The following is a 57,347-nucleotide window of genomic DNA, read 5'->3' on the forward strand; positions in this document are numbered from 1 at the left end:
CCCAGTTGGTGCCGTCCGCGTCGGCGGAGAAGGGCTTGCAGCGGCCGTCCGCGGCCAGTCCCCGCTGGCGGCCGAACTCGACGAACATGCCCGGTCCGGACATCACGGTGGCGCCGGCCGCGACGGCCAGCGAGCATTCGCCGGAGCGCAGGGCGCGGACGGCGAGATGCAGAGCGACCAGGGACGAGGAACAGGCCGTGTCCACCGTCACCGCGGGGCCCTCCAGCCCCAGCGCATAGGCGATGCGCCCGGACGCCACACTCACCGTCGTGCCGGTGAGGAGGTGCCCCTCGACGTCTTCTTCCGCTTCGTGCAGGCGGGGTCCGTACTCGGGTGCGGTGGCGCCGACGAAGACGCCGGTGGCGCCGGCGTGCAGGCTGTGCGGGTCGATCCCCGCCCGTTCGATGGTCTCCCAGGTGGTCTCCAGCAGCAGTCGCTGCTGCGGGTCCATCGCGGTCGCCTCACGCGGCGAGATGCCGAAGAAAGCCGCGTCGAACTCGGCGGCGTCGTGCAGGAATCCGCCTTCGCGGACGTAGGTGGTGCCGGTCCGGGCGGGGTCGGCGTCGTAGAGGGCGTCGAGGTCCCAGCCCCGGTCGGTGGGGAACGCGGAGACCGCGTCGGCCCCCTCGCCGACCAGGCGCCACAGGTCGTCCGGAGTACGCACCCCGCCGGGGAAGCGGCAGCCCATCGACACGATGGCGATCGGTTCGTCGCCGGGGCCGCGGCGGGTGAGGGGGGCGGCGTCGGTGGCGGCGGGCGCGGTGAGGTGGGCGGCGAGGCGTCGGGGCGTCGGATACTCGTAGACGGCTGTGGCGGGGAGTCGGGCGCCGGAGAGCGTGTTGATCCGGTCGCGCAGTTCGACGGCGGTGACGGAGTCGGCGCCGAGTTCCTTGAAGGTCCGCTCCGGGTCGACCCGAGTGGGGCCGTCGTAGCCGAGGACGACCGCGGTGGACTCGCGGACCAGGAGAAGGGCACGCTCGTGGTCGAGCACGGCGTCGGCCGCGCCGGTGGCGGCAGGGACGGTTCCGGTGGGGGCGGTTCCGGTGGGCGCGTCGGCGGCCGGTGCGGCGGGGGTGACTGCCGTGTCCGCCGGTGTGTGCCCGCCGGTGCCGGTGATCCAATGGCGGCGCCGCTGGAACGCGTAGGTGGGCAGGGAGACCCGGCGGGGGGCGAGATCCGCGAAGGCGGGGGTCCAGTCGACGTCGGCGCCCCTGGTCCACAGGGCTCCCAGCGAGGTCTGGAAGCGGGCGGGGCCGCCCTCGCCGCGGCGCAGGGTTCCGGTGACGACGGCATGCCGGGCGCCCGCGGTGGACTCGACGGTCTCCTGTACCGGGCCGGTGAGCACGGGGTGCGGGCTGACCTCGACGAAGGCGCCGTGGCCGGCGCGGGTGAGGGCGCGGACGGCCGGTTCGAGGAGCACCGGGTTGCGGAGGTTGTCGTACCAGTACCGGGCGTCGGTGTCCGGGCCGTCGATCCAGTCGCCGGTGACGGTGGACAGGAAGGGCATGTCGGGCCGGCGCGGGACGATGGTGGCGAGGCGGCGGAGCATGTCGTCGCGGACGGGTTCGACGTGCGGTGAGTGGGAGGCGTAGTCGATGCCGACGCGGCGGGCGCGGACGTTCTCGTGTTCGGCGGTGGCGAGGATGTCGGTGACGGTCTCGATACCGGCGGACACGACGGTGGAGGCGGGGCCGTTGAGGGCGGCGACGGTGACGCGGTCGCCCCAGCGCGCGACGAAGCGGCGCGCCTCGTGTTCGGCGAGGGCGAGCGAGACCATGCCGCTGCGGCCTTCCAGCGGGACGAGAATCCTGCTGCGCAGGGCGACGACCAGGGCGGCGTCCTCCAGGTCGAGGGCACCGGCGACGCAGGCGGCGGCGATCTCGCCCTGGGAGTGTCCGACGACGGCGGCGGGACGGACGCCGTGCGACTGCCAGAGGGCGGCCAGGGAGACCATGACGGCCCACAGCACGGGCTGTACGACGTCGGAGCGGTCCAGGGGCGGGGCGTCCGGGTCTCCGCGCAGCACGGCGGAGAGGTTCCAGTCGACGTGGGGGGCGAGGGCCTCACCGCATTCGGCGAGGCGGGCGGCGAAGACGGGCGCGGTGGCGAGGAGTTCGGCTGCCATGCCGGCCCACTGGCTGCCCTGGCCGGGGAAGACGAACACGGGCCGGTGGATGTCTCCGGTGACCGGGCCGCCCGGAACGGCGGTGGCGAGGCCGCCGAGCAGGGTGGCACTGTCTGCTCCCACGACCAGGGCGCGGTGTGCGAGCGGGGTGCGGGTGGTGAGCAGGGACCACGCGGTGTCGACGGGATCGGCGTCGGTGGCGCGGACGTGCGCGGCGAGGCGGTCGGCCTGGGCGCGGAGTGCGTCGGGATCGGCGGCGGACAGCAGCCAGGGCACGGTGTCGGGGGCGGTCCGGCGCTCCTGCCGCGGATGCCTGTCGGCGGCGGGGGGCTCTTCGAGGACGAGGTGGGCGTTGGTGCCGCCCATGCCGAAGGAGGAGACGCCGGCGCGTAGCGGGGTGCCCGGGATGTCCGGGGTCCACGCGGTGGTCTCGTGCTGGACGCGCAGTCCGAGGCCGTCGAGGTCGATGGCGGGGTTGGGTTCCCGGTGGTCGAGGCTGGGCACCAGCCGGCGGTGGGAGAGGCACAGCACGGTCTTGAGGAGCCCGGCGATGCCGGCGGCCCCTTCGAGGTGGCCGATGTTGGTCTTCACGGAGCCGACGGCGAGCGGGGTGCGGCGGCCCTCGGCGGTGCCGAGGACGGCGCCGAGGGCCGTGGCCTCGACCGGGTCGCCGACGCGGGTGCCGGTGCCGTGGAGCTCGACGTAGCCGATGTCGGCCGGGGCGAGACCGGCGCGCTGGACGGCGGCGCGCAGGACGGCCGCCTGGGCGTCGGCGTCCGGGGTGGTGATGCTCGTGCCGGTACCGTCGTTGTTGAGGGCGCCGCCGCGGATCACGGCGTGGATGTGGTCGCCGTCGGCGAGGGCGCGGGACAGCGGCTTGAGCACGACGAGACCGCCGCCCTCGCCCCGCACGTAGCCGTTGGCGCGGGCGTCGAAGGTGTGGCAGGCGCCGTCCGGGGAGAGGGCGCCGAACCCGGCGGCCGCCAGGGAGCTTTCGGGGCTCAGGTTGAGGTGGACGCCGCCGGCGAGGGCGAGTTCGCAGTCGCCGGCGCGCAGGCTGTCGCAGGCCAGCTGTACGGCGGTGAGGGAGGAGGACTGGGCGCTGTCGACGGTCATGCTGGGGCCGCGGGTGCCGAGCGCGTAGGACAGCCGGTTGGCGATGAGGGAGCGGTTGAGGCCGGTCAGGGTGTGGTGTCCCGGACCCTGTCCGGCGGCACGGACGACGTCGGCGTAGTCGCAGGTGTCCGCGCCGAGGAAGACCGCGGTGGCGCGCGGGACGTCGGCGACGGGGATGCCCGCGTGTTCCAGGGCCTCCCAGCCGAGTTCCAGGGCGAGTCGGGCCTGCGGGTCCATGGCGTCGGCCTCGCGGGGCGAGATGCCGAAGAACGCGGCGTCGAAGTCGGCGGGGGCGGTGATGTAGCCGCCGCGCAGGGGTGCGGTGCCGCCGTGCGGGGTGGGCCAGCCGGCGGCGGGTACGCCCGTGCGGCGGTCCTCGGGGAGGTCGGTGACGGCGCTGCGGCCCTCGGTGAGCAGGTCCCAGTAGGCGGCCGGGTCGTCGGCCCCCGGGAGCCGGCACGCGAGGCCGACCACGGCCACGGGCTCATGGCCCGGGGCGCTGTTCCGGACGTCGGTGGGCACCGGCTCGTTCATCGATGGCACTCCAGATACCGAGGGCGGGAGGGAGGGGAGCGATGCACACGTTCGCACGCGGGCGGGAGCCGTCCGGCGCTCCGATGAAACGCTCTAGGGGAATCTCTAGGCACGTCGTGGCCTTGGGCGGCGACGTCGGCCGGGACGCCGTTTCGTGGTCCGGCGGGGAGCGGCGGCGGATCGTAGTCAGCGGGAGGAGCGTCCGCAAGGGGTGGTGATCTAGGCGAATGCCGGAACTCGAGCGGGCACCCTGGGAGGGCGGCGATCGGCTGTGCGTCCTTCCGCGCGGTGTGCCTGTGGGGCACCGGTCCGGTGAAGCGTGTGCGATGCCGCGTTCCCGACTCGAGAAGGGCGGATCCATGACTCCGACGACCGCGCTCGCGTCGTCGCGCGGCGAGGAGGCCGGCACGCCGGCGGCGCTGGCCGTGTCGGCGGCGGCCGACGGCGGTGTGCTGAGCGACGCGGAGGTCGCCGCATGGCTGGAGGACCGGCGCCGCGCCCAGCACCAGCGGGTGGAGCGGGTGCCGTTCGCCGAGCTGGACGGCTGGCGGTTCGAGGAGGGCAGCGGCGACCTGCGCCATGCGAGCGGCGGCTTCTTCGCGGTGCACGGGCTGCGGGTCCGCTCGGACTTCGGCCCGGTGCCCGCGTGGGAGCAGCCCGTCATCGACCAGCGGGAGATCGGGATCCTGGGCATCGCCGTGCGGGACTTCGACGGCGTCCCGCACCTGCTCATGCAGGCGAAGTCGGAGCCGGGAAACGTGAACGGGATGCAGGTGTCCCCGACCGTGCAGGCGACGCGGAGCAACTACATGCGGTTGCACGGGGGTTCGGCGGTGAAGTACCTGGACTGTTTTCGCCGGCCCGCACCGGGCTCGGTGGTGGCGGACGTGCTGCAGTCGGAGCAGGGATCCTGGTTCCTCGGCAAGCGGAACCGGAACATGATCGTGCGGGTGGGTCCCGAGGTGGAGGCCGACGAGGACTTCGCCTGGCTGACTTTGCGTCAGGTGAACGCGCTGCTGCGGCAGGACAACGTCGTGAACATGGATGCGCGTACCGTGCTGTCCTGCCTGCCGGACTGGCGGGAGGACGTCACCGGACCGGCCGCGTCTGCGCACACGGACACCGAGATCCGCAGCTGGATCACCCGGCGCCGCGCCGAGCACGAGGTGAGGGTGACGCCGATCGGGCTCGCGGAGACCAGGGACTGGGACCGTGACCCCTACCGCGTGTCCCATGTGAGCGGGCGCCACTTCAGCGTCGTGGCCGTCGACGTCGTCTCCGGGCGGCGCGAGGTGGCGGCGTGGTCCCAGCCGCTGGTCGAGCCGCACGGCACGGGCACGGCGGCGTTGTTCCTCCGGCGGGTGAACGGCATACCGCACGTGCTGCTGCGGGCACGCGCGGAGGCCGGGTTCCTGTCCGTGGTCGAGCTCGGCCCGACGGTGCAGTGCACCGAGGAGAACTACGCGGACCTGCCGCCCGCCGCGCTGCCGCCGTATCTGGACGAGGTGCGCGGGCGACGCGACTCGGCCGTGTACGACGTGCTGCTGTCGGAGGAGGGCGGTCGGTTCCTCAACGCCCAGAGCCGCTACATGATCATCGAGGTCGACGGCGACATCCCCCTGCTCTCAGACGAGTTCCGCTGGGTGTCGCTGCGTCAGGTCGACGAGCTGCTGCGCTACGGCCACCATCTGAACGTGCAGGCCCGCACCCTGATCGCCGCGACGAGGTCGCTGTGACGGCGCCCGCGGCACGGCCGCTGCGTCTGGGAGCGATCGGTACGTCGTCGATCGCCTGGCGGCGGGTGCTGCCGACGGTGACACGGATGCCGCAGTGGGATCTGGTGGCGGTGGCCGGGCGCACGGCGAAGAAGGCGGCCCTGTTCGCCGAGCACTTCGAGTGCGCGGCCGAGGACGACGCCGAATCGCTGCTGGCCCGGCCCGACATCGACGCGGTGTACGTGTCGACCCCGACGGCCCTGCACCACGCGTGGGCCGAACGGGCGCTGCGCGCGGGCAAGCATGTGCTGGTGGAGAAGCCGATCGGGACCACTGCCGAGGAGGCGCGCTCCCTGTGCGCCCTGGCGGCGGAGCGGGGCCTGACGCTGCGGGAGAACTTCATGTTCCTGCACCATCCGCAGCATGCGAGGGTGCGTGAACTGGTCGACGGGGGCCGGCTGGGGCGGCCGGCCGCCTTCCGGGCCGCGTTCTGCATACCGCCGCTGCCCGACGAGGACATTCGCTACGACGCCCGCCTCGGCGGTGGTGCGCTGCTCGACGTGGGGGTGTACCCGCTGCGGGCCGCAGCGCTGCTGCTCGGGCCGGGTCTCGAGGTGGCCGGCGCGACCCTGCGCACCCGGGCCCGGGACGGGCTCGACCTGTCGGGGCAGGTGTTGCTCGTCTCCCCGTCGGGAGTGCTGGCCGAGCTGGCCTTCGGCTTCGAGCACGCCTACGCGTCGGTGTACACGGTGTGGGGCGACCGGGGGCGGCTGACGGTGACGCGTGCCTTCACCCCGCCGCCCGCCCACCAGCCGTTGCTGATCCTGGAGGAACAGGACCGCGAGGAGCGGCTCACTCTTCCCGCGGCGGACCAACTGATGTTGTTGTTGGAGGAGTTCGCCGCGTCCGTGCGCACGGGTGGAGAGGCCGCCACCGGGCCGCACGCCGCGGACGTCGCCACGATGGAACTGGTGGACGCGATCCGCACCACGGCACGACGGGTCGAGGTGTGCTGACAGACAAGGAGCCGCGAGGTGAACGGGCACGGATCTCCACGTGGCCACGGACTTTCGGACTTTAGGAAAATCCCGATCACGATCCGGCTAATCTGAGGCCATGATGGCCAGGACAGCCAATCCGAACAACCGGACTTTCACGCAGAATGCACGGCGGGCACAGATAGTTCAGGCGGCTATCGAGACACTCGCCGAATCCGGATACGCGAAGACGTCGTTCACGAGAATCTCCCGACAGGCCCAACTGAGCAGTACCGGGATGATCTCGTACCACTTCTCCGGTAAACCCGAGCTGTTCGCGGAAGTCGCCAACACCATCGTCGAGAAGGCCGAAACAATAGCGGGCGCACGCATGGGTGACGAGCACACCTATCGCGGCAAGCTCAGTGCGTACATCGCGTCGAGTTTTGAATTCGTAGCCCGCTATCCGGTGCACACACAGGCCTTGACGGAGATCACCAGAATGGTCCGGGACCAGCGGATCACCGGACTGGAGAGCCTGGAGCACGGCATCATGTCGGTGGAGCGGCTCGTCTCTCTGCTCGAACAGGGCCACAAGGCGGGTGAGTTCGCCAGCTTCGACTGTTTCACCATGGCTCTGGCCGTGCGCGGCGCCATCGACAGCGTTCTGGGCCACCACCTGTGCCACATGGCGTTGGACCTCGATCGGTGCTCCCGCGAGCTGGCCGACCTGTTCGATCGCTGCACCCAGTCCGCGTAGTACCGGCATCGCAAGCCGTCGGTCCATCACCCCGGGAGCACACCGCATGACCTCCCCCACCCCCGGCTCCGAGCCCACGGCACCCTCTCCGGTGCACCCCACGACGACTCCCCCCACCACGCCCGCGCCCCCCTCGCGCTGGGGGTTCGTGATCACCGTCGTCTGCGACATCGTGCTGCCCGTCGGGCTCTACTACGGGCTCCGCGCGGCCGGAGCGAGCGAGATGACGGCCTTGCTGCTCAGCGGATCCGCGCCCGCGCTGCACACGCTGCACACCGCTGTGCGCCACCGCAGACTGGACTCCATCGGCGTCTTCACGCTCGCCCTGCTGGTGGTGAGCGCGCTGGCCTCATTGCTGACCTCGGATCCCCGCATCGCCCTGGCCCGCAACGGTCTGTTCACCGCCCTGGCCGGCGTCTGGCTGCTGATCACCCTGTTCACCGCGCGCCCCTTCACCTACCAGGCACTGCGCACGCTGATGCCCGGGCGGTCGGCGAAACTGGAGCGACTGTGGGAGTCGGACGCCGTATTCCGCCGTGTGTGGCGCGTCCTGACCATGGTGTGGGCCGTCGGGCTGCTGTGCGACGCGCTCCTGCGGGTGGTCATGGCGTACAACCTCCCCGTGGACACCGTCCCGGCGCTGGACGGCGTCCTGTACGCGGTCTCCTGGATCCTCCTCCAGGTGATCACGCAGATCATCCTGTTCCGGTCGAACACCCTGACCAAGATCCTCGGCGAGCGCGGGCCGCGACGACGCCCCTTCGCCCCGGCCGCCCAGCAGCCGGAAGCGGGCGACTGACCCCTCCCCCGCCCGGCGCCCCTCGTGACCTGAGCGGCGCAAGGACCGGCATCGGTTCGGCACTGCTGTGGTGAAGTCCCGCCGCGTCGGATCACCATGGACGGGCGGCCGGGTTCCGTGGAGGCGGCGCGGGGGTGTCAACGCACGGCGACCAGGACCGCGCTGTCGCCGTACTGCCACACCGCGCCGGCGTGGCCGAAGCCCGCCCGGCGCAGCAGGTCCACATGGCCGGGCAGGGACAGCCGTACGGCGCTGTCGGTGCCGGTGGCGGACTGCCGGTGGCGGCGCTCGGCGAGCAGGTCGGCGCATTCGGGGTCGTCGGCGACGGCCGACCACCAGGCGTTCCAGTCCTCGTGCGCCTGGGTCCGCTGCCGTTGGGCGCGGCGGGTGCCGACGGCCGTGGTCAGCTCGGCCAGCGCGGGGTCACCGGGCGGGAAGTGGTCGCCGTTGACGAGGACGCCGCCGGGGCGCAGCAGTGCGGCGAGCTGCCGGTAGGTGCGGAGCAGGGCGGGGGGTTCGAGGTAGTGCAGGGCGGTCGTGGAGACGGCCGCGTCCAGCGGGCGGTCCAGGAACAGGGCGCGGGTCCAGCCGTCGGCGCCGATGACGGTGTCGACGTAGCGGGCGGCGTCGGCGTGGTGGGTGCGGGCGAGTTCGAGCAGCAGCGGGTCGCAGTCGACGGCGACGATGTCGGCCGCGGGGAGCCGGCGTGCCAGCCGGGCCGCGAGCGAGCCGGGGCCGCAGCCGAGGTCGACCACCAGGGGGCGGCCGGGGCGGCCGGCGGTGGTGTGTTCGACGAGGTCGGCGATGACCGTGAAGCGGTCCTCACGGTCGACGGCGTAGTGCCGCTGCTGGTTCTCCCACCGTTCCACCCATTTCTCCGCCGTCGCCAGACTGAGCCCCATGCGGTCGTGCCACCTCGTCGTCGCTCTCCGGTGTCTGTCGGCCCGAGAGCTTACAGGTGGAAACGGTTTCCATTACGGGTTTTGGGCCGGTGTCACCCGAGGTCGGCAAGGACGGTCAGCAGCCGGTCGATCTCCTCCACGGTGTTGTACAGATGCGCGCTCACCCGGACCGACGCGTCGAGCTCGCCCTCGCCGCCCTGGCAGTGGTGGTCGGAGCGGACCATGAAGCCGCGGTCGTACAGCACGAAGCCGAGGTCCCCGGAGGGGATGTCGCGGTGGCGGAAGGTGACGATGCCCTGGCGCCGCTGGACCGGTGAGTCCGCGGCCAGACTGGCCCGGCAGCCGATGACCTCGTAGGCGTCCAGCCGGCGCAGTCCGTCGGTGAGCCGGGCCGCCAGGGCGGTGGTCCAGCGGGCGACGCGGTCGGTGCCCGCGCCGTCCAGCCAGTCCAGGGCGGCTGCCAGGGACACGATCCCCACGGTGTTCGGGGTGCCCTGCCAGCCGCCGGGGGCGAACCCGGGCCCGCGTTCCTGACGTGCCCAGACGGCGCCGGAGCCGGGCAGGGCAAGGCACTTGTGGCCGGAGAAGACGACGAAGTCGACGTCCAGCTCGGCCACGGACACCGGCATGTGCCCGATGCTCTGGGCGGCGTCCAGGCAGATCACCGCGTCCGGGCCGACGGCCCGGCGGACCCGGTGGATGTTCATGTCGGCGCCGTAGACGTGGTGGACGTGGGTGACGGCGACGAACCGGGTGCGTGGACCGGCGAGTTCGGCGAGGGCGTGGTGGTCGTAGTCGCCGGAGGAGCGCTGGTACGGCATCGGCAGGACGTGGATGCGGGTGCCCTGGCGGGCGAGGTGCCGCTGGACCTCCAGCCAGGGTTCGATGTTGGCCCGGTGGTCGGCGTGCGGGACGACGATCTCGTCCCCGTCGCAGAGCAGCGCGGGCAGCCAGTCGCGGGCGACGGTGCGCAGTCCCTCGGTGGTGCCGCCGGTGAAGTGCACGGCGGACCGCTGCGGGGCGGGGTCGCGCAGGAAGCCCCGGACCCGGTCACGGGCCTGCTCGACGAGGGCCGTGGTGCGGTTGGCCCACGGGTAGGTGCCGCGGCCGGCGTTGGCATTGGTGGTGGTGAGGTAGGTCCGCACGGCGTCGAGGACCGCGCGGGGCTTCTGCGCGGTGGCGGCGCTGTCCAGGTAGGCGAGGTCGGGGTGGGCGGTGAGGATGGGGAACTGGGCGCGCAGGCCGGCCTGCCAGTCGGTGAGGTCCCACAGGTCGTCGCGGTGCCGGGGGCCGCCGGGTGCGGTCACGGCGGTTCAGTCCCGCACCAGGGGCGCGCCCGCGTCCCGCCAGGCGACGATGCCGCCGGCCAGGCTGCGCACGTCGGGGTGGCCCATGCGGGTCAGCAGGGCGGCGTAGCGGGCGGACTTCTCGCCGACCGGGCAGGCGAGCAGGACGGGGCGGCTGCGGCTGAACGGCAGGCCGCCGTGCAGGATCTCCTCGAAGATCTCGTCGACGATGTTGACCGATCCGTCGATGTGGAGGGCCGCGTAGGCGAAGGGGCTGCGCAGGTCGACGACGAGCGGGGCGCCGGTGGCGATCCACTCCTGGGCGGCCGGCACGTCGACGGTCGGCGCGATGCGGATCTCGGCATCCGGCACGTCGGCCGGTGAGTTGCGGCGGCGGGGCCGGCCGAACAGGTCCGGGCGCCGGCGGCGGACGTAGCTGAGGTAGCTCTCGACGCGGTCGCACACGATGAAGACGGCGGACTGCCGTTCCGTCAGTTCGGCGTCGATTTCCCGGAGTCGGCGCACGGCACCGAAGTAGGCCGCGCCGCCGGTCGGTCCGGCGAGGATGCCGCAGCGCCGGTTCAGGGTGAGCATGCCCTCGATGGCGTCGTCGGCGCCGACCGCCTCGATCGTCTCGTAGGTGCCGGGGTCGAACAGCCCCACCTCGTGGGCCTCGTCGATGGTGCGGATGCCCGGGATGAAGTCGGACTTGGCGGCGACCAGTCCGACGACCCGGACGCCGGGCTGGTGTTCGCGCAGGGCGCGGGCCACACCGGTGGAGGATCCGGCGGTGCCGACGCAGGCGATGAACCAGTCCGGTGCCCGGCCGTCGAGGTCCTTGACGATCTCCGGGCCGGTGCCGGTGAGGTGGGCTTCGGTGTTGCGCGGGTTGAAGTACTGGTCGGTGTGCACGTAGGTGCTGCCCGGCTCGGACAGGGTGCGGTGGAAGAGGGTCAGCGGGTCGTCGGCGGCCGTGGGGTCGAGGCACTCGCTCTGACCGGGGAGTTCCTCGATCTCCGCACCGAGCAACAGCAGCAGGTCCTTGATCTCGGGGACGCGCATGCGGTTGGTGACGCTCTTGAAGGTCAGTCCGTGCATGCCGGCGAGGACGGCCAGGGCCTTGGCGGTGTTGCCGCTGGACAGTTCGACGACCTGGCCGCCGGGGCCGGCGGCGGACTCCAGGTGGGGGCGGGCCATGTGCCAGGCGGCCCGGTCCTTGACCGACCCGAAGGGGTTGAGCAGTTCCAGCTTGGCGTACAGGTCGATGTGGCGCAGGCCGTGGACGGCCGGGTCGATGCGGACCAACGGGGTGTTGCCGATGGCGTCGGTGATGCTGTCGTACCTCACTGCGCTCCTCCCACGGAGGCGGTCGGCCAGTAGCGGTCGTCCAGGCACCAGCGCCACGCGCCGCCCTGCTGCCAGGCGGCGACCTTGCGGGCGACGGGCCGGCGCTGGGCGTGGGTGGCGTGGAAGTCCATGCAGTAGCCGGCGGTGTTGACGAAGGCCAGCAGGTCGCCCGGGCGGGGGCGGCGCGGCAGGAAGACCGTCCGGCGGGTGATGAGGTCGCTCTCCAGGCAGAGGCCGCCGACGAGCCGGACGGCGACCGGCCCTTCGTCGTCGCGCTCGGGGTGCCGCGGGACGAGGACCGGGTCCATGAGCACCCCGTGCTCCTCCAGGGCCACGTCGTGGCCGGTCGCCGCGAGCCGGACGAGGAGTTCCCCGCCCGCCTCCTGGGCCTCCGCCTCGACGACCCGGGTGAGGGTGAGTCCGCACTGGTCCAGGAGGGCGCGGCCGGGCTCGACGTGGAGGTCGTAGAGGTGTTCCAGGAGCAGGGAGGCGAGCGGACGGCCGTCGAAGGCGGGGGCGGGCTGTGCGAGGAGTTCGTCGAGGTAGCGGGGTCCGGCGACGGGCCGGTGAGCGGGATAGAGGCCGAGGGATCCGCGCAGGGTGCCGGACTCGTTGCGCAGGCCGTAGCCGTGGCCGTCGCGGGTCAGCGGCGGTCGGGTGCCGAGGACGGCGGCGGTGAGTTCGGAGGTGTAGCGCTCCCACTGTCCGCCGTCGGCCAGGTAGTCGACGCCGAATCCGCCGCCGATGTCCACGGCGGTCGGTCGCAGGCCGCGACCGCGGCACTCCTCCAGCACGGTCAGGCACCCCTCCAGCGCCGTCGCCTTCTCGGCGAGCCCGGTGGTGTCCAGGTGGTAGGCGACGCCGGTGAGATCGAGGGTGTCTGCGTGGTGCTCGACGGCGTCCAGCAGGGACCCGACCTCAGGCACCGGGGTGCCGAAACGGCTGGGCCTGCTCAGCACGCGCACCCCCCGCGTCTCGAAGCCGGACAGGCGCGGCATGATCCGGACCCGGGGCAGCGCGTGGGCGCGGACCAGGCGGGCGAGCCGGTCCAGTTCGCCGCGACCGTCGACGACGACGGTGACGGACGTACGGGCGGCCAGCCACAGGAAGTCCGGGTCCTTCGGCCCGGTCGCGGTGATCCGGTCGGGAGTGAATCCGGCGCCGAGGGCGTGCTGCAGTTCGCCGAGCGAGGCCACGTCCACACCGGCGTCGGTGGCGGCCAGGCGGCGCAGCAGCGCGCTGGACCGGTTGGCCTTGTGGGCGAAGTGGACCTGGCCGGACAGGTGGTGGCCGGCGTACACCGTCCGGAAGCGCGCCAGGTTGTCCGCGACGCGGTCGGGCAGGACCACGTTGAGCGGGGATCCGAGGGCGTCGGTGAGGGTGTGCAGGAGGGTGCCGCAGTCAAGGAGCGAGCGCAGCGGCCCGTCCGTCCGTGGTTCGAGATACAAGGGCTGCCCGCCGATGTCCGACCCCTCCCCCACCTGTGTCGGGCCCGACCTCGCGGGCACGGCGGAGCGCTCCCCACGCTTCGCCGTATAACGCTCTTCCCACCCTCCGGGCGGTTTATCCCGGCCCCGACCGGGCTGTCCTGATCTCCTCGGTGGGGCGCGGGACGGCTCATCGGTGCGCGGACGGCGGTGCCGTGGGCCGGGACGGTGGGCCGGGACGGTGTGGTGGGCGGGCGTCGCCGCAGCTGGTGGTTTCCCGGTGCGGGAGGCGCTGGGCGCACCGTCGGTCGGAGACACCTAGGTCGGCGGCACATGGTCGCAAGGCGCCGGGACAGAACGGGCGGTGCGCCGGGGCACGGGTAGTGCGGCAGGGACGGCGGTGCGGCAGGAACCCGGGCCGGCGCGGACGGGGGCCCTGGCTCGTGGGTCAGGGTGAGGACGCCGGCTGGCGGGTCGCCGTTCGGGCGCGCACCGCTTCCACGGCCTCCCACTGTTCCGGGGCGAGAAGGGCGAGGGCGGCCGGGAAGACGCCGTCCTGTTCCTTGAGGATGTGGGCGCGCAGGAGGTCGAGTGCGCCGATCAGGCGGTCCGGCCAGGTGGGGTCGGTCAGGAAGGGGCCGTTGGCCTCGGCCAGCACCGTGTCGATGCGGCGGTGCTCGTCCTCCAAGGCCGCGATCTGCTCGGGGAACTCGTCGGCGAGCGCAGGGAAGAGTCCGTGTTCCTCGACCTCGGTGTGGGGGGCCAGGACGGTGGCGATGGCGCGGGCCAGCTCCGCCATCCGGGCCACCGCGCCGTCGCGCCGGGCGTCCCGGACGTGGCTGATGAGTGTGACGACGCGGTCGTGCTCCCGGGTCAGTTCGTCGACGGCCGTGAGCGCCTGGCAGCCGCAATACTCGCACATGGGTGATGTCCTCCGGCCTCAGAGCTGTGCCGCGACGCGGCGGGCCACCGCACGGCGCACGCCGGTGCGGGTGAACGTCAGCGCGGCGCCGGCCACCAGCCCGAGCAGCACCAGCCCGATCGCGTAGGAGCCGTACGCGCCGTACACCGACCCCATCAGCAGGGGCGGTACGAAGCCGCCGAGGCCGCCCGCCGCGCCCACGACGCCGGTGACCGAGCCGACCATGTTCGCCGGGGACAGCAGGGCCACGAGGGCGAAGACGGCGCCGCTGCCCGCGCCGAGCGCGGCCGCCATGGCCAGGAAGGTGATCGTGCCGACCGGCGCGAGGGGCGGGCCGAAGGACTGGGCGAGGGCTCCGGCGAGCACCACGGCCATGGAGCCGGCCAGCACCCGGACCGGCCCGACGCGGTCCGACAGCCAACCGCCGACCGGGCGCATGGCCACCGCGAGGATCACGAAGCCGGCCATGCGGTCGGCCGCGTCGGCCTGGGTGAGGCCGTAGTCGGTCTTGAGGTAGGTCGGCAGGTACACGGAGAAGGCGACGTAGCCGCCGAAGGCGACGGCGTAGAGGGCGGACGCCTGCCAGGTGATGCCGAGTCGGAGGGTCGCGGCCAGCCGGTGGGTGAGGGGCTCGGTGGGGACCGTACGGCCGGGCGCGTCGCGCAGGACGACCGCGGCGACCACGGCGTACGCGGCGAGGACGGCCGCGGTGAGCAGGAAGGGGTCGGCCATGCCGTGGGCGTCGACCAGCTTCACCGTCGTCAGGGCGCTGATCGCGGTGCCGCCCATGCCGGCGCCGAAGACGCCGATGGCGAGGCCGCGGCGGGCCGGCGGGAACCAGGCGCTGACGAAGGGGACGCCGACGGCGAACGCGGTGCCGGCGACGCCGAGGAAGAAGCCGCCCATCAGGAGCGCGGCCAGCGAGTCGTGTCCGGCGAGGCCCAGGTAGAGCACGGGGACGATGGTGGCGCCGGAGACCAGTGGGAACATCACCCGCCCGCCGAAGCGGTCGGTGAGGGCGCCGACCGGGACGCGGCCCAGTGAGCCGACCACGACCGGCACGGCGACCAGCAGCGACTGCTGGAACGAGGTCAGGTCCAGGGTGTCCTTGAACCGGGGGCCGAGCGGGCTGAGCAGCGCCCAGGCCCAGAAGTTGAGGGCGAATCCCAGTGTGGCGAGCGTCAGCATCAGCCAGGGCCGACCGGGGCGGAACGGTTCTGCCGATGGTGCCTCGCCGGGTTTCGTCGACGGCTGGTCCATGCCACCCGGTCCTTTCCGGTGAAGGGGCGGCGCCGGTGGTCAGGGCCGGGCCGCGGGCCCTGGGCGCGGGATGCGCGCCGGGGCCCGATGCCACTATCCGTCGCCGACGACCACCTGGTGGTGGGGCCGACGGTCCTCCGCCCCCGGTCCGGCGGTCCCCGGTCCTGGGGGCCGCAGCAGGGCGGAGGGTCCCCTTCCGACCCGATCTCCGGGGAGGTCGCGGGTCGGTCAGCCGGGGTTACGGGCGGGTGGTGGGCGGCCCGGGACGGCCGTCAGGGTTGCTCGCGAGGCGGACAAGGCGAACAGGCGGCGAGGGGGCGAGGAAGCGGGTGGGGCGGAGAGGTGGGGGCGCGCGACGACCGGCCGGACTTCGGTCGGGCGCGGGGGCGCGATGACCGGCCGAGCTTCGGCCGTGCCGGGCAGGCGACGGGTGCGCACGGCGGCGAGACGGTGCGGGCGGGCGACAGGTGCGCGAGTGGCGAAACGGTGCGGGCGAACGACAGGTACGCGGGTGGTGACACGGTGGGCGGCGAAAGGCACGCGGGGCGGTCGGTCGGTGCGGGCAAGCGCGCGGCCGGGGCCCCGGGAGCGCGCCGACGGGCCCCGGCGGAAGATGTCCGTCGGGGCCCGTCGGCGGTGTCCTGGCCCGGGAGCGGGGGTCAGTCGGTGCCCGACTCCATCGCGGCACGGTCCAGCATGGTCTCCTCGTCGCCGGCCTCGCCGCGGGAGGCGATGGCCTCGGCGCCGCCCGCGGGCATGGAGCCGATGAGGCCGGTGGCGGCGGCCTGGGCGGCACCGATCGGCGTCGGGTGCTCGGTGCCCACCAGGCCGAGGCCCGAGTACTGCTCCAGACGGGCCCGGGAGTCGGCGATGTCCAGGTTGCGCATGGTGAGCTGGCCGATACGGTCGACCGGCCCGAACGCGGAGTCCTCGGTGCGCTCCATGGAGAGCTTGTCGGGGTGGTAGCTGAGCGCGGGGCCGGTGGTGTCGAGGATCGAGTAGTCCTCGCCGCGGCGCAGCCGCAGGGTGACCTCGCCGGTGATCGCGGTGCCGACCCAGCGCTGCAGCGACTCGCGCACCATCAGCGCCTGCGGGTCCAGCCAGCGGCCCTCGTAGAGGAGCCGGCCGAGACGGCGGCCCTCGTTGTGGTAGGCGGCCACGGTGTCCTCGTTGTGGATGGCGTTGACGAGGCGCTCGTAGGCGATGTGCAGCAGCGCCATGCCCGGCGCCTCGTAGATGCCGCGGCTCTTCGCCTCGATGATCCGGTTCTCGATCTGGTCGGACATGCCGAGGCCGTGCCGGCCGCCGATCGCGTTGGCCTCCATGACGAGGTCCACCGCGCTCGCGAACTCCTTGCCGTTCACGGTGACCGGGCGGCCCCGTTCGAAGCCGACCGTCACGTCCTCCGCGGCGATCTCCACCTCGGGGTCCCAGAACCGCACGCCCATGATCGGCTCGACGATCTCGATGCCGGTGTCGAGGTGCTCCAGGGTCTTGGCCTCGTGGGTGGCGCCCCAGATGTTGGCGTCCGTGGAGTACGCCTTCTCCGTCGAGTCCCGGTAGGGCAGCCCGTGGGCGAGCAGCCACTCCGACATCTCCTTGCGGCCGCCCAGCTCGGTGACGAAGTCGGCGTCCAGCCAGGGCTTGTAGATCCGCAGGTGCGGGTTGGCGAGCAGGCCGTAGCGGTAGAACCGCTCGATGTCGTTGCCCTTGAAGGTGGAGCCGTCGCCCCAGATCTGGACCCCGTCCTCCAGCATGGCCCGCACCAGCAGCGTGCCGGTCACGGCGCGCCCGAGCGGAGTGGTGTTGAAGTACGGGCGGCCACCCGACTTGATGTGGAACGCGCCGCAGGCGAGCGCGGCCAGCCCTTCCTCGACCAGCGCGGCCCTGCAGTCGACGAGCCGGGCGATCTCGGCGCCGTAGGCGAAGGCACGCCCGGGCACGGAGGCGATGTCGGGCTCGTCGTACTGGCCGATGTCGGCGGTGTACGTGCACGGGACGGCGCCCTTGTCGCGCATCCAGGCGACGGCGACCGAGGTGTCGAGGCCGCCGGAGAAGGCAATGCCGACGCGCTCGCCGACGGGGAGGGAGGTGAGGACCTTGGACATAGAGAAATTATGCATCACCTCGCATGGTCATGCAACGTCGGGCATGTCGGGGCTCAGGTCGGCCGCCGCGCGGTGACACCGCGGCCGCTCTCAGGACGCCGGCCCGATCCTCCCTCCGGCCCGGTCGGCGCCCGCGTTGTCGACCCCCGCCCTGGCAATGCCCGCCCCGCCGGTGCCCGTCCTCGGTGTGTGGTCCAGAAGGGCGGCCAGTTCCCACTGGTACGGGAAGGACCCCGGCTGGTAGCCGCACCACGGTTCCTCGGCGTAGGGGTCGCCGGTCACGCCGTACGCGCGGGAGCGGGAGCCGCCGCAGATCCGGCGGAACTCGCACGTCCCGCACCGGCCGCCCAGCCGGTCGGCATCGCGCAACCCGGTGAACAGGGCCGACGTCCGGTAGATCTCCGGCAGCGGGGTGCGGCGGACGTCGCCGGCGCCGAGCGGCAGGAAACCGCTGGGATGCACCGTGCCGGTGTGGGAGACGAAGACGAAACCGCGCCCGGCGTTGACGTCCAGCGGTGGGCGCCGGACCCGCCGTCCGCCCTCGTGGAGGCCGAGTTCGGCCGCGCGGGCGGTCAACTCCCGGTACAGCGGCCCGAGTCGCAGCGCGGCGACATGGTCCTCGCCGGCGTCCGCGAGGATCCTGCGCTGGAGGGCGACCCGGCGGAAGTGATGGGCCTCGGTGGTCTTGGCGGGCACCGTCGTGCCGACGTCGTGGACGAAGTTCAGGACGTCCTCGGTCTCGGCGGGGGTGAGGAGTCCGAGCTGCCTGCCCCGTCCGGTGGGCACCAGGAAGAAGGCGCTCCACAGCATCGCCCCGTGCTCGCGGACGAGCCGGACGACGTCCGGCAGGTCGCGCAGGTTGCGCCGGGTGACGGTGGTGTTGATCTGGACCTTCATGCCGAGGGCGCGGGCGGCGTCCCAGGCGTCGAGGGTCCAGCGGTAGACGCCCGGAACCCCGCGGAAGCCGTCGTGCAGCTCGGCGGTGGAGCCGTCCAGGCTCAGTGACAGTCCGACCGCGCCCGCGTCGTGCACGGCCCGCAGCCGCTCGGGAGTGAGGGTGGGCGTCCCCGAGGGCGAGACGGCGACCCGGACGCCGGCCTGTTCGCCGTGGGAGATCAGCTCCTCCAGGTCGGGCCGTTGGAAGGGGTCGCCGCCGGTGATGACGAAGAGGGGTGCGGGGTGGCCGAATGCCGCCACCTGGTGCAGCAGGTCCTTGGCGGCCGCGGTGTCCAGTTCGCGCGGGTCGCGGTCGGGCACGGCTTCGGCGCGGCAGTGCAGACAGGCCAGGGGGCACGCCCGGGTGGACTCCCAGATCACGATGAACGGCTTCGCCCCGACGTCCTGGTGCTGCCGTCGCACCACGCGTACGGCGCTCATCGGGGCCTCCGTGCGGGGCAGCGGTCGGGGGTGCGTCCGGCCGCCGGCGAGTCGGGGCAGACCGTCCGGGCGCCCGGACGGTGACCGGACCGGGCCGCGCGGCGGAGCCGCCCGGCGCAGGGTCGGCGGAAAGGGCCGGCCGGTCGGCCGTCGCGTTCGTGCACCTCGTACACCTCCGGTCCGGTCACGGTCGCCGCGGGCCGGCGCCCAGCGCGTCGGCGGTGACCAGCAGGGCGGCGCCCACCCCGGTGAGCAGCGTGCCGAGGCCGGTGACCAGGGTGGTCAGGTGCCATGCCTGATAGGCGGAGAGCAGGGAGCCGCGCAGCGTCTCGCCCATGAAGGCGGTCTGGCGCAGTTTCGTCAGCTTCTCGTCGTCACCGCCGCTCGCGAAGAGTTCGTCGGTGATCTCGGCGTAGGTGCGGCCGCCGGTGGCGTGCGCCAGATGGTCCTTGATCAGTTCGGCGTAGGCGTGGGCCTGCGGGCCGGTCTCCACGGCGGCACCGGCGTGCCGGGCGAGCTGCGCGGGCAGCCCGGTGTCCGGGAAGGTGATCCGCTGTGCGGCGAGTTCGCCGCGGATCTCCTTGCGGCCGCCACGGCCGCGTACGACCATGACGGGCCCGGCAGCCAGCAGGGCGGCTCCGACGCCGGTGACGACGCCGGTGAACAGGGCGGCGTTCCGGCGGGGGGCACCATTCATGACGGGTCTTCCTTCGGTACGGGGGTGGGTGGGCGGGCGGACGCCGGTCAGTGGTGGCTGAGCGGCGTCCGTCAGGTCTCGGGGCCGCGCTGGAGGTCTTCCACGGCGAACGCGTCCGGCCGGCGGTCCTCGACCTGCGCGAGCAGCGGCGTCGGGTCGTGCGGGGCGACGAGCGCCATCGGCCGGCCGGCCTGCACGGCGTCCAGGGCGCCGACGACGACGGCGGCGTGACGCCGGGCGTGGGCCACCTCGCCCACGTCCGGTTCGGGCCCCGCCTCCTCGTCGGCGCCGCCGCCGCGGTCACAGGCTGCGCCGCAGCCGCCCCGGGTGTCCAGGTGCCTCACGGGGCCTCCTCCTTGGCGCCGACACGGTTCCCGGCGTGCTGACCGGCGTCGTGACGGTGGTCCTGGCCGGCGCCGTGGCCGGCGCCGTGGCCGGCGTCATGGCCGGCGCCGTGGTCGTCCTCGTGACCGGCGCCCCGGTGGCCGTTGACGCCGTGTCCGGCGGCGTGGGGGCCGTCGAGGGTGCCGAGCCGGTCGTCGGCCTCGGCGAGCAGGGCGGCCAGCGAGACGTCGGGGGCCATGGCGAGCAGGGACAGCAGCAGGCCGTTCTCCTTGGCGGCGTGCTCCTCGTACAGCACCTGCAGGGCGCGCGCGTCGGCCGCCGCGGCCGGGCCGGACGCGGAGCGCAGCGCGTCGGTGAGGGCGGTGAGGCAGCGGTGTTCCGCGACCAGGGCCTCGATCAGCAGACGGGCGGCCGGAAGGCGGTACGCCGCCGGGTAGAGGACCGTTTCCTCGGCGGCGGCGTGCGGCAGGAGATCGCGGTCGCAGAAGGTCACGAGACCGGCTCTCAGGGACTCGGCGGCGAGCGGGTCGCGGTCCGCGGCGGTGAGCAGCAGGGCGACACGTCCCGCCAGTTCGGCCGCCAGCCGGGCGTGGTGGGCCTCGGCGGCGGCGAGGGCGGTGGCGTCCTCCGCGGCCGAGGCGAGGGTCAGAGCGCTCAAGGTCGTGGCTCCAGCGGTTCCGGGCCGGTGCTGGACCGGCAGGTGCGGGGCGCCGGCCGCCGCCCGGCCGGACGCCGACCGGGCGGGGAGCACACCGTGCCCGCTGCGACCGCCGGTACGGGAGAGGGCGGCCGGTCCGCGGGGTGCGGCTGTCCGTGTCGCTCCCCGCCGGTCAGAAGTCAGCATCGCCGGGCCGCGGAGGGCGGCGCCTGGGCCGTACGGGCCCGACCGCCCCGCTCGGGGGCCCTGGATCACGGCTCCGCGCAGGGCCCGACGGCCGCCCGAGCCGGGACGTACGGCCCAGGCGCCGACGCCCGCCACCCGTCTAGCGTCCGGCCCCATGGATCACGGCCGCTTTCCGGACGCCCGGGCCGGCCGCGCCCGGTCCGGGCCGGTCCGCGTCCCGCGGACGGGGCGGCCGTACGCGCCCGGCAGACGCCGGAGAAAGACGCCACATGCTGCTCGAAGACCTCCGGACCGCCTGCCGCAAGGACCCGGCACTGCACGGCGCGCACGTCGTCGAGGCCCTGCTCTACCCGGGGTTGTGGGCGATCTGGGCGCACCGGGTCGCACACCGCCTGCACCGGGCCGGTGTGCCGCTGCTGCCCCGCCTGATCTCCCAGGTCTCGCGAGGGCTCACCGGTGTCGAGATCCATCCCGGTGCCGTCATCGGGCGGCGCTGCTTCATCGACCACGGCATGGGGGTCGTGATCGGCGAGACGGCGGTCGTCGGCGACGACGTGATGCTGTACCACCGGGTCACCCTGGGTGGCACCGGCTGGTGGGCGGACACTCCGGGCGCCCGGCGCCACCCGGTCGTCGGCGACCGGGTGGTGCTCGGTGTCGGCGCCAGCGTGCTCGGGCCGGTGCGTGTCGGGCACGACACCGTCGTCGGCGCGCACGCGCTCGTGCTGCGTGACGTCCCCGCCCACTCCCGTGTCCGCGTCGCACCGCCGGACGTGGTCACCCGCTCCCGCGGCGCCGCCGCGGTCCCCGTCCAGGAACAGAAGGAAGTACGACCGTGAGTGCTCCCCAGCCATCGATCCACCCCTCGGTCACGGCGCTGATCGGCCGCACGCCCCTGGTGGCCCTGCGCCGGTACGGCGGGGACCTGCCGGTGCGGCTGGTCGCCAAGCTGGAGTCCGCCAACCCCGGCGGCAGCGTCAAGGACCGGATCGCCCTCGGCATGATCGAGGACGCCGAGGCCACGGGAGCACTGCGTCCCGGGCAACGGATCATCGAGGCGACCAGTGGCAACACCGGTGTCGGGCTGGCGATGGTGGCGGCGGCCAAGGGGTACGACGTCACCTTCACGATGCCGGAGAGCATGAGCGTGGAGCGGCGGGCGCTGCTGGCCGCGTACGGGGCGGAGCTGATCCTGACGCCGGCCGCCGAGGGCATGACGGGGTCGGTGGCGCGCGCCACCGACCTGGCGGAGCGTCACGGCTGGTTCATGCCGCGGCAGTTCGACAACCCGGCCAACCCGGACGCCCACCGCCGGACCACCGCGCAGGAGATCTGGCAGGACACCGCCGGGGAGGTCGACGTCCTGGTGGCCGGGGTCGGCACGGGCGGGACGGTGACCGGCGTCGGGCAGGTGCTGAAGGAGAAGAAGCCCGAGGTCACGGTGGTGGCGGTGGAACCGGCCGAGTCGGCGGTGCTGTCCGGCGGTTCAGCGGGCCCGCATCGCGTCCAGGGCCTGGGGGCCGGCTTCGTCCCGGCCGTCCTGGACGTGTCCGCCTACGACGCGGTCCACCGGACGTCGCTGTCCCAGGCGCAGGCCGAGGCGCGTCGGCTGGCGCGCACCGAGGGCATCCTCGTCGGGGTGTCGGGCGGTGCCGCACTGCACGCCGCCCGCACGGTCGCGGCGTACCCGCGGCATGAGGGCGCGCTGGTCGTGGTGGTGCTGCCGGACACCGGGGAGCGCTACCTCAGCACGGACCTGTTCGCGTGAGCGGCGCCGACCGCGGGGGACTCGTGGAGATCGCGGGAAGCGTGCCGTCAGCCGGGCGGGCCGCGCCGGACGGCACGGGGCCGGGCCGGCGCATGGGTGTGCTGCTGACGGTGACCGGCGTCATCGGTCTGCTGGCCTCGTTCCGGCTCGCCGTCGACGACTGGCATGTGCTCAAGGACCCGGCGTACCAGCCGTCCTGTGACATCTCCCCGGTGGTGGGCTGCGGCAGCGCCATGGCCAGCCCACAGGGCAACCTGCTGGGCTTTCCCAATATGCTGCTGGGTATCGCGGCCTTCGCCGTGGTCGTCGCCCTCGGGGTGGCCCTGCTCACCGGGTCACGGCTGCACCGGGCGGTGTGGCTGGGGCTGAACGGCGGTGCGCTGGCCGGGGTGGTGTTCACGCACTGGCTGATCCAGCAGTCGCTGTTCGAGCTGGGCCGGCTGTGCCCGTACTGCGCCGTCGTCTGGACCGTCACGATCGCCCTGTTCTGGTACGTCACGCTGCGCAACCTCAAGCACGGGGTCCTCCCCGTCCCGCCGCGCGGCCGGGCCGCGCTGTCGCTGGTGCTGGAGTCGCACGCGCTGTTGCTGGCCGCCTGGTACGGCCTGATCGTCATCTGCGTCCTCACCCGCTTCTGGAGCTACTGGAGCGGGCTGCTGTGACCGGCCGTCGGCGTGCGCGGGCGCGACCGCCGCCGCGGCGGTCTGCTTGAGACGGCATCGAGGGGTTACCCGGGGCGCATGACCAGGCTACTCAGACTCGGACACCGGCACGACGAGGACGAACGCGCCCGGGAACGTCCCGCGGACGAGCCCGCAGCCGAGCGTGCCGCTGCCACGGACGAGGGCGCTCCGCCTTCCGCGGACGCCGAGGAACGCACCGGCCACGGGGACGCCGACGATCGGTACGGCCCGGGCGAGGACGTCGAGGAGGCCGCGCCGGACACGCCGACCAGGCTGCCCAAGGGGGCCTGGGGCAAGGCGGTCAAGGGCTCGCTGCGGGAGTTCAAGGACGACGAGCTGACCGACCGCGCGGCGGCGCTCACGTACTACAGCGTGCTCTCGCTGTTCCCGGCGCTGCTGGTGCTGGTCTCCCTGCTCGGCATGACCGGCAGGTCCACGACGGACAAGGTGCTGGACAACCTGAAGGAACTCACGCCCGGCGCGGCGCAGGACATCCTGACGCGGGCCGTGCAGCAGTTGCAGGGCAACGCCGGTGTCGGTTCCGTGATGGCGATCGTCGGCCTGGTGCTGGCCGTGTGGTCGGCGTCCGGCTATGTGGCGGCCTTCATCCGTTCCGCCAACGCGGTGTACGACATGCCCGAGGGACGGCCGGTGTGGAAGGTCCTGCCCGTCCGCGTCGCGGTGACCGTCGTACTGATGGTCCTGGCGGTCCTCAGCGCACTGATCGTGGTCTTCACCGGCGGCATCGCCCGTCAGGCCGGCACGGCGCTCGGCATCGGCGACACCGCGCTCACCGTCTGGTCGATCGCCAAGTGGCCGGTGCTCGTGCTGCTGGTCACCGTCATGATCGCGATCTTGTACTGGGCTACGCCGAACACCAAGGTCAAGGGCTTCCGGTGGATCACACCGGGCAGTCTGCTCGCGCTGCTGATCTGGATGGTGGCCTCCGCCGGGTTCGCCTTCTACGTCGCGAACTTCGGCTCGTACAACAAGACGTACGGCACGATGGCCGGTGTCATCGTCTTCCTGGTGTGGCTGTGGATCAGCAACCTGGCCATCCTGCTGGGCCTGGAGTTCGACGCGGAGATCGCCCGTCAGCGGGCCGTCGCCGGGGGCTACCCGCCCGACGCGGAGCCGTACACCGAGCCCCGGGACACCACGAAGTGGGACGACGAGGACCGGCGGCGCATGGACCGCACCGACGGGGCCTGGCCGACCGCGCCCGCCTAGGGTGGGTGCATGACACAGGTGGAGGTCGTGCAGCTGCTGGTCTCGCCGTCGCACCGGTTCGCGGGGCGTCCCGCCGACGGCCCGGCGGCGGGACCGGACGACGAGCGGGTGGACCGGGTGGAAGTGCGCGAGGGGCTGGGGTTGGTCGGGGACCGCTACTTCGGACGGCCGGCACACGCGGACGCGTCCGTGACCCTGATGGCGGCGGAGCGTCTTCCGGCGGATCTCGCGCCGGGCGTCGACCTGCGGCACACCCGCCGCAACGTGCTGCTGCGGGGCGTCGACATCGACGCGTACGTGGGGCGCACCGTGTCACTGGACTGCGGCGGCGGTCCGGTGCTGCTGTCCGTGAACCGCCCGGCCCGGCCGTGCGCGTGGATGGACGCCACCATCGGGCCAGGAGCGCAGCGTGCGCTGCGGGGCGGAGGCGGGGTGCGGTGCAGGCCGTTGTCGGGCGGTGTGCTCCGCGTCGGCACGGCCCTCTTCGAGGTCGTCGGCACGTCGGCGCGGGGTGCGGGCGGCTGAGGACCGCGGTGCGGGGCGGTCAGGGGCGCCTCGGACGCCCGCCGTCGGGGGCGTCGGTGCCGTCGGCGGTGGCGTCGGTGTGGAGGCGGTAGACGTGGAAGGCCCGGCCGATGACCGGCTGGGCAACGTTGCGGACCCGCACCCCGCCGCTCGTCATGCCGTGTTCGGTCCCCCGGTGGGCGTGCCCGTGCACGGCGAGGTCGGCGCCGGCGGTGTCGATCGCCTCCGCGAGCAGGTAGCTGCCGAGGAACGGATAGATCTCCAGGGGTTCCCCGGCCAACGTGTCGGCGACCGGCGAGAAGTGGGTGAGCGCGATCCGCGCGTCGCAGTCCCGCTCCCGCAGTTCCTCCAGGGCCTCGCGCAGTCCGTCGGCGCGGCGGCGCGAGTAGGCCACGAACTCCTTCATGACGGGCTCGCCGAACTCGCCCGCGCAGCGTCCGACGAAGCCGCCGCCGAAACCCTTGGTGCCGGCCACACCGACCCGGGTGCCGTCGGCGCACGTCACCACGGTGGCCTGGCCCTCCAGCACCTGGGCGCCCGCTTCGCCGAGCAGGGCGGTGACCTCGTCGGGGTGACCACCGTGGTGGTCGTGATTGCCGAGCACCGCGACGACGGGTACCGGCAGGTCCTTGATCTCGCGGGCCACGACCTCGGCCTCCGGCACGCTGCCGTGCCGGGTCAGGTCACCGGCCAGCAGCAACAGGTCGGCGCACTCGCCGAGGGTGTCGAAGGAGGGGCGGAGCAGCCCCTGGCTGTCCGGGCCCATGTGGATGTCACCGACGGCCGCGACTCGGATCACGACAGTTCCTCCGCGTGGTCGGGGGCGCCGGCGTCCGCCACGCAGACGTCGCTGTGGACGTCGATGCCCGCCAGTTCCTCACGGGCGAGGTTCAGCACGGCGTCACGGCACTCGGTCGTGGGCACCGTGCCCGACAGCAGGACCACGTCGCCGTGCACGTCGACGTGGACGCCGAGTTCGCCGAGCGGGCCGCCGGCCAGCCGCTCACCGAGACGGGCGACACGGTAGTCGAGGCCGCGCGGCGGCGGCTGGGTCCCCGGGTACCGAGGGTGGTGGCCGGTCATGACGGCTCCTGCGGCGGGGCGACGATGTCCAGCCGCTCCAGCAGGAAGAGGAAAGCGGCCGGCATGGGCTCCCGCCCGCAGCGCCGCCGTACGTCCGCCCAGTCGACCTTCTCCCGCAGCGCCCGGGCGACGGGCAGCGCGGCGCCGAAGTCGCAGTGGTGCTCGGAGAACGCGGCCAGCAGGCTCCACACCAGGTCGGTCGGGGCGAGAACGGGCATGTGCACCGAATCGACGGGCAGGTCGTGCGCGCGGTCCAGCAGCTCCGGGGTGACGGGATGGTGGGCCAGCTCGAAGATGAAGTCGATCTCCTGGCCGAAGCAGGTCGCCTTCAGCAGCCAGTCCTCCGGCGGCACCCGCACGTCGAGGCCCGCCTCCCGCAGGGTGGCGGTGACAGCGTCGGCGTCCTCGCGCAGGACACAGAAGTCGGCGTCGTGACGGAGGCTGGAGTTGCCGCCGTGCGCGTACACGGCGACGCTGCCGGCCACGGCGAACCGGTGGCCGTTGCGCTTGAGCAGGCTGCCGACCTGCTTCGCGGCCTCCAGGATGGCCTGGGTGCGGTCTCCCGCCGGGGCGTCGGGGGCGGGCGCCGGGAGCTGCGGCCCGCCAGGGGGTGCCAGCGGGTCGGGGGTCTTTGTCGCCAGGCGAAGGTCCGGCGTGGTACTGCCACGGGGCAGCGACGTCCCCTCACCGCTGTGCGCCATGAGCCCTCCGCTCTCCGTGGCGGCCCCGTCGGCCGCCATCCGGCCCGGGTACCCCGGTGGCGCCGCCGCCACACCGTGCGCCGGACCGGGCACCCTTGTGGCGTACCACCGGGAGGGGATTCAATGCGGCTCACCTCCCACAGGAGAACACCCGTCCCACACCTGCCGAAGGGGTTCTTCTTGACTGCCGTACGCGCCCGAGCCGCCACCGCGGCCACCGCCGTCACCGCTGCCGTCTGCGCCGCCGTGCTCGCCACCGCGCTGCCCGCCTCCGCGATCAACTCCTACAACGCCACACCCGCCCCCGAACGCACCGAGGTCGGCGCTCTCGTGGCGACCTGGGATCACGACGACGACCCGGCGACGCCGGACCGGGTCGACTGGGTCTGCTCCGGCACCATGGTCGACACCGACACCTTCCTGACCGCGGCGCACTGCACCACGGACTGGCCGGACGGCGTCCGGTTCTACGTCTCCCTCGACCAGGACGTGCAGGCGGGGCTGGACGCGGCGGCTCTGGATCACCCGGGGGACCCGGCCGCGCAGGCGGCGGCCGTAGCCGTCGAGGGCACGGCCCACAGCCATCCCGCGTACCCGGGCCCGGCAGCGGACCCGCACGACATCTCGGTGATCGAGCTGCCGGAGCGGAAGGTGGCGGCCCGCTGGTCCTTCACCCCGGCCGCGCTGCCGGCCGCGGACGAGCTGGGAGCCCTGGGGTCGCGGGGGCTGCGCTCCACGGACTGGACCGTCGCCGGGTACGGCACCCGGGAGGCGGTGAGGGGCCCCGGCGGCCAGACCCACCCGGGCGGCGGGGTGCGGATGAAGGCGCCGGTGACGTTCGACGCGCTGAACGACGCCTGGGTGCGGCTGGCGATGACCGCGCCGCAGGGCAACGGCGGTGCCTGCTACGGGGATTCGGGCGGCCCCAACTACACGGTGATCGGCGGGCGGCGGCTGCTGGCGGCGACGACCGTCACCGGTGACACGCCGTGCTACGCCACCAACGTCGCCTACCGACTGGACACGCCGGGCGCCCGGGCGTTCCTGGCACCGTTCGTGCGGCTGCCGTAGGCGAGCGGGACCGCGCCCGCCCCGCCGACGGCCCCGAGGGGGCGTCGGCGGGGCGGGCGTGGTGACCGGCGGTCAGTCGCTGTGGACGCTCACCTCGTGGAGCGAGTAGCCCCAGTCGGTGCCGCGGGCCAGGCCCTGGACTCGGATGTAGCGGGCCGTGGTGCCGGGGAAGCGGGCGGTGTCGAGGCCGCCGTCGCCGGTGGTGGTGGACCAGACGGTGCGCCAGGTGGTGCCGTCGGTGGACACGTCGATGCGGTACGACCTGCCGTACGCCCGTTCCCAGTCGAGGGTGACGCTGCCGACGCGGTGGGTGGCGCCGAGGTCGACGCGCAGCCACTGGTCGTCGCTCCAGCCGCTGGCCCACCGGGTGCCCCGGTCGCCGTCGACGGCCCGCCCGGGGGCGTAGCTGGTGAACGGGTTCCACTCCGCCGAGCTGGCGGTCGCCGCAGCGCCCCGGGCGAGGTTCGCGGCGGCCTGGTGGTGCTCCGTGCCGCCCCAGGTGTCGAGGTAGGACTCGGCGCCGCGCAGCAGGTCGTCCACCACGCCCTGCCCGCCGACGAGCCGGATGTCCTCGATCCAGTCGGGGATCAGGCCGGCGTGGGCGGCACCGTCGGTGTTGATGTCCCAGGTGCGCTGCCCGGTGGTGAGCCGGTCGACGACGGAGCCGCCGTCGGCACTGCGGAAGGGGTAGGTCACCGGGTTCGTGGTGTCGGCGCCGCGCGGGGCGGGATGGTCGCCGATGCCGTTGAAGTCGGTCCCGTAGCCGTAGCCCACGCCGTACTTGTCGCGCAGTGCCTCGGTGCGCCTCGCCTCCGCGGCGAAGCCCTCGGAGCCGTGCATGTACTGGGCGACGAAGCCGCCGAGGCGGTAGATCCGCTCGGTCCAGTCGAGGTCCATCCAACTGTGCGAGGAGATGACGCCCGGGTAGGACTCGGCCTCCAGGATGTCGAGGACCCGGCCGGTGGCCTTGACGCTCATGTGGTCGATCTCGACCATCATCTTGCGTTTCATCATGCCGCGCAGGGCGTACTCGCCGAGTCCGGTGAGGCCGCGCACGTTGCACCGGGCGCCGTCGTCGTACGCGGGCACCTCGACGCCGGCGGGCAGGGCCTGTTCGGCCTGGGTGGCCGCGGTCAGGCCGATCGGGTTGTCCTTCTGCGGGCCGGTGCACTTCTCGGTCTGCCAGAAGGTGCCGGTGGACAGGAACTGCCCGACGTTGATGGCCGTTCCGAGGCCGCCCGAGTCGAAGCGCACCCCGCACAGGGCGTTGTCGAACTTGTGGCACAGGAACATGCTGCGCACGCCCAGGGCGTAGAGCTCGTCCAGTCCCTTGTCGATGTCGGCCCTGCTGCACTGGGCGATGTCCAGGATCTGCTTGCAGCCGAACGGTTCGGAGGTCTCCACGCCGAGGACGACCGCCAGTTTGCCCTGCTCGATGACCTGGCGTGCCTGGGCGCTGTCGGTGACGATGCGGAACCAGCCCTTGCCGGGGCCGCCGTACATCGTGTCGATGAAGTCCTGCATGTCGTAGGTCAGCTTCGCCTGCAGGCGGATGGAGGTCATCTCGTCGCAGCCGCGGTCCTTGAAGAAGTAGACCGAGCAGATCATGCCGTTGGTGACGAGGTCGTTGACGAGGACCCGCTGGCCGCCGCGCCAGGCGCGCTCGATCCAGGCGTAGTAGTCGGCCTGGTGGGTCATCGAGTCGTACGCGGGCCAGTCCTTGAAGGTGGGCCAGCCGGTCGGGTCGTGGCGGCCGTCGCCGCCGTGGGTGATGTAGTCGAAGACGGCGAGGGTGCCGTCGGGGTAGTGCTCGGGGCAGTCCTTGAGGGCGTCGGCGACTCCGGCGGTGGAGAACGGCCTGCCGCAGATGAGGCGGCCGCCGAAGGCCTCGTTGGACATCAGGTGGTTGTGGGCGTCGACGAAGCCGCGGACGTCTCCGGTGGCGTCGGTGCCGGTGAACGGCTCCCCCGTGACGTCGATCCCGCTGTCGGGAGCGGGCCGGGCGGTGGGGGTCCACCAGTCGGTTCCGGCCGCGGAGCTCGGCGCGGGGCCGAGCACCATGGCCAGGACGAGCAGGAGCAGCGACGTGATGGTGACGTGTCTGCGTCGGCGGTACGGGCGTCCGGCCTGGTTCACTGCCCACGTCCCTCGGTAGGCGGGATGGCGCGGTCGACGGCGGGTCCTGCGGGAACCCGTGCGATTGTCATGACCTGCGCAAGATGACGCGACGAGGATCCCGGCCCCGGCATGCGCCGTCAAGAGCGGTGTACCGACGAGTAGCCGCCCGATGGCCCCGATTGCCGCATCACCGCAACCGGCGTGGCCGAAAACGTGTCTACGTCCGCGTGGGCCAGACGGCAGGGAGTCGGCGATGAGCGGATGGACGGTACCGGGGTACGCCGAGTCGGCGGAGCTGGGTTCCGGGGCGAGCGGGCGGGTGGTGCTCGCCGTGCACGAGGAGACCGGTGTGCCGGTCGCCGTGAAGTATCTGGGCGACGAGCTGCGCACCCGCCCGGACTTCCTGCACGGCTTCCGCGCCGAGGCCGAGCTGCTCGGCGGACTCACCAGCCCGTACGTGGCCGGCTTCTACGAGTACGTGGAGGCGGACCGGGGCGCCGCCATCGTGATGGAACTGGTGGACGGGCTCTCGCTGCGGATGCTGCTGACCGGGCAGGGACCCCTGACCCCGGAGGCCGCGCTGACCGTGCTCAAGGGCTCGCTGCTCGGTCTGGCCGACGCGCACCGGGTCGGCGTGGTGCACCGCGACTACAAGCCGGAGAACGTGCTGGTCACCCCGGAGGGCCTGTCCAAGCTGGTCGACTTCGGCATCGCGGTGGACGCCGGGATCAGCGCGGGCGTGGCGGGCACCCCGTCCTACATGGCGCCGGAGCAGTGGTCCGGCGCGCCGGCCTCGCCCGCCGGGGACGTGTACGCCGCCACCGCCACGTTCTACGAGTGCCTCACCGGCCGCAAGCCGTACAGCGGGGAGAACCTGGCCGAGCTGGCGCTGCAGCACGTGGAGCGGCCGGTACCGGTGGCGGACCTGCCCGAGGCGGTACGGCCGCTGGTCGTGCGCGGGATGGCCAAGTCGGCGGCCGAACGCCCGCAGGACGCCGCCGCGTTCGTGGCGGACCTGGAGTCGATCGCCGTGGCCCGCTACGGCGCCGGCTGGGAGAAGCGAGGCCGGCGCCGGCTGGCCGCGCTGGTGGCCCTGCTGCTGGTGCCGCAGCCGCTCGGCGACGGCACACCGCCCGGTCCGCCCGCCGACCACGCCCGCACCGTGCTCACCCGCGCCTCCGGCCGGGACGGCTGGCGCGCCTGGCTGCCCACGGGCCCGGGACTGACCGTGGCGGCCGTGGCCGTGCTCCTGGCGGTCCTGCTGGCGCAGGGCATGAACGGGGGCGGCGGGGCGAACCCCGGAGAAGCGGCGCAGGCCCAGGACCTGGCCACCACCCGGGCCACGCCCGGGTCGGCGGAGCCGTCGCCGGACACGAGCGGGACGGCCGCCCCGGCGTCGCCGACCGCCACGCCCTCCGCGGGTCCCACCTCCACGTCGGCCTCCGCCACGGCCACGCCGACGGACACCTCCGACGCCACCACCCCCGAGGCCACCCCGACCACCTCCTCCTCGTCGACGCCCACGGCCACCGCCACGAGCACGGCGACCGACGGCACGAGCACGTCCCCGGCCCCGTCACCGCCGTCCTCACCGCCCTCCGTGAAGGACGTCACGGTGTCCGGCTTCCGGCAGACCGGGACCGACACCGCCACCGCGACGATCACCTTCGTCACGGACGGCACCGGTCCGGTCGCCCTCACCGTGGGCTGGTTCTCGGGGAACACGGAGGGTCGGCCGGGAGCCGCGGACGGCGCGGCGACGACGTACCGGCGCAGCGGCGCCGAGCAGTACACGATCACCGTCGAGCACACCTTCACGACGCTCGGCTGCTACTGGACCGTGCGGGCCACGACCAGCCCCGCCGCGGCCGGTGGCGGTGCCTCGCAGCAGCTGCTGACCCGAAGGTGCGTGCTGACATGAACGCACCTCACGACCGCCGGCCTGCGTCCGCGGGGGAGGACGACGACCAGTACAGCGCCACCGTGCTGGGCAGCCAGTGGATCCAGCGGCCGGGACCGGACGAGCCGGGTGCCACCCTGGTGGACACCACCCCCCTGTCACCGGCCGCGCCGACCGTCCTGCGCTTCGGCCCCGGCGTCACCGCCGCGCTCACCCACGGCCTCCCCGCCGGCGTCGCGGCGCCGCGACCACCGGAGCGCCCCCGCCGCGGACCGCGCCGGCACGCCCTGCCGGCCCTGGTACTGATCGCCGCGGTCCTGTTCGTACTGTGGCGGCAGGGCCCCGTGGCGCCGCTGTCCGTGCGCGAGGTCACCGTCACGGCCGAACGCGGGACCGTCGGGTGCGGTGAGACCGCCGTCGTCGCCGCGGTGGTGCACACCAACGGCCGGAGCGGCACCCTCACCTACCGATGGGTGCGCAACGACGGCACGTCGTCGGGCGTCCTGCGCACGGACGTCGAGAACGGTCAGCGCTCCACGCGCCTGCGGCTGCTGTGGTCCTTCGAGGGCGAGGGACGCTACTCGGCCGTGGCGCGACTGCGGATCCTCTCCCCCGGCAGCGGCACGGCGGACGTCCCCTTCTTCTACGACTGTCCGCTCAGCCCGGACCCAGCCCGCCCTTGAGCCGCTCCAGGTCCGAGGCGCGCACCTGGATCACCACGAGGGCGATCAGGGCGGCCAGCGCCGCCAGGATCGCCGCGGTGACGAAGGCGCTGGACACACCGGCCGCGAGGATCTCGTCGGACCACGGCTCGGGGAGGTCACCGGTGCGTTCGAAGCGCAGCCGCTGGGCGGGGCTCGCGTGGGCGAGGAAGTCCGGGATCTGCTGTTCGGCCTCGGTGTCGCTGGCCGTGCCGAAGACGGTGACCAGGATCGACAGGCCGAGCGAACCCCCGACCTGCTGGGTGGCGTTGAGCAGGCCCGAGGCGGCTCCGGACTCCTGGACGGCCACGTTCGACAGCGCCATCAGCGTCAGGGACACGAACTCCATGCCCATCCCGAAGCTGAACACCAGCATCGGGCCGAGGATGCTGCCGGCGTAGGTGGAGTCCACGTCCGTCAGAGTGAGCCAGGCCAGACCGGTGGCGGCCAGCGCCGCCCCGACCACCATGAACGGTTTGGGACCGTACTCCGGCAGGAACCGCGAGGTCAGCGCTGCGGCCACGGCGATCACTGCGCTCACGGGGAGGAACGCGAAGCCGGCCTGCAACGGGCTGAAGTCGAGGACTCCCTGCACGAACAGCGTCAGGAAGAAGAACATGCCGAACATCGCGGCGGCCAGGCACAGCATGATCGCGTAGGTGCCCGCGCGGTTGCGGTCGGCGAACATGTGCAGGGGTGTGATGGGCTGCCGCGAGCGCCGCTCGATCAGGACGAACGCGGCCAGCACGATGATCGCGCCGGCGAACGCGGCGAGCGTCAGCGGATCGCCCCAGCCGTCCTGCGCGGCCCGGATGAAGCCGTAGACCAGCAACACCATGCCGGCCGTGGAGGTGAGCGCGCCGGTCACGTCGAAGCGGCCCGGATGGCGTTCGGACTCGCGGATGAAGCGCGGGGCGGCCAAGGCGATGAGCAGGCCGATCGGGACGTTGACGAAGAGCACCCAGCGCCAGTTGAGCCACTCCACCAGCACACCGCCGGCGAGCAGACCGATCGCGCCACCGCCCGCCGAGACCCCCGCGAACACCCCGAACGCGCGATTGCGCTCCGGGCCCTCCCGGAACGTCGTACTGACCAGCGAGAGCGCGGTCGGGGAGGCGATGGCGCCGCCCACGCCCTGCAGAGCACGGGCGGCGAGGAGCTGCCCGGCGTTCTGGGCCAGGCCGCCCAGCAGGGAGGCGAGCACGAACAGCAGCACACCGGCGATGAAGACGCGCCGCCGGCCCAGGATGTCGCCGGCCCGGCCGCCGAGGAGCAGCAGGCCGCCGAAGGTGAGGGTGTAGGCGTTGACCACCCACGACAGGCTGGTGGTGGAGAAGTCCAGGGAGCGCTGGATGTGCGGCAGCGCGATGTTCACGATCGTGATGTCGAGGACCACCATCAGCTGGCAGGAGGCGATGACCAGCAGGGCCATCACGCTGCCGCCGTCCCGGCCCGTCTGCGGGGCGGAGGTGGCGGTCGCGGAGGTGGGTCGCTGGCTGCTGCTCATGGCGGATCCCACTCCCGGGGCGGGCCCCGGGACGGGTCGGGGTCGGCTGCGTGCGCCGCCGGTCCACCGTTCGACGGTACGTCCGGTCCGGGGACCCCACCACTCGGAGCTGCACAGGGGGTCAGCGCGGGGGCGGCTCGCCGGGGCGGGGGCCGGTGTCCGTCGGCGTTCGCGACTGCGGAGGCCGGACGGCCGGCGGGGGGTCGCCCGCCGTGAGGTGTTCCAGGACCTCGACGAGTTCCTGGCAGGCGTTCTCGACCGAGCGTCTGGTGTTGCGCTGCTCGGTGATGACCGCCGACAGCAGCAGCGCGGTGAGAGCCATCGCGCCGTTGAACGCCTGGAGTTTGATCATCACCTCGATGCGGGTCAGGCCGTCGAACGGACCGGTGCGGTCGGTCGCAGCGATCGTCGCCATCACCGAGGCGAACAGGGCGCACAGCATGGTGCCGGTCAGCTGGAAGCGCAGCGCCGCCCAGATCAACAGCGGATAGACCAGGAACAGCACGCTGACGTCGTAGTGGGTGCCCACCGGCACGAGAACCGCGGTACTGACGGCCAGGGCCAGCGCCTCCGGCCAGCGCCAGTGGGACGGGTGCGGGGGCCAGCGGGCGCGGGTGAGCAGGAGCAGCAGCGGGGTGACGATCAGGACACCCATGGCGTCGCCGACCCACCAGGCCAGCCAGACCGGCCAGAACGAGTGCGCGGCGATCTTGCCGGTCAGGACGAGCAGTCCGGCGCCGGTGATCGAACTGATCAGCATCGCGGTGAACGCGCCGAGGAAGACCAGGGCGAGGCCGTCCTGCAGTCGGCTGAGGTCGGTGCGGAAGCCGGCACGGCGCAGCAGCAGGTAGGCGCAGACCGGGGCGGCGGTGTTGCCGAACAGAGTGCCGATGACGGCCGGGGTGAGGTCCGTGGTGATCGACAGGATGACCAGCAGCACGCCGAGGGCGATACCGGCCCAGCAGCGCAGTCCGAGGAGCAGCAGAGCGGCGACCGCGACGCCCGTGGGCGGCCAGATCGGGGTGAACACGGCTCCCTCGACCACCAGCTGCCGCGTGAGCCCCAGCCGGCCGGCCGCGTAGTAGCAGCCGGCCACGGCCAGTGTGTCGAGGACCAGGACGGCCGGTCGATGCAGATCCCGGGAAGCCACCACACCTGCCATCACACACCGCCCGCGGCCCGGCGGCGAGGCGAGGGACCCGGAGTCCCGCCCTATGGCTGAACGGGTGCGGCCCGGTCGGCGCTGCAGCGGGCCGGGCGGGCGGTTCGGGTCGGACGGGAGGAGGGCGGGGCGGGCGGTTCGGGTCGGGCGGGGGCGGGGAAGGGGAAGGGACGGCCGACGGCAGGGGGCGGGCCATAGGTCGCTAGTGGCCCTCACGGCCATCATGGCCGATGACCAGGACCGCCGCGTCGTCCTCGTGTCCCACGCGCTCGGCGCCCTTGATGACGGCGGCGGCCAGCGAGGAGGCTTCCAGACCGGCCACGGCGGCGATGCCGGCGAGGCGCACCACCTGGTCGAGGCCCTCCTCCAGGGGCATCGACGGGCCCTCGACGACACCGTCCGTGAGGAGGACGAAGACACCGCCGGTGGTGAGCCGGTAGCGGGTCACCGGGTACTCCATGCCCGCCTGCACACCGAGCGGCGGGCCGCCCGCGTCGTCGGCGACGCCGGACTTGCCGTCGGCGGTGGCCCAGACGCAGGGTATGTGGCCCGCCCGCGCGCTCTCCAGCAGCCCGGTGGCCGGGTCGAGCCGCATGAAGGTGCAGGTGGCGAAGAGGTCGCTGCCCAGTGACAGCAGCAGGTCGTTGGTGAGGGCGAGAAGCTCCCCGGGCTCGCTCGTGACGGAGGCCAGCGCGCGCAGACCGACCCTGACCTGCCCCATGAACGCGGCCGCCTCGATGTTGTGCCCCTGGACGTCCCCGATGGACAGCCCGATGCCACCGTCGGGCAGCTCGAACGCGTCGTACCAGTCGCCTCCGACGTTGAGCCCGTGGAAGGCGGGCGCGTAGCGCACGGCCAGGTGCAGGCGCGGAGCCGTCGGCAGATCTCTGGGCAGCATGCCGCGCTGCAGCGCGATGGCGAGTTCGACCTGGGTGCGCTGCTGCTCCGCGCGCTCACGTGCCTGGGCGGTCAGCGAGCCGAGCCTGGTCAGCAGCTCGTCACCGTCGTCCATGGGGCGCTTGCGGGGCATCGGTCAACTCCGGCGAGGGCGGTCGCCCCATTATGGGCATATCACTCGATATTACGTAGACCTGATCATAGCGAGACGCCGACCACCTCCCCCTGCTTGGCCAAAACGATGATGTGGTTACATATGAGCGCCCTCTAGCTCGAAAGATGGATCCGTGACTGTCAACGACGACTCGTTCACCAACTGGAAGAACCGCGAGGAAACCGCGGAGTCGATGATCCCGATCATCGGGAAGCTGCACCGCGAGCGGGACGTGACGATCCTGCTGCACAGCCGCTCCCTGGTGAACAAGTCGGTGGTCAGCATCCTCAAGACCCATCGCTTCGCCCGCCAGATCGCCGGCCAGGAGCTGTCGGTCACGGAGACGATGCCCTTCCTCCAGGCGCTCACCACGCTCGACCTCGGGCCGTCCCAGATCGACCTCGGCATGCTCGCCGCGACCTACAAGAGCGACGACCAGGGCCTGTCGGTCGCGGAGTTCACCGCGCGAGCCGTGGCGGGCGCGACGGGCGCGAACAAGATCGAGCGCGCTGGTGGCCGCGACGTCGTCCTGTACGGCTTCGGCCGCATCGGCCGCCTGGTGGCGCGGCTGCTGATCGAGAAGGCCGGTTCCGGCAACGGCCTGCGGCTGCGGGCGATCGTCGTGCGCGGCGGCGGCGAGCAGGACATCGTCAAGCGGGCCTCGCTGCTGCGCCGGGACTCCATCCACGGCCAGTTCCAGGGCACCATCACCGTCGACGAGGCGAACAGCACGATCGTCGCCAACGGCAACGCGATCCGGGTGATCTACGCGAACGACCCGTCCGAGGTCGACTACACCGCGTACGGCATCAGGGATGCCATCCTCATCGACAACACCGGCAAGTGGCGGGACCGCGAGGGCCTGTCCAAGCACCTGCGCCCGGGCGTCGACAAGGTGGTGCTGACCGCGCCCGGCAAGGGCGACGTCCCCAACATCGTGCACGGCGTCAACCACGACACCGTCAAGCCGGACGAGCGGGTGCTGTCCTGCGCGTCCTGCACCACCAACGCGATCGTTCCGCCGCTGAAGGCGATGGACGACGAGTACGGTGTGCTGCGCGGGCACGTGGAGACCGTCCACTCGTTCACCAACGACCAGAACCTGCTGGACAACTACCACAAGTCCGAGCGCCGCGGCCGGTCCGCGCCGCTGAACATGGTCATCACCGAGACCGGGGCGGCCTCCGCCGTCGCCAAGGCGCTGCCCGATCTCAAGGCGAAGATCTCCGGAAGCTCCATCCGCGTCCCGGTGCCGGACGTGTCGATCGCCATTCTGAACCTGCAGCTCGCCCGCGAGGCGACCCGCGAGGAGGTCCTCGACTACCTCCGCGAGGTGTCGCTCACCTCTCCGCTGCGCCGTCAGATCGACTTCATCAGTGCCCCCGACGCGGTCTCCAGCGACTTCATCGGCTCGCGCCACGCCTCGATCGTCGACGCCGGCGCGCTGAAGGTGGACGGCGACAACGCGATCCTCTACCTCTGGTACGACAACGAGTTCGGCTACTCCTGCCAGGTCATCCGGGTCGTCCAGCACGTCTCCGGCGTGGAGTACCCGACCTTCCCGGCCCCGGCGGTCTGACCCCGGGCCACCGACCCGGAACGGTCCCCGGTGGGCTCACCCCACCGGGGACCGTTCGCGCAGCCATCCTTCCACCGCGGCGAAGTCCGCCTCGGTCAGACCGGCCGTCGCGTCGACGCGGTGCAGCAGCGCCGGCCCCCGATGGTGAGCGGCGACCCACTCCCGGTCGCGGTCGGTGACCTCGTCGTCGATCCAGACGAACGGCCGCCCCCGCGCCGCATCGACCACCGTTCGCGTCTTCCAGTGCGCCCCGCCCGCCTCAGCCGCCTCCGGCTCCTCGGGCAGGGCCACCACGGGGAGGTCCGGCAGCCCGAGCAGCGGGCCGATCACCTCGTTGGCGTCCGCCATCCACGCCGTTGCCCACACCAGTTCGCAGGGCAGGGCGAGCAGGCGTGGGCCGTGGGCGGGGTCCAGGCGCGCCAGCAGCGGGTTCGACGTGGGCTGCCGGAGGTGCCGCTCCGCGCGGGACACCGGGCCCGGGGACCCGCCGAACGGCAGAAGCGTTCCGTCCACGTCGAGGAAGAGCAGGGGGTCACCTGTCATGGTCGTACGCTACCGGGTTCGTCAGCCCGTCGACGGATGCTTCTCGGCGGTCGGCTCGGCGGCCGCCCGGGCGCGACGTCGCTCCCGGCGTTCCGTCACGAAGCCGCCGGCCACCAGCGAGGCGGCGCCGCCGACCAGGCAGCCGGCGGAGAGGCGGTTGAACCAGGTGTAACTGCCGTCGCTGGGATAGGTACTGCCGTCGTCGAGGACGCAGTCGAAGGCCAGGGGGAGATACGACGGACGGGAGCCCACGAGATGCTTCCTGGTTTCGGAAGGTACGTCGCGGCACTCCTGGGACGGTGAGGAGTCGGCGCCGGACTTGCTCTCGTGGTCGACCAGCGAGACGGCGCCGACCCCCACGAGGTACAGGCACACCCCGGCGGCCACCCCCAGACCGGCCACCCAACGCAGCAGGTCCACCGCCCAGTCGGGGCGTCGGCCGGGCAGGGCCGCGGAGGCCAGTTTCACCACCAGTGCGACGGCGATGACGACGAGCCCGAGCAGGGCCGGCAGGGCGAGCAGGAACGCCACGGGATGGACACCTTCCGTCGGGCGGGCGATCAACCGATCTTGGCGACTGCGACGGCCACCGGCTGTGACGGGGACCACAGCCGGTGTCACAGCCCCGTCACGGCACCACCCCGGGTCCGCTTGTCGGTGGCCCGGCCTAGGGTGCCTGTCATGACCGACTGGATGCCGGCCTGCGGACCGGGCGACGAAGTGAACGTGGTGTTCGCTCGGGGGCTCTCCCCCGACGCGCTCACCGAGGGCCTACGCAACCTGCGGCGCGAGGTGCTGGACGAGGGTGCCGCCGACGGATGGGCCTGGGCCACGCACCGCATGCATGACTGGGAGTCGGAGGACTACGAGGACGCCGACTACCCGCGGCTGTGCGCGGACGGCACGGAGCTGGTCGTCTTCGCGATGGAGCCGTGCTCCGCCAAGGCGTTCCCCCCCACCTTCTCCTACTACCGGGACGGGCGTCTCGTCCTCCACTTCGGTTTCGAGGACCTCGGGCAGCGGCTGGGTGACAATCCCGACCACCTCTCCCCCGAGTTGCTGGCGGCGGGGCTCATCGGCCCCGCCTCCGCGTGCGACTGGAAGGCGGAGGGCCACGACTGCTCGGACCACGCCGATGACGACGAGCGCCGGCTGGTACGCACCCTCGCCACCCACTTCAGGCTGCCCGCCCCGCCGCTGTCCCCGGAGGTGACGGCCCGATGAGCCTGCCCGCCGACGTGCACGCCACCTTCGTCCGCGGCATGGACCTGCCCACACTGTCCGCCGTTCTCGGCGAAGTGGGCCTCACCCCGCTGGACTCCGGCGTCTCGGAGGACTGGGCGTGGGTGACCCATAGCGCGGAATCCGCGCCCGAACGCCCGTCGCCGTGGGAGCTGGCGGGACATCTCACCGGGTTCCGCTACCAGGACCGGGTGCCCGACCCCGAGGCCGTGGAGTCCGTGTTCCTGGCCGGCACGCCCGCCTGCGCCTGTCCCCACGGTCAGCACTACCTCGTACCACACTGCCCCGACCACCCCTTCCAGTTCACCTACAGTCAGGGCGGTTTCCAGGAGTGCTACTTCAACGTGGGCGCGGGACGGGAGACCCGGCGCGGCGGCAGCAAGGCCGATCTGCTGGTGGGCGAGCTGCTGGAGGCGCGGATCGTCGGCCGTGACACGCCCTACGCCACGGATCCCGGCTTCAACGCGGACGGCACGCTGACCTGGCGCATCATCGTCGACCACTTCGCCCTGCCCGCACCGCCACTGACCCTCTGAGCCGTCTGAGACCCTCTGAGGCCGTCTGAGCCGCCCGCCGGGGCCGCCTCGTGCCGCAGCGCGCGACAGGGGGCGGCGGCTCGAGCGCACCGCTTCTTGTGGGAGCGCTCCCATACATGGGATCATGGTGCGTCATGACCCCAGTGCCCTTCGTCCGCCCGTACCGGCCGTCCGACCGCGCCGCCGTCGGGGACATCTGTGTGAGAACGGCGCACAACGGCGGGGACGCCTCCGCGCTCCATCCCGACCCGGAACTCATGCCGACGATCTTCGCCTATCCCTATGTGGACCGGGAGCCGGAGCTGGCCCGGGTGCTGGACGACGGCAGCGGACGGGCGGTGGGCTACATCCTCGGCACGGCGGACACGCACGGTTTCGTGAAGTGGTTCCGGGACCGGTGGCTGCCCCGGGTCGCGGACCGCTACCCGCTGACCGAATATCCGCTGTCCGATGGTCCGGCGCGGACGCCCACCGAGGAGATGACCGGGCTGCTGCACGACCCGGAGCGCATGGTACGGCCGGAGCTCACCGGCTTCCCCGCCCATCTGCACATCGATCTGCTGCCGAGCCGACAGGGCCAGGGACAGGGCCGCGCGTTGATGTGGGCCTTCCTCGACGCGCTCCGGGCCGCCGGGGTGCCGGCGGTCCATCTGTGCATGGCCCGGGCCAACACGGGAGCGCGGGCGTTCTACGAGCGGGTCGGATTCAGGGAGCTGGACGTGCCGGATCCCGGGCCTGTGTGGTACCTGGGACGCTCGACGACGCGCTGAACCGCACGGCGGTCCGGCCCGCGACGAGCCGACCGTCACCCCGCCCCGCCCCCGCCGCCCCGCTCCGGGGGCGGGGCGGGGTGGCGGGGCGGCGGGGTTCTCCGCTCGGTGTGGGCGTTCCCGGTCTGTGGCGGCTTTCCCGGTCGGCCGGGTTCCTCAGGCGAGGGGGTTCCCGGTCCGCGGGATTCCCGGCCAGGCGGAGCCCCCCGTCAGGCGGACTTCGCCGTCGGGCAGGCCTCCCGGCCGGGCGGAGTCCCCCGTCAGGCGGGCTTCCCGGTCGGCGGGGCTTCCCGGGTCCCGGTCAGGAAGGGGCGAGTAGTTCCTCCAGGGCGAGCGCCGTCGCCGGGTGGGCGGCCAGCAGCGGGGTGCCGCCGTCGGCGGCGGCCGGGGCGGGCTGCCAGGGGTCGTCGCAGCCCAGCAGGGCGGCCAGGGCGTCGCAGGTGCCCGGGTGGTCCGCGAGAAGGGTGACGCCTCCCGGGGCGGCCGTCGCCCGCGGCGTCGTGTCCGGCTGGGCCGGGCGGTCCCAGGGCGGGGTCCAGGCGTCGAGCGCCGGGAGCCTGCCCGGGAAGACGCGCCCCGCCTCGCGGATGAGCAGCGGCGCGAGGTCGCCGCCGTCGGCTCGCAGCGTGGTGATCAGCGTGGGCAGCCAGGGCAGCAGCACCGTGTCCGGCAGCCGGGCGAACGCGTTCGACACGGCTTCGACGACGAAGTCGGCCAGCGCCGGGACCGGCTCCAGGGCGTGCAGGAACCCGCTCAGGTAGCGCGGGTAGGCCGGCACCACCAGGGGGTTGGCGAGCAGTTCGGCGCACCGGCCGCGCAGCTCGGCCCGGGGCAGCGTGCCGAGGTGGGTGCGGGCCGCCCACAACAGCGCGGTCTTCGACGGGTCCTCGGGGTGCGACTGGGCGACGGCCAGTTCCAGCTGCGTGCGGTCGCAGCCCAGGGACAGGGCCAGGCTCTCCATGCCGAACAGGAAACCCAGCATGGCGGCGACCTGCCGGACGGTGGCGTCCTCGTCGTTGAACGCGGTCGGCAGCAGGGTGCAGTAGTGCGCGTACCCGGTTCTGACGAAGGACTCGATCCACGGCGGCAACGCCGGTTCGCCGGTGCGGTAGTGGGCCAGCAGGCGGCGTACCCGGTGGAGGACCTCGGGTGCGCCGTCGACGGTGCGCTCGCGGGCGAGGACGTCGAGGGCGTGGCCGCCCAGTTCGTCGGCGAGGCGACGACTGCGCAGGTAGCGGGTGGCGTCCTCCACCGCCTCCAGGACGGTGGCCGTGGTGGCCTGCGGGTCGTAGGCGGTGCGCCGCAGGCGCTGTTCCAGAACCTGTTCGAGGGTGACGCCCTCGTAGCCGAGCTCGATCAGCGCGCGCTGGTGGGTTCCCAGGGCGAGGTCCCAGGATTCCTGGATGGAGCGTTCGCCGAGCCGCCGTTCGCCCATGATCGGCCGGGCGGCGCCGTGCGGCAGGAGACGGTGCAGCATCCACAGCACGTCGGAGCAGGCCGCCAGCTCCGGCCGGGAGGCGATGTCCAGCAGGGCCCGCCGGACGCCTCGCTGTTGCAGGGGCAGCTCCAGCGGGGCGAGACGGTCGTGCACGTCACGGGCGAGGGGCGGCAGCGCCTCGTAACCGACCTGTCCGACGCGGTCGCCGCCCATCATGATCTCGACCAGTCGCCTCACGTCCCGGCGGCCGGGCACGGCGTCCTTCTCGATGCAGGTGACGGCCGCGTCCAGGAAGTCGTACGGCGTCGGCTTGGCCCGGTCGCGCATGCCGGCGAGCAGGATGGACGTCTCGAACACGGCGATGGCGTCGGCGGTGGAGGCGAGGTAGCCGTTGCGCCGGGCGGCGCGGACGATGTCCACGGACCAGCCGAGGAGTTCCGCCTCGTCGAGCCGGTCGAGGACGGGAGGGCGCTGGAGGAATCCGGACAGCCGGTCGGCCGGTTCGCCCGCCGGGCCGGGGGTGGCCGGGAGCGGTGGGGTCTTCTTCCTCGGTTTCCTGGTGTCCGCCTGGCCCATCAGGCGGAAGGGGCGCACACCGCTGCGCCGGACGTTCTTCGCCCATTGGGTGGCGGCGATGGAGACCGAGCCGCCGGCCAGACCGAACTGCGCCTCGATGGCGCTGTGGCTGGAGGGGATGAGCCCGTGGCGCCACTTGGTGCCGGTCGGCGGGCTGATGGTGAAGGTGTCGCTGCCGCCCACCCCGAACTCCGCGACGCGGCTGGCGGCGTGGAAGGCGCCGCAGACGTAGAGGCAGTCCGCCGGGTCGGTACCGGTCGCGGTGAGGTGTTCGCGTATGCGGGTCCACATGTAGCGTTCACGGTCCTCGTCGACGCGCAGCCGGTGCGGGTCGCCGGGGGCCAGCCGCCGGAAGAGGCTGCCGATCAGCAGCATGACCTGGCGGTAGGTGTCGTGGTCGCCGTCGCCGAGCGGCACCTCGACGTACTGGTGCCACCACTCGGACCAGTGCCGTACCCGGCCGTGGCGCAGGAGGTGTTCCTCCAACTCGGCGAAGCGCGGGCGCAGGTCGCCGATCTCCACTCCGACCGCGTCGCCGTGCAGGGTGGCCTCCTGCTCGGCGGCCGGGGTGTCGGGGTCGGCGGGCCGCTCCTCGCGGGTGTCCCACTGGAAGACGTGGTCGGAGGAACGGTCGACGAGGACCAGTTCGACGCCGGGGGCGTCGAGGGCGTAGGCGATGGCCTGGTACTCGGCAGAGGCCTCCGTGACGGGGGCGACGACCGAGAGCGGGGACCAGTCGGCGGGGAAGCCCTCGACCTCGCTGGCGAACGCCTGGAGGGCCACCGGGAGCCGGCAGTTGCGGAGCTCGGTCAGGAGCGGGGCCATGTCCTCGCACAGCTCCAGGTAGACGACCTTGGGCTGCTTCTCGCGCAGCCGGCGGGCCATGGCGAGGGCCGAGGCCGGCGAGTGGTGGCAGACCGGGAAGATCTCCAGAGGTTCGGCAACCGCGCGGTCGACGTCGTCGACGATGCCGCGCAGGATGCCCTCGAGCGCATCCGGCCCGTCGGCGAACTCGTTCGCCGCCTGATGGAGTTGGCCACGCAGGGCGGCGAAGGGGCCGGGGCCGTCGGCCGGGGTGGTGGGGTCGGGGTGGGGCATGGGGGCCTCGTTCAGCACGGGCTCTCCGGAAGGGCGGGGTCGGGGGTGGCGGGCTCGCGGACGGCTGGTCCGCGCGGGGTCAGGTCACAGGAGGCCGACTTGGACAGGGCCGACTCGGACGAAACCGGGTCAGACGGCGCCGTCTCGGACGAGACCGGCTCTCTCACTGCAGCGTCGTTCACGACAGCGTCGCGACGGCGTCACGGCCGCCCTCGAGGAACTCCGGCCAGGAGCCGCCCTCGTCCTTGCTGCGCGGTTCGACGACGCCGTGCAGGTACTTGTTGAGGATGGCGAGGTCCTCCGGGTCGCGCCGGGCGAGCGAGCCGACCAGGGAGGAGGCGAGGGTGCGGGCCGTCAAAGCGCGCTCGCCGAAGAAGTTGCTGTGCAGGATGGCGTCCTCCAGAACACCGATCTGCTCGGCGGTGGACAGCGCGGACTCCAGCTTCTCCTCGTCGCTGCCCGCCGCCGCCGCGGAGGCCCGCAGGTCGGCGAAGCTGCGCAGCAGCACGTCCAGCAGGGTGGGCGGGACGTCCAGTTCGATCCGGTGACGGCGCAGCAGTTCCTCGGTGCGGAAGCGGACGATCTCCGCCTCGCTGTTCTTGTTGGTCACCACGGGGATGCGGACGAAGTTGAAGCGGCGCTTCAGCGCGGACGACAGGTCGTTGACGCCCCGGTCGCGGCTGTTGGCGGTGGCGATCACCGAGAAGCCCGGCTTGGCGAACACGATGTTGTCGCTGTCGAGTTCGGGCACGGAGATGTACTTCTCCGACAGGATCGAGATCAGGGCGTCCTGGACGTCGCTGGTGGAGCGGGTGAGTTCCTCGAACCGGCCGATGCCGCCGCCTTCCATGGCGGTCATGATCGGTGAGGGGATCATCGACTCCCGGGACTGGCCCTTGGCGATGACCATGGACACGTTCCAGGAGTACTTGATGTGGTCCTCGGTGGTGCCGGCGGTGCCCTGCACCACGAGGGTGGAGTTGCGGCAGATCGCGGCGGAGAGCAGTTCGGCGAGCCAGCTCTTGCCGGTGCCGGGGTCGCCGATGAGGAGCAGGCCGCGGTCGGAGGCGAGGGTGACGATGGAGCGCTCGACGAAACTGCGGTCGCCGAACCACTTCTGGGAGATCTCCCGGTCGAGGCCGTCGGCGCGCTCGGAACCGAGGATGAACAGGCGGACCATCTTGGGGGACAGCCGCCAGGAGAACGGCTTGGGGTTGTCGTCGATCGACTCGAGCCAGTCCAGCTCCTCCGCGTACTTGATCTCGGCGGGGGCGCGCAGCAGGTCGGACATGTGATCGGGCCTTTCCGGGCTGGTTGTCGTCAGGTGAGGAAGGTCTTGAGCTCGTGGACGAGCTTGTTGATGTGGCCGGAGATCACCGGCGTACCGAGGGCCTTGAACCGCTCCCGGAACCAGGGGTTGACCTCCTGGCGTCCGGAGCTGGTCACCGAGCCGACGGGGATGAACTTCACGCCCGAACGGTGGACGGCCTCGATGCCCTCGAACAGCGGCTGCGAGCGGTGGAACTCGTAGAAGTCCGAGATCCACACCATGACCGTGTTGCGCGGTTCGGCGATCTTCGGGCGGGCCATGGCCATGGCCACCGGTCCGTCGTTGCCGCCGCCGAGGTTGGTGCGCAGCAGGGCCTCGAAGGGGTCGTCGACCCAGGGGGTCAGGTCGATGACGCGGGTGTCGTAGGCGATCAGGTGGACGTCGACCTTCGGGAGCCCGGCGAAGATGGACGCCAGGATGGTGCAGTTGACCATCGAGTCGACCATGGAGCCGGACTGGTCCACGACGACGATCAACCGCTGCGGCGTCGTCCTTCGGGCGGTCTGGCGGTAGTAGAGCCGGTCGACGTAGAGGCGCTCTTCCTCGGGACTGTAGTTGGTGAGGTTCTTCCAGATGGTGCGGTCGAGGTCGAGGTTGCGGAAGACCCGCTTGGGCGGGACCGAGCGGTCGATGGTGCCGACGGAGGCCTTCTCCACCTGGGTGCGCAGGACGTCGGCGACGTCGTCCACGTAGCGGCGGATGAGCGACTTGGCGTTGGCGAGGGCGACGCCGGACAGGTTGCTCTTGTCCCGCAGGAGTTGTTCGATCAGCGACATGCTCGGCGTCAGCCGCGCCGCCAGCTCGGGGTCGGCGAGGACCTCGCGCAGGTGCATGCGTTTGACCAGGTCGGCTTCCAGGGAGCCGAGTTCGGGTCCCAGCGCGGGGATCAGGGAGCCCGGTGCGTGACCGCCGGCGCCGGCTCCGCGTCCGCCGCGCAGTTCACCGGGCCGGCAGCCGAGGGCGCGCTCCAGCCAGTCGGCGTCGGACTGCCAGCGGGCCAGTTGCCCGGCGGTGACCGTGCCCGAGCCGGTGGCGAAGACGTTGAGGAGGACCTTCGACACGAGGGCGGCACGGCGGACCTCGGCGGCCCGGTCGCGGGCGGAGGCGGTGTCGTCACCCTCGCGCGCGCCGTCCCCGCCCTCGCGGTCGGCGGTGTCGTCACCGCCCCCGCCGGCCTCGGCCGCAAGGGCGGGGGGAGCGGCGTCGGCCGACTGTCGCTCGTCGTCGGCCGGCTGTCGCTCGTCGTCGGCGGGCTGTCGTTCGTCGGACGTCAGCAGGCCGTCGAACTCCGCGGCGAGCTCGGGGTGGCGCTGCACGATGGAGTCGACGGAGGTCTGCGGGTCGAGCAGCCCCGGCGGCAGGCCGATGTCCTCGACGACGGCCAGCGCGGCGGATTCGAGCGTGGCCTGCTCCTCCGGGTCGAACAGTCGGGCCAGCAGGCGCCAGTACAGAACCTGGCGGCGGCTGTCGTGGGCGTTCGTCAGGGGCGTGGTGTCGGTCATTTCCGCAGCAGCCTTCCGGCGCGCTCGCGCAGCACGGTCACGGCGTCGGAGGCGGCCTTCTCCGCCTTGGCGCCCGCCTTGTCGGTGGTGCCCCCGGCCCAGGCGCCCGCGTGCACGGCGACGGTCTTCCTGCGGACGGTGGTCTCGACGGCCAGCGGCTGGATGCTGAACGTCCCTGCGTCCCAGCGCAGCAGCCCTATGCAGGCGCTCGACGCCGCGACCGCTTCGGGGGTGAGCGGGCTCGCGACCGGCATCCGGTCGAGGTCGACGGGCAGGCTGTGCGCGGGCAGGACGAACGTCACCGTCTCCTCGTCCCGTCGGACGGTGTAGCCCTCCAGGAAGATGGGCGCGGCGATGCCCGCCGGGTGACGGTCCAGAGGGGCGGTGAGCCGGTCGCCTGCGGTGGACAGGGCGACCCGGGCGGTGGCGAGGGGATCGGCGGGCGCCCCCGTCCGGGCGTGTGCGTCGTCCCAGACCAGGTCCCCGTCGGCGGTGAGGGGCATGTCGGTGAGGTCCATGGCGTGGCCCTCGCCGGCGGCGGCCAGCAGGCTCATGTGCGGGCGCAGCAACTGCCACACACCGGCGCCGACGACGGTGTCCGGCTTGGGCGCGGCGACGCCGGCCCGGACCAGCCGGGGTGCGCCGCCGTCCTCGGGTTCGAACACCGCGTGCACCTGGGCCTGTACTGCGGTGGCGTGCTCCTGCAGGTCGACCCCGAGGGGCAGCAGTCGGCCGGTGACGGGCATGGACGGAGCCGGCTCGGCGGCGCCGGGCAGGGTGAGGAGCAGGGCGCGCGCCCACAGGTCGCCCCAGCGGCGCACGGGGATTCGGTCGAGACCGGAGCCCGGGCAGGAGGCTGCCAGTTCGGCGGCGAACCCGTCCAGGAGGGCGGCCGGGCGGCGCAGCGCGGGGTCGGGCAGCATGGCGGAGACGATGGGCGCGGCTCCCGCGACCAGGTCGTGGTCGATGCCGCGCCAGCCGCTGCGGGCCAGGTCGCACAGCCAGGTGCGGGCCGCGGCGAGCACGTTGACGGGCTGTGACGGGCCGGGGTGCGCGGGTGTGTCGGCGCACCGGGTGCGCCCGAGTGCCTCGTCCAGACGGCCCGTCAGCGCGTCGTGGACGGCGCCCAGGAGGGCGCCGCGGGCGGCGGCGAGGGCGATGTAGTGGTCCTCGCCCGCGCTGCCGGCCGCGGCCTTCTCGGCCGCCTCGGCGACTCGCGTGGCCAGCGGGGAACCGGCGACGGCGTGGGCGAGTGCGGTCAGGTCGGCGGCCTGCTCCGGCTGCGGGCGCAGCAGGCCGGCGACGAGCGCGCGGTCGAGGGCGTCGACGGCGTCCAGCGCCTCGTCGACCCCGGCGGCGGGCTCGGCCAGCGCATCGGTCCCCTCGCAGCGCGCGAGGACGCGGCCGGCCGGTTCGGCGTCCCCCGTCCTGGTCGGCGGGAACCAGTGCATCTCCGGCAACGGAGAGGTCGTGGGCGTGAGTTCGAGGTAGGACAGATGGCGCAGGAACCGGCTGAAGACACCGGCGGCGGCCCCGCTGTCGGCCTTCGGCGGGCGAGTGGCCGTCATGGCGGCGGTCAGGGCGGCCGCGTCCGGTTCGGCTGCGGTGTCGACGCGCAGGTAGCGGGCGACGCGCGGAGCGCCGTACTGCAGGACCGCCTCGGTCACCAGGGCACGGATGTGGTTGCAGAAGGCGCCGCGCGCGCCGCCGCAGGGCCGGTTGTTGTTGGTGCTGCACGCGAACGCGTACGTCCCGGCGGCGACCGAGGAGACGTAGACCCGCTCGATGTCCGAGCCGCTGGAGACCACGCCCTGCAGACGTCCGTCGGCCAGTTCGACGAAGGGAACCTTGGCGAGCTTGCGAGGTCGCGCGGGACGGACCACCCGTGCGGTGCTCGACTGCTCCCATTCCCTCTCCCAATCCGACAACGCACCAGCTCCTTTGCAGCCCGAGGGGACGTCACCGCCAGAGCGGCGGGACTGGTTCGAACTTATCGGCGACCACTGACAACGCCCTCCCCGGCGCGGGCGGAGGACTCCGGGAGGCGGCGCTTACGGCACTCAACGTCCGTGAGCGGTCCAGTACTTGGCGTGACAAGAGACGAAGGTCACGCACACGAGTCGGACATGTGAGGTTTCGATCTTCACACCGACGTCACAAGTTGGCTACGTTGACGCCCTGGCCGCATGACCGGCTCCGGTGGGATCCGCCGGGCCGTCGCGGCTGCCCCCGAGCGAAGGAGTGCGTCGTTCATGGCGACGGATCGAATCCAGGCCAGCGTCGGCAGCGCACGCCTCGACGAGGTCGACCGGCCGAGTCAGGCGGAGGTCCAGCGGAGGGTCAACGCGCTCTACGACCGAGCCGAGAGCGATTCCGGGACCTTCAACGCTACGCGCGCGATGTCGTCGGTGACGCGCCGGGGCGGCGGCGGGCGAGGCGCGGCCGAGGCCGCGCTCGGCACGATGGCCCGGCAGTGGTTCGACGCGGCCCGAGACCGGCTCGGACCGACGGCCCCGGCCGTGCTGCCGCGTGACCGGATGCCCGAGCGCCCGGCGTCGGCCCCTCGTCCGCCGCAGTCCGCGGACCGGTCGGACGGCGCGGGCTCGGACCGCACAGCGGTGGGGGGCGGCCGACGTCCGGCGGAGCTGACGTCCAGGACGCCTGCGGCACTTCCCCCGGCTGCAGAGGCACCGGGCACGTCCTCGGCTGCGGAGGCGTCAGGGGTGCCCTTGACTGCGGAGGCACCGGGGGTGCCCTCGGACCTGGCGCTCACGGCCGTGTACGACCGGGGGCGCGCGGCGGGGGCCGTGCCCCGGCCGGAGCCGGTCTCCGCGCCGGAGGCCGAATCCGCGCCGTCGGGCGCGGCGCCCGCCCGCCGTCAGGATTCGCTACGGAGCACCAAGGATCGGATGGGCGGCAAGCTGATGGCCGCCCGCGACTTGCTGGCGAGCGCCGCCACGCAGCCGCCGGCAGGCGCGACACCCGCCGCGTCCGCGCCGGCGACCCCCGCCGCCCTCACCTTCCCGGAACCGGCGCCGACGGCCACGGAGCTCTCCTTCCCGACGCCTGTGCTTGGCGAACCCGGCTGGGACACCGGCGAGTTGCCGCTCTACGGCGGCCATGGCACATCGGCGTGGCCGATGCCCGACCCGGTTCCCGGACCCACTTCCCCGGCCGTTCCCGTTCCGGACGGGTTTGCTTCACCGGCCCCCGTGGCGTCGACCGCGTCTGCGCCGTGGAGCGCCGCGCCGCTGACCGACGGTGTCCCTCCGGCCCCAGCCCCGGCCGCGTCCCCGGGCGGCGGGGCACCGCTCGCGCCGACGGCGCAGGGCGGCACGGCGGCGTTCGCCGCGACGCCCCAGGACGGCACGTCGGCACCGCCGTCGATGCCCGAGGACCCCGGCTCCCGTTATGCCCTGAAGGCGGAGAAGGCCGTCACCTTCGCGCGCGCGCAGATCGGCAAGCCCTGTGTGTGGGGTGCGAAGGGTCCCGGCTCCTACGACTGCTCCGGCCTCACCCAGGCCGCCTGGACGGCCGCCGGGGTGCCGCTGCCACGCTCCACCGCCGAGCAGGCCCAGTTCGGCACCCCGGTCGAACTGACCGAACTACGCCCCGGTGACCTGGTGTTCTTCTTCGACGGGCCGCACCACACGGGCCTGTACGCGGGCAACGGCACGATGATCCACGCGCCGGGCCCGGGCGCGTCCGTCCGGGAGGAGTCGATCTACCACGCGGGGCAGGAGACGATTCGCGGCGCGATACGTCCCGCGTGATCGCCGGGCCGTCAGCGCATCGCCGAGTTGGTGCGCGCTCCTCTTCTGGCGTTGTTGTACAGACGCAACAGGTGCTTGGCGGCCGCGCACGGCACCGTGTCGACGGCGCACTGGCGGCAGGTGCGCAGGTGCTCGTCGTAGGCGGCGCGGGCCTGGCGCAGCGACTCCTCGGGCGAGAGCATGACGGTCCTCCGGCTGGGGGGGGTGACGGGAAGGGCGGCGGCCACAGCAGTCGATGCATGACCCACCGAAAATAAGTGGATCATGTTACTGCCGGTAGGTGAAAGTCAGGAGACCATCGGCCCGCGCAGGCTCAGCGGACCTCATCCCACCGCCCACCGCCCGTCATCTCCCCTCCACTCAGGGAGAGTTGGGCGTCAGTCGGCGGCGCGGCCGAATCGGAACCGGCTGCTCGGTGGCGTTATGCCGGCCACCCCCGCGATCGCGAGGACCGTCGCGGCCGCGCCCGTGCCGAGGACGGCGCCCGCGATCACGTCGCCCGGATAGTGCACCCCGGTGTGCACGCGGGAGTACCCGACCGCGGCGGCGAGCAGTCCCAGCGGCAGTGTGGCCACCGGGACCATCGGACCGACGGCGGCGGCGAAGGCGGCCGCGGAGGCGGTGTGCCCCGACGGGAAGGACGCCGAGGCGGGCATCGGGACGTGGCGGCCCGGGAACGGTGAGTCCTCGGCGCGGTGCGGCCGCGAACGGCGCACCAGGCGCTTGCCGGCGAGGTTGGCGCCGGCCGAGGCGAGGCCGATGGCGGCAACCCCGAGCACGGCGGCCCGGCGGGGCCGTCCCGGCTTGAGGGCGAGCAGCGCTGCGGCCGCGAAGGACAGCTTGGAGTGGTCCGCCGCTCTGGACAGCCGGCGCAGCGCCGTGTCCAGCGTCGGGGTCCGGGTCACGGTCACGGCCTCGTACACCGCCTGGTCGAGGGCCGCCAGGTCGTGCACCAGGCGGAAACGCGACAGCGGGCTGGTGACGGTACTGGTCCGCTGGTCGGGCATCGCCCTCCTCCTTGTTGCTCCTTGTTGCTCTGGCCGCTTCCTTGTATCCCGGCCGTTCGGGCGGTCACTCCGGTACCCCCCGCGGAGAAAACGCTCACGCGCCTTCCGCCTCCCGGCGTCCGGCCGCCGGAGCATCCATGGTCGAGTATCCCCTCCCGTCCTGCGGATGCCGGTTCAGAGGGCGGCCGAGGGCGAGATCGACGATGCGGCGCCAGTCGACGCCGGGCGGGGCGTAGGTCGCCCCCGGCCGGTGGCGCGGGACCCGGACGCGCAGCGCTCGCGGACGCACGGTGCACACCACCGGTGTGGGCAGGGTGAGGGCCTCGCCGTCGATGGCGACAGGCAGCGGAGCCTCGTCGGCGGTGACCTCCACGCGGAGAGCGGGGAGTGCCCGGATGGCGCCGGCCCGTTCGCCCCGCAGGGCGAGTTCGGCGGCCTGCGCGGCGCTCTCCACCCGGATGCCGATGACACCGAGCAGCCCCGAGTCCAGTCGGGGTCTGCGGCCCCCGCCCAGCGGGTCCGCGCGCCCGTACGGGTTGTTGCTGACGAGGACCGCCTGCGGCGCGTGCAGCCTGGTGCCGTCGGCGTGGACGTCGAGGGTGGCGCCGGCTTCGCCGAGCAGCAGGTCGGGCAGATGGTCCAGGGTGGTGACGGCCTTGGCGTCACGGTATTCGGGGTGCTGGACGATCTCCGCGTACGCACCGAAGGAGACGGTGTTGACGAAGGGCCGTCCGTCGACGTCGCCGAGGTCGACGCGGAGTTCCACACCGTCGGTGAGGGCGTCGAGGCCGTGCGCCGGGTCGGTGCGGTCCAGGCCGAGGTCCATGGCGAAGTGGTTGCGGGTGCCGGCGGCCAGCACCATGAACGGCACGTCGTGCGCGGCGGCGACGCCGGCCACCAGCGCCTGGGTGCCGTCGCCGCCCGCCACGCCGAGCAGGTCGGCACCCTCGGCGACGGCCCGCGCGGCCTCGGCCTCGGGGTCGCTGCCGCCGTCCGGGGCGAGGAGGACCACCCGGGCGCCCAGTGCCTCGGCCCGGGCGACGAGGTCGTGGCGTTCCACCTTGCCCCCGCCGGACCGCGGGTTCATGATCAGGACCGGCCGTCGTGGCGGTGGTGTCCGCCGGCCACGCATCCCGCGCGGCCGGCGCAGGCGGCGCAGCGCCGACCGGGCGCTGGCCAGGGCCCCGACCCACAGGGCGAGCGCGCCCACCGCGATCGCCCACAGGCCCGCGGCGGTGTAAAGGATGATCACTCCGACCGGTCCGGCGACGGCGATGACGACACCCAGCAGGCGGGCCGGGCCGCGGTGCGCCAGCGCCCACCACAGTCCGGCGCCGGCCAGGGCGAGCCCGGCGAGACCGCCGAGCAGCACCAGCCAGCCGCCGGCCGAACCGGTGCCGGAGGCGACCAGCGCAGCCGTGCCGGCGAGCAGCAGGAGGGCCAGCCGGGCACGACGGCGCGCCGGGCGCACATCGACGTCCCGGGCGGCCTCGCCACGCCGTCCGGACCGGGTACCGCTCGCCGGTGTCCTCTTCATCGCCGCCCCGCTCCCCCGTTTCCGTCCGGCCGCCGGTGTGGTGGCGGCGGCCCGCTCAGGCCCGTGCGCCGGCCGGGTCGCTTCGGACCGTACCGGCTCCTCGTCGCGTCTTCCCCGTCCCTGGCCGTCTCAGCCACCCCGACCGGACAACGCGTCGCAACGCCGTTCAGTGCCCGGTCTCGCAGCACGATTCGTCCGCCGGGCCGTCCGGACCCGCGCTCGCGGGCATCCGGCAGAAGCAGGAGGCCTCGATCGGCACGTCCGCCAGGGCCCGCGCGAGCTTGAGCTGCTGGGCCACGATCTCCGCCTCGCCCTCCTTGCCCTGCCGGACCAGGCACTCGTGCAGCCCGTGCAGGGACCACACGTTGCCGGGGTGCTGCGAGGGGCGGGGCAGGGTGTCGTCGAGTCCGAGGTCGGCGCGGTAGACGGCCTCCGCCTCGGCGAGCCGCCCCTGTTCGAGCAGGAGCGCGCCGTACGCGTGGCGGGTGGGCTGCATCCACCCCCAGGGTTCGTCGTAGGGCAGGTGGTCGTCGAGCTCGATGGACCGTTCGAGTGCGGCGAAGGCGAGGTCGTGGTGGCCCTTGCGGTACTCCAGCTCGCCGTCGAGCATCGCGGACGCGACGGCGAGGATGTCCCGGCACGTGTTGTTGAAGAGGGTGCGCGACTCGGGGACCCGTTCGACCGCCGCGCGGAACAGCTCCCGTTCGGCCTCCGCCTCGCGGACCCGGCCGGTCGCGGAGAGGGCGACCCCGCGCGCGTAGTGCAGCATCGCGGTCGACACGCAGTACAGCCCGGGGTCGGCGGGCAGCGGCAGGCGCAGGATGTCCGCCCAGCGCCCGAACCGGATCAGCACATGGACCCGCATGGCGAGGAAGCCCTCCAGCCAGTCCGCCATGGGCGGACTCGCCACGCGCAGCAACTCCTCGGGGATGGACTCCTCCAGTTGCCGGGCGGTCTCCAGGGCGGTGCCGCAGCGGCCGAGGAACATCGCACCGTAGATCTTGAAGTGGTAGTTGTGCGACCGGTACAGCGTGTAGAAGTTCATCGCCCCGGAGCGCGCGCGGACCTTCTCGTCGGCGGCGACGGCGGCCGTGTTGTCCGACATCACGCGGCGGTAGTCGCCGCACAGGACCTCCAGGTGGGAGGGCATGTGCTGCAGGTGGCCGGCGTCGGGGACGAGGCCGCGCAGCCGGTCGGCGACGGCCAGGGCGGCCTCGGGGGCCGGGGACATCTCCATCAGATGGATGTAGAAGTGCAGGACGCCCGGGTGTTCGAGCCCCGCCTCGTCGCTGAGCGCGCGCTCCAGCACCTCCTTGGCCTCCAGGGTGCGCGCTCCCTCGGCGGGCCGCCCGGTCCGCAGGTCCCACAGCTGCCAGGGCGTGAGGTTCATGAGCGCGTCGGCGTACAGGGCCGCCACGTCGAGGTCGTCGGGGGCGAGGCGGTGGACGGCACCCATCGCGTCGGCGTACCCCTCGTTCCACACCGAGCAGTCCTCGGCGCCGCCCGGGGCCGTCGCCCTGGGATAGCGGGCGCGCAAGGCTCCGATCAGGGCCTTCTCCACCGCGGTGGCGGTGGCGGCCTTCTCGTGGGCGCGTTCGACGGCCGCGTGGGTGCGCTCCACGGTGCGCGTCAGGTCGTCGCCGTCGAAGAACTCCCAGGGCTTGTTGTAGTTGGGGCCGAGCGCGTACGCGATGCCCCAGTCGGCCATCGCGCAGTCGGGGTCCGCGCGGGCCGCCGCCTCGAAGCAGGCGACGGCCTCCTCGTGGTGGAAGGCGTACGACCACACCAGGCCACGGTCGAACCAGAGCTGGGCCTCGGGCGACGAGGTCGTGACGATCCTGCCGTGACCACCGAGGTCGTAGTACTCCGTGTGTTCCATGTCCTTCCGTATACCGCGCGGCGCACGGCCCGGAGGTGCTCCCGCAGGCGGGAGCACCCGAACGAGCCCCGGGTGCCCCCGGTGTCAGGCGTCGCGGCGCCCGGTGCGGCGCAACAGCATCACCGCCCCCACGGCGATCAGGACTCCCCCGGCGGCCGCGGGCCACAACCGCGCGCCCGTCGCGGCGAGGCCGCCCTGCACGGCCTGAGTGCCGGAATCGGCGGGGGCGCCGCCGGCGTCCGCGGCGGAATCGGCCGGCGTGGTGGCGGGCGGCGCCGACGGGGTGGACGCGTTCGCCTCGGTGCCGGTGTCCGCCTCCGGGTCGGCCGGCTGCGACGACGCGGCGGCCCGGGAACGGACCGGTGGCGCGGCCGGGGAGGACGCCTCCGGCGGGGCCGAGGTCCTGGGCGCGGACGGTGCAGCGGGCGCGCCGTCGACCTGCGGCTTCTCGGCGCGCGGCCGCTCGGCGGCGTCCGGGGCCTCGCCGCCGCCGGCGGCCGCGGTGCCGTGACCGGCGCCCGCGGTCCGGGGGGCGTCCTTGGGCTCGGTCACGTCCTTGGGCTGGGGGGCGTCCGTGGCGTCGGGGGTGTCCGTGGCGGCGGGGGCGCCGGTGGCGGCGTCCGACGGGGACGGGGTGCCTGCCGGCTCCTCCCCCTGTCCGGCGCCGTCGCCCTGCTCCGCGCCGTCGCCCTGGCCCGCACCTGCCCCGTCGTCAGCACCGGCTGCGCCGTCCTGGCCGGTCCCCGCGCCGGAGCCCGCCTCGGCGTCCTCGCCCGAGCCGGCTTCGGCGCCCGGTTCACCACCCGGCTCGGTCTCGGAGCCGTCCTGCGCCCCGGAGCCGGCTCCGCAGTGCCGCCCCTCGTTGATGCAGGCCACGGCCTCCGCCATCAGCCGCTCGTCGAAGACGTTGACGAAGTCGCCGTGGTCGGTGATCGGTTTGTGCCTCTGGTCCGGGAAGGAGTCCACCGCGAACAGCGGAGTCGTCCGGCCGCCGTCGTCGAGGCTCGGCGCGTCGACGTCGTAGACGATGCGCTGCACCAGTTGCGGGATGGCCCGGAAGCCGTCCGGGCAGCTGCCGTCGGCGGCCGTGAAGGCGACATGCGTGCGGTGGTTGGCGCTGTCGATGTTCCGGCCGTCCCAGCAGCTCTGGAAGCGGAAGCTGCGCACCACGTCGCTGCCGGGCGGACACAGCGGATACTTGTCGCGCAGTTGGCGGTCCTCGTACCCGGTGCAGCTCCAGGACGCGTTGGCGTTGGCGGGGCCGCCCAGGAACGCCTTGGCGTCGCCGGTGATGATGCGCAGCAGCCGGGGCATGGCGGTGACCTCGCCGCGCGGGTTGCCGACGAACGTGAGGGTGACGTCCTTGGGCGTGACGATCTCGCCGACGTTGCCCTCCGTACCGCCGCCGGGAGCGTCGGCGTCCTGCTCGCGGGTGCCGTTGCGCAGCCGCAGGACTGGCCAGTAGTACGAGGACCTGTCGCCCTGGTCGACACAGCTGGTGTCGGCCCGGGCCAGGTCCTCGTCGGAGGAGAAGGCGTTGTTGGCCTGGTTGCCGACGTAGTCGTGGACGTGGTGGGCGCCGTTGGCGACGCCGGGGGCCACGATGATGTTGTCGGAGTTGAACAGCCCTTCCTCGTTGACGCCGCAGCTCGTGGTGAAACTGCCCCTGGAGGCGTTCTCGCCCGGGGCGACCGCGGGCGGGGCCGCCGGGGCGGTGGTGATGTCGGCGTAGTCCGCCGCGACGGGCCCGTTGGAGACCTGGTCGCCGCCGCCCTCCCCGCCGGGTTGCTCCTCACCGGCGGATGCGTAGACGTTCACCCCCATCAGTGTTCCGCCGCCGAGGATCAGGGCGACGGCGGCGAAGGTCGCGCGTCGTCCACCGGTCGGGCGTCTGCGCCTGTTCTGTCTCAAGTCGTGCTCCTCCGCGTTGTGGGCGGGTCGGGCATGTGGTCCCCCGACCCCATACGGAGCAGAGCGCCGCCGCGTTCAACCGCTCGGCCGATTCACAGCGACCTCCCAGGAACGCCGCTCCCGCGCCGGGGTTTCGGCGCCGGGCCGACTGTCAAGGGTCCAAGGGACCCGGGCCTCGCCGACCGGCCTCTGGACCGCGTACGGCGGGGCCGTGATCATGGCTGACGCCAGGTCAGGAGAAGCCGGGCCTTCGGGCGGAAAGGAGCGAACCGGGTGATCGCTGTCGTGGGGCATCCCGATCTCAGCGCGGGGACCTTGGCTCTGTTGGAGGACGAACTGAGGGCGCGGCTGGCCGCATTCGCCAAGTCGGGGCGGGCGGGTCTGGTGCGGGTGGGGCGGGGGCTGCCCGTGGCGTTCGGGCGGGCGGCCCGCGAGGCCGGGCTTGGACTGGTGACCGTACTGCCGTCCCGGGACGGTGTGCCCGCGCGGCTCGCCGAGTCGGAGCGCAAGGCCGCCGGGGAGTTGCTGCTGCTGTCGCGCCACGTACGGCTGCTGGAGTACGACCCCGCCGACCGGGGGGCGTGC

At 73.2% G+C, this 57,347-nt stretch carries 48 protein-coding genes and 1 pseudogene (1 of these 49 running past the window's edge); 18 read left to right on the forward strand and 31 right to left on the reverse strand.

Going from position 1 to position 57,347, the window contains the following annotated elements:
* The coding region (locus AC3ET3_RS15125) for a type I polyketide synthase (RefSeq protein ID WP_435612300.1) at positions 1-3,775 on the reverse strand (3,775 nt) is incomplete at its 3' end.
* Between the two features lie 359 nt (positions 3,776-4,134).
* Here AC3ET3_RS15125 and AC3ET3_RS15130 point away from each other — a divergent pair.
* From AC3ET3_RS15130 to AC3ET3_RS15145, 4 genes are all read left to right on the forward strand, one after another.
* The gene (locus tag AC3ET3_RS15130) at positions 4,135-5,511 is read left to right on the forward strand and encodes an NDP-hexose 2,3-dehydratase family protein (protein ID WP_435612301.1); all 1,377 of its coding nucleotides are present in this window, start codon (positions 4,135-4,137) and stop codon (positions 5,509-5,511) included.
* Positions 5,508-6,506, forward strand: a complete 999-nt coding sequence (locus tag AC3ET3_RS15135; protein WP_435612302.1) for a Gfo/Idh/MocA family protein — start codon at positions 5,508-5,510, stop codon at positions 6,504-6,506. Before AC3ET3_RS15130 ends, AC3ET3_RS15135 begins: the two co-directional genes overlap by 4 nt.
* Before the next feature lie 100 nt (positions 6,507-6,606).
* Positions 6,607-7,227 (forward strand): TetR/AcrR family transcriptional regulator, encoded by a 621-nt coding sequence (locus tag AC3ET3_RS15140; protein WP_432136529.1) that lies wholly within the window; start codon positions 6,607-6,609, stop codon positions 7,225-7,227.
* 46 nt (positions 7,228-7,273) lie between these two features.
* Positions 7,274-8,026, forward strand: a complete 753-nt coding sequence (locus tag AC3ET3_RS15145) for a VC0807 family protein (RefSeq protein WP_432136528.1) — start codon at positions 7,274-7,276, stop codon at positions 8,024-8,026.
* Between the two features lie 137 nt (positions 8,027-8,163).
* Here AC3ET3_RS15145 and AC3ET3_RS15150 read toward each other — a convergent pair whose 3' ends face one another.
* The 11 genes from AC3ET3_RS15150 to AC3ET3_RS15200 all read right to left on the reverse strand — a co-directional run bounded on the left by AC3ET3_RS15150 (position 8,164) and on the right by AC3ET3_RS15200 (position 20,355).
* On the reverse strand, positions 8,164-8,928 hold the full coding sequence (locus AC3ET3_RS15150) for a class I SAM-dependent methyltransferase (protein WP_432136527.1): 765 nt from the start codon (positions 8,926-8,928) through the stop codon (positions 8,164-8,166).
* Between the two features lie 92 nt (positions 8,929-9,020).
* A complete protein-coding gene (locus tag AC3ET3_RS15155) occupies positions 9,021-10,235 on the reverse strand; it encodes an aminotransferase class V-fold PLP-dependent enzyme (RefSeq protein ID WP_435612303.1) in 1,215 nt (404 codons plus the stop codon).
* A gap of 6 nt (positions 10,236-10,241) precedes the next feature.
* Entirely contained in the window at positions 10,242-11,561 is a 1,320-nt protein-coding gene (locus tag AC3ET3_RS15160) for a pyridoxal-phosphate dependent enzyme (protein ID WP_435612304.1), read from the reverse strand.
* Entirely contained in the window at positions 11,558-13,069 is a 1,512-nt protein-coding gene (locus AC3ET3_RS15165) for a Y4yA family PLP-dependent enzyme (protein ID WP_432136524.1), read from the reverse strand. The genes AC3ET3_RS15160 and AC3ET3_RS15165 overlap by 4 nt, the downstream gene beginning before the upstream one ends.
* A 367-nt stretch (positions 13,070-13,436) precedes the next feature.
* The gene (locus tag AC3ET3_RS15170; protein WP_432136523.1) at positions 13,437-13,910 is read right to left on the reverse strand and encodes a hemerythrin domain-containing protein; all 474 of its coding nucleotides are present in this window, start codon (positions 13,908-13,910) and stop codon (positions 13,437-13,439) included.
* Positions 13,911-13,928: 18 nt separating this feature from the next.
* The gene (locus AC3ET3_RS15175) at positions 13,929-15,170 is read right to left on the reverse strand and encodes an MFS transporter (RefSeq protein ID WP_432136522.1); all 1,242 of its coding nucleotides are present in this window, start codon (positions 15,168-15,170) and stop codon (positions 13,929-13,931) included.
* 659 nt (positions 15,171-15,829) lie between these two features.
* Positions 15,830-17,278 carry an argininosuccinate synthase gene (gene argG, locus AC3ET3_RS15180; RefSeq protein ID WP_432136521.1) on the reverse strand — a complete coding sequence of 483 codons (1,449 nt, stop codon included), beginning with the start codon at positions 17,276-17,278 and terminating at the stop codon, positions 15,830-15,832.
* A gap of 90 nt (positions 17,279-17,368) precedes the next feature.
* Positions 17,369-18,655 (reverse strand): TIGR04053 family radical SAM/SPASM domain-containing protein, encoded by a 1,287-nt coding sequence (locus tag AC3ET3_RS15185; protein WP_435612305.1) that lies wholly within the window; start codon positions 18,653-18,655, stop codon positions 17,369-17,371.
* Between the two features lie 184 nt (positions 18,656-18,839).
* Positions 18,840-19,352 carry a hypothetical protein gene (locus AC3ET3_RS15190; RefSeq protein WP_432136519.1) on the reverse strand — a complete coding sequence of 171 codons (513 nt, stop codon included), beginning with the start codon at positions 19,350-19,352 and terminating at the stop codon, positions 18,840-18,842.
* A gap of 71 nt (positions 19,353-19,423) precedes the next feature.
* Positions 19,424-19,696 carry a DUF2249 domain-containing protein gene (locus tag AC3ET3_RS15195; protein WP_435612306.1) on the reverse strand — a complete coding sequence of 91 codons (273 nt, stop codon included), beginning with the start codon at positions 19,694-19,696 and terminating at the stop codon, positions 19,424-19,426.
* A complete protein-coding gene (locus tag AC3ET3_RS15200; protein WP_432136517.1) occupies positions 19,693-20,355 on the reverse strand; it encodes a hemerythrin domain-containing protein in 663 nt (220 codons plus the stop codon). The genes AC3ET3_RS15195 and AC3ET3_RS15200 overlap by 4 nt, the downstream gene beginning before the upstream one ends.
* A 455-nt stretch (positions 20,356-20,810) precedes the next feature.
* Here AC3ET3_RS15200 and epsC point away from each other — a divergent pair, with 455 nt between their 5' ends.
* From epsC to AC3ET3_RS15225, 5 genes are all read left to right on the forward strand, one after another.
* Complete coding sequence (gene epsC / locus AC3ET3_RS15205; RefSeq protein ID WP_432136516.1) at positions 20,811-21,380, forward strand: serine O-acetyltransferase EpsC; 570 nt, start codon at positions 20,811-20,813, stop codon at positions 21,378-21,380.
* Complete coding sequence (cysK, locus tag AC3ET3_RS15210) at positions 21,377-22,309, forward strand: cysteine synthase A (RefSeq protein ID WP_432136515.1); 933 nt, start codon at positions 21,377-21,379, stop codon at positions 22,307-22,309. Before epsC ends, cysK begins: the two co-directional genes overlap by 4 nt.
* Positions 22,306-22,971 (forward strand): vitamin K epoxide reductase family protein, encoded by a 666-nt coding sequence (locus tag AC3ET3_RS15215; RefSeq protein ID WP_432136514.1) that lies wholly within the window; start codon positions 22,306-22,308, stop codon positions 22,969-22,971. Before cysK ends, AC3ET3_RS15215 begins: the two co-directional genes overlap by 4 nt.
* Before the next feature lie 78 nt (positions 22,972-23,049).
* On the forward strand, positions 23,050-24,222 hold the full coding sequence (locus tag AC3ET3_RS15220) for a YihY/virulence factor BrkB family protein (RefSeq protein ID WP_435612307.1): 1,173 nt from the start codon (positions 23,050-23,052) through the stop codon (positions 24,220-24,222).
* Positions 24,223-24,231: 9 nt separating this feature from the next.
* Complete coding sequence (locus tag AC3ET3_RS15225; protein WP_432136512.1) at positions 24,232-24,747, forward strand: molybdenum cofactor biosysynthesis protein; 516 nt, start codon at positions 24,232-24,234, stop codon at positions 24,745-24,747.
* Positions 24,748-24,766: 19 nt separating this feature from the next.
* Here AC3ET3_RS15225 and AC3ET3_RS15230 read toward each other — a convergent pair whose 3' ends face one another.
* From AC3ET3_RS15230 to AC3ET3_RS15240, 3 genes are read right to left on the reverse strand one after another with little or no spacing between them, the layout of a single operon-like run.
* Positions 24,767-25,546, reverse strand: a complete 780-nt coding sequence (locus AC3ET3_RS15230; protein WP_432136511.1) for a metallophosphoesterase family protein — start codon at positions 25,544-25,546, stop codon at positions 24,767-24,769.
* Positions 25,543-25,830 (reverse strand): BON domain-containing protein, encoded by a 288-nt coding sequence (locus tag AC3ET3_RS15235; protein WP_432136510.1) that lies wholly within the window; start codon positions 25,828-25,830, stop codon positions 25,543-25,545. The genes AC3ET3_RS15230 and AC3ET3_RS15235 overlap by 4 nt, the downstream gene beginning before the upstream one ends.
* Complete coding sequence (locus AC3ET3_RS15240) at positions 25,827-26,531, reverse strand: nucleotidyltransferase family protein (protein WP_432136509.1); 705 nt, start codon at positions 26,529-26,531, stop codon at positions 25,827-25,829. Before AC3ET3_RS15240 ends, AC3ET3_RS15235 begins: the two co-directional genes overlap by 4 nt.
* A gap of 180 nt (positions 26,532-26,711) precedes the next feature.
* Between AC3ET3_RS15240 and AC3ET3_RS15245 the strand changes: the two genes are divergently transcribed.
* The gene (locus AC3ET3_RS15245) at positions 26,712-27,602 is read left to right on the forward strand and encodes a trypsin-like serine protease (protein ID WP_432136508.1); all 891 of its coding nucleotides are present in this window, start codon (positions 26,712-26,714) and stop codon (positions 27,600-27,602) included.
* 72 nt (positions 27,603-27,674) lie between these two features.
* Here the strand turns inward: AC3ET3_RS15245 and AC3ET3_RS15250 are convergent, their stop codons facing one another.
* Complete coding sequence (locus AC3ET3_RS15250) at positions 27,675-29,738, reverse strand: galactose-binding domain-containing protein (RefSeq protein ID WP_432136507.1); 2,064 nt, start codon at positions 29,736-29,738, stop codon at positions 27,675-27,677.
* Between the two features lie 235 nt (positions 29,739-29,973).
* On the opposite strand from AC3ET3_RS15250, the gene AC3ET3_RS15255 reads away from it, so the two are divergent.
* Complete coding sequence (locus AC3ET3_RS15255; protein WP_435612308.1) at positions 29,974-31,641, forward strand: serine/threonine-protein kinase; 1,668 nt, start codon at positions 29,974-29,976, stop codon at positions 31,639-31,641.
* Positions 31,638-32,303 (forward strand): hypothetical protein, encoded by a 666-nt coding sequence (locus AC3ET3_RS15260; RefSeq protein WP_435612309.1) that lies wholly within the window; start codon positions 31,638-31,640, stop codon positions 32,301-32,303. Before AC3ET3_RS15255 ends, AC3ET3_RS15260 begins: the two co-directional genes overlap by 4 nt.
* Here AC3ET3_RS15260 and AC3ET3_RS15265 read toward each other — a convergent pair.
* The 3 genes from AC3ET3_RS15265 to AC3ET3_RS15275 form a co-directional block, all read right to left on the reverse strand.
* Positions 32,278-33,753: an MFS transporter gene (locus tag AC3ET3_RS15265; protein ID WP_432136539.1), complete on the reverse strand. Its 1,476-nt coding sequence runs from the start codon at positions 33,751-33,753 to the stop codon at positions 32,278-32,280. The two genes, AC3ET3_RS15260 and AC3ET3_RS15265, sit on opposite strands and share 26 nt — an antisense overlap.
* Before the next feature lie 196 nt (positions 33,754-33,949).
* Positions 33,950-34,990 carry an MASE1 domain-containing protein gene (locus tag AC3ET3_RS15270; protein WP_432136504.1) on the reverse strand — a complete coding sequence of 347 codons (1,041 nt, stop codon included), beginning with the start codon at positions 34,988-34,990 and terminating at the stop codon, positions 33,950-33,952.
* 202 nt (positions 34,991-35,192) lie between these two features.
* Entirely contained in the window at positions 35,193-36,020 is an 828-nt protein-coding gene (locus AC3ET3_RS15275; RefSeq protein ID WP_432136503.1) for a PP2C family protein-serine/threonine phosphatase, read from the reverse strand.
* Between the two features lie 154 nt (positions 36,021-36,174).
* On the opposite strand from AC3ET3_RS15275, the gene AC3ET3_RS15280 reads away from it, so the two are divergent.
* Complete coding sequence (locus tag AC3ET3_RS15280; protein ID WP_432136502.1) at positions 36,175-37,620, forward strand: glyceraldehyde-3-phosphate dehydrogenase; 1,446 nt, start codon at positions 36,175-36,177, stop codon at positions 37,618-37,620.
* Between the two features lie 36 nt (positions 37,621-37,656).
* Here the strand turns inward: AC3ET3_RS15280 and AC3ET3_RS15285 are convergent, their stop codons facing one another.
* Both AC3ET3_RS15285 and AC3ET3_RS15290 read right to left on the reverse strand, forming a co-directional pair.
* Positions 37,657-38,163, reverse strand: coding sequence for an HAD domain-containing protein (locus AC3ET3_RS15285; protein WP_432136501.1), 507 nt, complete (start codon positions 38,161-38,163; stop codon positions 37,657-37,659).
* A gap of 21 nt (positions 38,164-38,184) precedes the next feature.
* Positions 38,185-38,694 carry a hypothetical protein gene (locus AC3ET3_RS15290; protein WP_432136500.1) on the reverse strand — a complete coding sequence of 170 codons (510 nt, stop codon included), beginning with the start codon at positions 38,692-38,694 and terminating at the stop codon, positions 38,185-38,187.
* A gap of 150 nt (positions 38,695-38,844) precedes the next feature.
* Between AC3ET3_RS15290 and AC3ET3_RS15295 the strand changes: the two genes are divergently transcribed.
* From AC3ET3_RS15295 to AC3ET3_RS15305, 3 genes are all read left to right on the forward strand, one after another.
* Complete coding sequence (locus AC3ET3_RS15295) at positions 38,845-39,387, forward strand: hypothetical protein (protein WP_432136499.1); 543 nt, start codon at positions 38,845-38,847, stop codon at positions 39,385-39,387.
* Positions 39,384-39,941 (forward strand): hypothetical protein, encoded by a 558-nt coding sequence (locus tag AC3ET3_RS15300; RefSeq protein ID WP_432136498.1) that lies wholly within the window; start codon positions 39,384-39,386, stop codon positions 39,939-39,941. Before AC3ET3_RS15295 ends, AC3ET3_RS15300 begins: the two co-directional genes overlap by 4 nt.
* A 134-nt stretch (positions 39,942-40,075) precedes the next feature.
* Entirely contained in the window at positions 40,076-40,711 is a 636-nt protein-coding gene (locus AC3ET3_RS15305) for a GNAT family N-acetyltransferase (RefSeq protein ID WP_435612310.1), read from the forward strand.
* Between the two features lie 301 nt (positions 40,712-41,012).
* Here the strand turns inward: AC3ET3_RS15305 and AC3ET3_RS15310 are convergent, their stop codons facing one another.
* From AC3ET3_RS15310 to AC3ET3_RS15330, 5 genes and pseudogenes are all read right to left on the reverse strand, one after another.
* Complete coding sequence (locus AC3ET3_RS15310; RefSeq protein ID WP_435612311.1) at positions 41,013-43,823, reverse strand: DUF5682 family protein; 2,811 nt, start codon at positions 43,821-43,823, stop codon at positions 41,013-41,015.
* Between the two features lie 178 nt (positions 43,824-44,001).
* Positions 44,002-45,114, reverse strand: coding sequence for an ATP-binding protein (locus tag AC3ET3_RS15315; RefSeq protein ID WP_435612312.1), 1,113 nt, complete (start codon positions 45,112-45,114; stop codon positions 44,002-44,004).
* A gap of 29 nt (positions 45,115-45,143) precedes the next feature.
* The gene (locus tag AC3ET3_RS15320) at positions 45,144-46,655 is read right to left on the reverse strand and encodes a VWA domain-containing protein (protein WP_435612313.1); all 1,512 of its coding nucleotides are present in this window, start codon (positions 46,653-46,655) and stop codon (positions 45,144-45,146) included.
* Positions 46,652-48,106 carry a hypothetical protein gene (locus AC3ET3_RS15325; RefSeq protein ID WP_432157672.1) on the reverse strand — a complete coding sequence of 485 codons (1,455 nt, stop codon included), beginning with the start codon at positions 48,104-48,106 and terminating at the stop codon, positions 46,652-46,654. The genes AC3ET3_RS15320 and AC3ET3_RS15325 overlap by 4 nt, the downstream gene beginning before the upstream one ends.
* Positions 48,083-48,583, reverse strand: a pseudogene (locus tag AC3ET3_RS15330) (hypothetical protein); the annotation flags it as partial. The pseudogene AC3ET3_RS15330 and the gene AC3ET3_RS15325, both read right to left, overlap by 24 nt.
* 324 nt (positions 48,584-48,907) lie before the next feature.
* On the opposite strand from AC3ET3_RS15330, the gene AC3ET3_RS15335 reads away from it, so the two are divergent.
* Entirely contained in the window at positions 48,908-50,428 is a 1,521-nt protein-coding gene (locus AC3ET3_RS15335; protein WP_435612314.1) for a C40 family peptidase, read from the forward strand.
* Between the two features lie 11 nt (positions 50,429-50,439).
* On the opposite strand, the gene AC3ET3_RS15340 is transcribed toward AC3ET3_RS15335, so the two are convergent.
* The 5 genes from AC3ET3_RS15340 to AC3ET3_RS15360 form a co-directional block, all read right to left on the reverse strand.
* Complete coding sequence (locus tag AC3ET3_RS15340; RefSeq protein WP_432136492.1) at positions 50,440-50,610, reverse strand: hypothetical protein; 171 nt, start codon at positions 50,608-50,610, stop codon at positions 50,440-50,442.
* Positions 50,611-50,805: 195 nt separating this feature from the next.
* Entirely contained in the window at positions 50,806-51,435 is a 630-nt protein-coding gene (locus tag AC3ET3_RS15345; protein ID WP_432136491.1) for a phosphatase PAP2 family protein, read from the reverse strand.
* A 94-nt stretch (positions 51,436-51,529) separates the two neighbouring features.
* A complete protein-coding gene (locus tag AC3ET3_RS15350) occupies positions 51,530-52,972 on the reverse strand; it encodes a diacylglycerol/lipid kinase family protein (protein ID WP_432157648.1) in 1,443 nt (480 codons plus the stop codon).
* 166 nt (positions 52,973-53,138) lie between these two features.
* Positions 53,139-54,851 carry a tetratricopeptide repeat protein gene (locus AC3ET3_RS15355; RefSeq protein WP_432136489.1) on the reverse strand — a complete coding sequence of 571 codons (1,713 nt, stop codon included), beginning with the start codon at positions 54,849-54,851 and terminating at the stop codon, positions 53,139-53,141.
* 84 nt (positions 54,852-54,935) lie between these two features.
* Positions 54,936-56,762: a DUF1996 domain-containing protein gene (locus AC3ET3_RS15360; protein ID WP_435612315.1), complete on the reverse strand. Its 1,827-nt coding sequence runs from the start codon at positions 56,760-56,762 to the stop codon at positions 54,936-54,938.
* A 273-nt stretch (positions 56,763-57,035) separates the two neighbouring features.
* Here AC3ET3_RS15360 and AC3ET3_RS15365 point away from each other — a divergent pair, with 273 nt between their 5' ends.
* Positions 57,036-57,347, forward strand: partial view of a hypothetical protein gene (locus AC3ET3_RS15365; protein ID WP_432136487.1) — the 5' portion only. Its footprint extends 192 nt past the window's final position; 312 of the gene's 504 nt are visible here — the first part of the coding sequence; its start codon is at positions 57,036-57,038; the stop codon falls past the right edge of the window.

The sequence above is a fragment of the Streptomyces sp. bgisy159 genome (assembly GCF_057707805.1).

Coding starts and splice junctions, on each gene's coding strand:
- AC3ET3_RS15340 (WP_432136492.1), bottom strand. CDS start 50,610: ATGCTCTCGCCCGAGGAGTCGCTGCGCCAGGCCCGCGCCGCCTACGAC.
- AC3ET3_RS15240 (WP_432136509.1), bottom strand. CDS start 26,531: ATGGCGCACAGCGGTGAGGGGACGTCGCTGCCCCGTGGCAGTACCACG.
- AC3ET3_RS15315 (WP_435612312.1), bottom strand. CDS start 45,114: ATGTCCGACCTGCTGCGCGCCCCCGCCGAGATCAAGTACGCGGAGGAG.
- AC3ET3_RS15350 (WP_432157648.1), bottom strand. CDS start 52,972: ATGAAGAGGACACCGGCGAGCGGTACCCGGTCCGGACGGCGTGGCGAG.
- AC3ET3_RS15235 (WP_432136510.1), bottom strand. CDS start 25,830: ATGACCGGCCACCACCCTCGGTACCCGGGGACCCAGCCGCCGCCGCGC.
- AC3ET3_RS15190 (WP_432136519.1), bottom strand. CDS start 19,352: ATGAATGGTGCCCCCCGCCGGAACGCCGCCCTGTTCACCGGCGTCGTC.
- AC3ET3_RS15345 (WP_432136491.1), bottom strand. CDS start 51,435: ATGCCCGACCAGCGGACCAGTACCGTCACCAGCCCGCTGTCGCGTTTC.
- AC3ET3_RS15295 (WP_432136499.1), top strand. CDS start 38,845: ATGACCGACTGGATGCCGGCCTGCGGACCGGGCGACGAAGTGAACGTG.
- AC3ET3_RS15220 (WP_435612307.1), top strand. CDS start 23,050: ATGACCAGGCTACTCAGACTCGGACACCGGCACGACGAGGACGAACGC.
- argG (WP_432136521.1), bottom strand. CDS start 17,278: ATGTCCAAGGTCCTCACCTCCCTCCCCGTCGGCGAGCGCGTCGGCATT.
- AC3ET3_RS15305 (WP_435612310.1), top strand. CDS start 40,076: ATGACCCCAGTGCCCTTCGTCCGCCCGTACCGGCCGTCCGACCGCGCC.
- AC3ET3_RS15285 (WP_432136501.1), bottom strand. CDS start 38,163: ATGACAGGTGACCCCCTGCTCTTCCTCGACGTGGACGGAACGCTTCTG.
- AC3ET3_RS15150 (WP_432136527.1), bottom strand. CDS start 8,928: ATGGGGCTCAGTCTGGCGACGGCGGAGAAATGGGTGGAACGGTGGGAG.
- AC3ET3_RS15260 (WP_435612309.1), top strand. CDS start 31,638: ATGAACGCACCTCACGACCGCCGGCCTGCGTCCGCGGGGGAGGACGAC.
- AC3ET3_RS15255 (WP_435612308.1), top strand. CDS start 29,974: ATGAGCGGATGGACGGTACCGGGGTACGCCGAGTCGGCGGAGCTGGGT.
- AC3ET3_RS15310 (WP_435612311.1), bottom strand. CDS start 43,823: ATGCCCCACCCCGACCCCACCACCCCGGCCGACGGCCCCGGCCCCTTC.
- AC3ET3_RS15145 (WP_432136528.1), top strand. CDS start 7,274: ATGACCTCCCCCACCCCCGGCTCCGAGCCCACGGCACCCTCTCCGGTG.
- AC3ET3_RS15320 (WP_435612313.1), bottom strand. CDS start 46,655: ATGACCGACACCACGCCCCTGACGAACGCCCACGACAGCCGCCGCCAG.
- AC3ET3_RS15225 (WP_432136512.1), top strand. CDS start 24,232: ATGACACAGGTGGAGGTCGTGCAGCTGCTGGTCTCGCCGTCGCACCGG.
- AC3ET3_RS15175 (WP_432136522.1), bottom strand. CDS start 15,170: ATGGACCAGCCGTCGACGAAACCCGGCGAGGCACCATCGGCAGAACCG.
- AC3ET3_RS15170 (WP_432136523.1), bottom strand. CDS start 13,910: ATGTGCGAGTATTGCGGCTGCCAGGCGCTCACGGCCGTCGACGAACTG.
- AC3ET3_RS15325 (WP_432157672.1), bottom strand. CDS start 48,106: ATGCACTGGTTCCCGCCGACCAGGACGGGGGACGCCGAACCGGCCGGC.
- AC3ET3_RS15270 (WP_432136504.1), bottom strand. CDS start 34,990: ATGGCAGGTGTGGTGGCTTCCCGGGATCTGCATCGACCGGCCGTCCTG.
- AC3ET3_RS15265 (WP_432136539.1), bottom strand. CDS start 33,753: ATGGCCCTGCTGGTCATCGCCTCCTGCCAGCTGATGGTGGTCCTCGAC.
- AC3ET3_RS15140 (WP_432136529.1), top strand. CDS start 6,607: ATGATGGCCAGGACAGCCAATCCGAACAACCGGACTTTCACGCAGAAT.
- AC3ET3_RS15130 (WP_435612301.1), top strand. CDS start 4,135: ATGACTCCGACGACCGCGCTCGCGTCGTCGCGCGGCGAGGAGGCCGGC.
- AC3ET3_RS15185 (WP_435612305.1), bottom strand. CDS start 18,655: ATGAGCGCCGTACGCGTGGTGCGACGGCAGCACCAGGACGTCGGGGCG.
- AC3ET3_RS15275 (WP_432136503.1), bottom strand. CDS start 36,020: ATGCCCCGCAAGCGCCCCATGGACGACGGTGACGAGCTGCTGACCAGG.
- AC3ET3_RS15300 (WP_432136498.1), top strand. CDS start 39,384: ATGAGCCTGCCCGCCGACGTGCACGCCACCTTCGTCCGCGGCATGGAC.
- AC3ET3_RS15335 (WP_435612314.1), top strand. CDS start 48,908: ATGGCGACGGATCGAATCCAGGCCAGCGTCGGCAGCGCACGCCTCGAC.
- AC3ET3_RS15355 (WP_432136489.1), bottom strand. CDS start 54,851: ATGGAACACACGGAGTACTACGACCTCGGTGGTCACGGCAGGATCGTC.
- epsC (WP_432136516.1), top strand. CDS start 20,811: ATGCTGCTCGAAGACCTCCGGACCGCCTGCCGCAAGGACCCGGCACTG.